Origin of the sequence: Nocardioides sp. NBC_00368 (assembly GCF_036090055.1) — a bacterium.
GTDB lineage: Bacteria > Actinomycetota > Actinomycetes > Propionibacteriales > Nocardioidaceae > Nocardioides.
In genome coordinates this window covers 5786572-5844242 of sequence record NZ_CP107970.1, presented here as the reverse complement: position 1 = coordinate 5844242, position 57671 = coordinate 5786572, and the positions used below count along the sequence as shown (strand labels likewise).

Genomic DNA, 57671 nt, shown 5'->3' with positions numbered 1-57671 from the left:
GACTCCCCCACACCGATCTTGGTGGCCATCGTGAGGAGCTTGGCGCGCTCGACGGGGCCGGGCAGCCCCACGATGATCGGCGTCGTGACGCCTCGAGCGCGCACGCGGCGTACCCAGTCGGTGAGGGCTCGGTCGTCGAAGGTGAGGTTGCTGACGATCTCGGTGGCGTGGTGGCGCTTGTCCCACATCGCCTGCACCAGCCGGTCGTGGATGATCGTCGGGTGATCCTCCGGGTAGCCGGCGACGCCGACGTGGCGGAACGGGTCGCCGAGGTCGACGAGGGCCTCGAGGAGCTCCAGCGCACCGGGGAACGGCCCGGGTTGCTCCGCGTCACCGGCGGGCACGAAGACCTTCTCGATGCCGGCCGCCTTCAGGCGGCCGGTGATGTCGGCGAGCTCGGCACGGCTCGAGACCATGCGTGCGGCGAGGTGGGGCACCACGTCGTAGCCGTGTCCGGCGAGCCGGATCGAGAGGTCCACGGTCCGCTCCAGGCCCTTGGCCGGGGAGGCGGTCACGGTGACGGTCCGGCCGGTGGGAAGCGCGGTGGTGACGACCTCCTCGATCGTCGCGGTCGGCAGGATCTCGTAGCGCGCGTCGAGCAGCAGGCGACGTACGACCGCGGCGGCCGAGCGGCGGCTCACCGCTCCCCCGTTCGGGCTCCGACCAGCCCGGTGGCGACCGCGGAGGTACGCAGGCGCGCAGCCACCCTGGAGGCGGCCGCGGCGCCGGAGACCGCGTGGACGCGTACGCCCCAGGCGCCTTCGGCCGCCGCGATCGCGGCGACGGCGTCCGACGCCTCGTCACGGTCGGCCGGCACGTCCGGGGAACGTCGTCCGTACGACGCGGCCTCGGCGAGGAAGCGCTTGCGGGAGGCTCCGACGAGGATCGGGAAGCCGAGATCTCGCAGCCTCGCGAGGGAGGCGAGCAGCTCCCAGGACTGGGTGGCGTTCTTCGCAAAACCCAGGCCCGGATCGAGGACGATGCGCTCAGCGCGCACTCCGGCGCGGAGTGCGGCCTCGACCCGGCCGCGGAGCTCGGTGCAGACGTCGTCGACGACCGAGTCGTAGTAGCAGAAGTCGTCCATCCGGGTGGAGTGCGCCCGCCAGTGCATGAGTACGCAGGTGACGTCCGCCTCCGCGAGGAAGGGCAGCATCTCGGGATCGGCGAGCCCGCCCGAGACGTCGTTGACGATGACCGCTCCGGCCGCGACCGCCTGCCGGGCGACCGAGGCGCGCATGGTGTCGACCGAGACCGGGAACCCGCTCCGGACCAGGCCCTCGACCACCGGGACGACGCGGGCCAGCTCCTCGGCCTCGCTGGCCCGTTGGGCGCCGGGCCGGGTGGACTCGCCGCCGACGTCGAGGATGTCGGCGCCGTCGCGGACGAGCTCGTGGCCCCGGCGTACGGCGGCGTCGACGTCGAGGAACCGGCCACCGTCCGAGAAGGAGTCGGGGGTGACGTTGATGATGCCCATCACCTGGCACCGCTGAGCGGTGTCGGTGGCCAGCTGGGTGGCAGTCATGTCAGCGCTCCGACGATCGCCTCCCTGGCAGCCAGCTGCTGCTCGGCGATCTCGACGATGTTGGTCAGCAGCATGGCGCGCGTCATCGGCCCGACCCCGCCGGTGGCGCCGGTCATCTTGCCGGCGACGACGTCGACGTTCGGGTCGACGTCGCCCAGGATGCCCTCGATGGTGCGGGTGATGCCGACGGACAGAACCGTGGCACCGGGGCTGACCCAGTCGGGCTTGACCAGGTGCGCCACGCCCGCCGCGGCGACGATGACGTCCGAGGCGCGCGCGTGGGCGGCGACGTCACGGGTCTCGATGTTGCACAGGGTGACGGTGGCGTGCTCGGTGGGTCGGGTGAGCATGAGCCCGAGCGGCCGGCCGACGGTCAGGCCGCATCCGATGACGCAGAACCGCTGGCCGGTGATCGGCACGTCATGCTGCCGCAGCAGCTCGATGATCCCGCGCGGCGTGCACGGCAACGGGGCCGGGGTGCCGAGCACCAGCTTGCCGAGGTTGGTGGGGTGGAGGCCGTCGGCATCCTTGTCCGGGTCGATGAGCTCCAGGACCCGGTGGGTGTCGACGTGCGGCGGGAGCGGCAGCTGGACGATGAAGCCGGTGCAGGCCGGATCCTCGTTGAGCTGCTGCACCGCGGCCTCGATCTCGGCCTGCGTCGCGCTCGCGGGCAGCTCGATCCGGATCGAGGCGATGCCCACCTCGGCGCAGTCGCGGTGCTTGCCCGCGACGTAGGAGTGGGAGCCGGGGTCGTCGCCGACGAGGATGGTGCCGAGACCGGGGTCGATCCCGGCCTCGTGCAGGGCCTTCACCCGCACGGTCAGCCCGGCCTTCAGCTCGGCAGCGACGCGCTTGCCGTCGATCTTTGCTGCGGTCGTCATGCGCTTCTCCTTCTCGCGAGGCCCTCAGCACTCGATGACGTTGACGGCGAGGCCTCCGCGGGAGGTCTCCTTGTACTTGATCTTCATGTCCGCCCCGGTCTCGCGCATGGTCTTGATCGCGGCGTCGAGGGACACCCGGTGGCTGCCGTCGCCGCGGGCCGCGATGCGGGCGGCGTTGATGGCCTTGTTGCTGGCGATGGCGTTGCGCTCGATGCAGGGGATCTGTACGAGACCGCCGACGGGGTCGCAGGTGAGGCCGAGGTTGTGCTCGATGCCGATCTCGGCGGCGTTCTCGACCTGCTCCGGGGTGCCGCCCAGCACCTCGCACAGCGCCCCCGCGGCCATCGCGCAGGCCGAGCCGACCTCACCCTGGCAGCCGACCTCGGCGCCGGAGATCGACGCGTTGATCTTGAACAGGATCCCGATGGCAGCGGCGGCGAGGAGGAACCTGACGATCCCGTCCTCGTCCGCGCTGGGCACGAACTTCTCGTAGTAGTGGAGCACGGCCGGGACGATGCCCGCGGCACCGTTGGTCGGGGCGGTCACGATCCGGCCACCCGAGGCGTTCTCCTCGTTGACGGCCAGGGCGAAGAGATTGACCCAGTCCATCGCCCGGAGCGGGTCGGTCTCGTCCGTGGAGGCGTGCAGGTGGGCGTACAGGCCGGGGGCACGTCGCGGGACCTTCAGCCCACCGGGCAGGGTGGGCTCGACCCGGGTGCAGCCGTTGTGCACGCACTCCTGCATGACCGACCAGATGTGCAGCAGCTCGCCGCGCACCTCGTCCTCGGTACGCCACGCGAGCTCGTTGGCCAGCATGACGTCGCTGATGCCCAGGCCTGACTCGGCACAGACCGCGAGCAGCTCGGCCCCGGTGGTGAACGGGTACGGGATCGGGGTCGAGTCCTCGACGATCCGGTCGGCGCCGGCGGCGTCCTCGTCCACGACGAACCCGCCGCCGACCGAGTAGTAGGTGCTCTCCTGAAGCACGTCCCCGGTGGCGCCGAACCCTCGGAAGATCATCCCGTTGGGGTGTGCGGGCAGCGTCCGGGTGCGGTGCATGACCACGTCGTCGGCCTCGAACTCGATGTCCCGCGCCCCCGACAGCCGCAGCCGGCGGGTGGCACGGACCTCGGCCACCCGAGCGTCCGCGTTGTCGGTGTCGACGGTCTCGGGACGGTTGCCCTCGAGACCGAGGATGACCGCCTTGTCGGAGCCGTGGCCGTGGCCGGTGGCACCGAGCGAACCGAACAGCTCCACCTGGACGCGGGCGACGGCGTCGAGCAGCGACCCCGCCTTCAGCGCATCGGTGAACTGCACCGCCGCGCGCATCGGGCCGACCGTGTGGGACGACGACGGCCCGATGCCGACGGAGAACATGTCGAAGACGCTGAGTGCCATCAGCCCGATCCCAGACGCCGGATCGAGCTTGTCGAGATCACCTTGAACTCGGCCATGGCGTCGATCAGCCAGCGACCCAGGAAGTCGGCGTACGAGGCACGCGGCAGGATCCGGTAGGAGTCGGCCTCGACCTTCCAGAGGATCACCGGGACACGTCCGATGTTGGTGACGACCGCCGTGCCCGACGCGTGGGCCCGCGGATGGAGGTCGAGCGGGCAGCCCTTCTCCAGGACGGCCCGCGCGGACGGGCCCTCGAGCCGGAGGGTGGTGCGGTTGGCCGACAGGTCGACCACCGCGGCGCCACCCTCGGAGACGCCCGCGCGCAGGTACGACACCAGGGTGGAGCCGGCCACGCTCTGCGAGATGACCAGGAACTCGTCGGGCGAGAGCCACAGGACGACCACGTCGTGGCCGGTGGCGACCTCGCCGCATCGCTCGGGCAGCTCGGCACCCAGGATCTTGGCCAGGCGCGCCCGGTCGGGCGAGCCGACCGGCACCCGCAGGCCGACCATGGTGAGGAACTGCTCCTCGCGCACCCGCACCCCGAGGGCTCCGGTGACGCCGGCGTCGACGAAGGCGCCGTGGAGGTGCTGGGCCGGGCTGACGCGCAGACCGGAGATCGTCTTGTCGAGCGGCTCGATCGTGGTCTCAACCATCGCGGCGGCTTCCTTCCGGGTCGTAGAGGACGGTTTCAGCGACGACGACGTCGACCAGTCGGTCTCCGACCGGCGCGACGAGGGTCTGGCCGATGCGGTTGCGGCCATCCTTGATGAGTGCCAGGGCGAACGAGCGCCCGAGCGCGGCACTGTGATAGCTCGAGGTCACGTGGCCGAGCATCGGCACCGGTCCGTCGGCAGGGGTGATCGGCGTACCGGCCTCGACGAGCTGCGTGCCCTCGGGCAGCCGGAAGGACTTGTCGACGGGCAGCACCGAGACGAGGTGCTTGCGGTCGGTGCGAGAGGTGTCGGCCCGGCTGTAGGAGCGCTTGCCGACGAAGTCCTTCGCCTTGGAGACGATCCACTCCATGCCGGCGTCCTGCGGGGTGACCGTGCCGTCGGTGTCCTGGCCGACGATCGGGTAGCCCTTCTCGGCCCGGAGCACGTGCATGGTCTCGGTGCCGTACGGGGTGATCGCCCATTCCTGACCGGCGGCGTGGATCTCCTTCCACACCTGCGGACCGAACCAGGTCTCGACGTTGACCTCGAAGGCGAGCTCGCCGGAGAAGGAGATCCGGCACACCCGCGCCGGGATGCCCGAGGCGAGCGTGGTCTCGCGGAACGTCATGAACGGGAACGCCTCGTTGCTGACATCGAGGTCCGGCGCGATCTTGGCGATCACCTCGCGAGACCTGGGGCCGACGACGGCGACGGTGGCCCACTGCTCGGTCACCGAGGTGAAGCTGACGTCCAGGCTCGGCCACTCGGTCTGGTGCCACTCCTCGAGCCAGTCGAGGACCTTGGCGGCGCCGCCGGTGGTCGTCGTCATGAAGTAGCGACCCTCGTCGATGCGGAGCGTGACACCGTCGTCGAACATCATCCCGTCGGGCGTGCACATGACGCCGTAGCGGGCGGAGCCGGGGGCGAGCTTCTTGAAGGCGTTGGTGTAGATCCGGTTGAGGAACTCACCGGCGTCGCTCCCCCACACCTCGATCTTGCCCAGGGTGGTCGCGTCCATCATGCCCACGGACTCGCGGACCGCGGCACACTCACGGAGCACGGCCTCGTCGAGCGACTCGCCGTCCTGCGGGTAGTACCAGGGCCGCAGCCACTGCCCCACGATCTCCATCTCGGCACCGTGCGCGACGTGCCACGGGTGGATCGAGGTCAGCCGGGCCGGGTCGAACAGGTCGCCCCGCTCGCGACCGGCGAGCGCGACGAACGGGACCGGAGCGTACGGAGCGCGGTACGTCGTCGTGCCGATCTCGCCGGGGCTGCGACCGTCGTTGAGGGCGGCCGCGATGACCCCGATGGCATTGACCCCGGAGGTCTTGCCCTGGTCGTTGGCGGTGCTGATCGAGGTGTAGCGCTTGATGTGCTCGACGCTGCGCATGCCGGCGCCGGTCGCACGCAGTACGTCGTGCACGGTCTGGTCGCGCTGGAGGTCGACGAAGTGGTCGACCAGATCGTCGAGCGCGACGCCGTCCTCGGCGACGAGCCACAGGGCGCGGGTGGTGCCGCTGCCGGTCGCCGCGGGAAGCGGGTCTGCCGGGGCCTCTGCCGAGCCGATGAAGCCGGTGGCGCGCAGCGCGGTCGCGGCTGCGTACCGGCCCTCGGCGAGACACGCCTCGAGGGTGTAGCTGCCCCGGGCAGACCCCACGATCTGCTGGTCGGCGACCTCGCCGTCGGGGACGAACCCGGCTAGGTTCTCGTCCCAGCGGACCTTGCCCTGGCGCTGGCTGTGCAGGTGGACGACCGGGCTCCAGCCGCCGGCCACGGCGACGGTGTCGCAGGCGATCTCTCGCCGCTCGCCGACCGCGGCGCCGTCGGCGTCGATCGCCGACACGATCGCGGCAGTGACCCGAGGGTCACCGGCGGTGTCGAGGACGGCGGAGCCGAGGACGACCTCGATGCCGGCCTCCTCGGCGCGACGCGCGGCCTCCGACCGCTCGGGGCGGGCGTCGACGACGGCCGCCACGGCGACCCCGGCGTCGGCCAGGTCGGCGGCGACCTCGTAGGCACTGTCGTTGGTCGTCGCGAGCAGGATGTCGGAGCCCGCCGCGACGCCGTAGCGGTTCAGGTAGGTGCGGACCGCGGAGGCGAGCATGACACCGGGGCGGTCGTTGTTGGCGAACACCAGCGGACGCTCATGGGCGCCGGTCGCGATGATCACCTGCTGGGCCCGGATGTGCCACAGGCGCTGACGCGACAGCCCGTCGAGCGTCGCCTTGGCGGCCGCGTCGAGGTGGTCCAGCCGGCTCTGGAGCGCGATCACGTAGTTGGCGTCGTAGCTGCCGAAGGCGTTGGTGCGGGTGAGCACGGTGACCTCGGGGGCGGCGGAGAGCTCCTCGGCGACGCCGCGCAGCCAGGTCTCGCTGTCGACGCCTTCGATGTCGAGGTCGCGGGCGGAGAGCAGCGACCCACCGAGCTCGGGCTGGTCGTCGACGAGGATCACCCGGGCGCCGGAGGCCGCGGCGGTGCGAGCCGCGGTGAGCCCGGTCGGGCCGGCGCCGATGACGAGCACGTCGGTGTGGACGTACTTCTTGTCATAGATCGCGGTGTCGTCGGCGGGGTCGAGCTCGCCGAGGCCGCTGAGGTAGTCGGCCTGGAGCCCGTCGACGAGTTCGACGGCCGTGGCCGGCAGCATCGACTCGGCGACGGCGTCACCCGGGCGACGCAGCCTGACCAGTGCATTGGACTCCTCGACCCCGGCGGCGAGGACGCCGCGAGGGCGCTGCCGGTAGAGGGAGGGGCCGCACTCGAGCACGCCGTTGGCGATCAGCGCGGAGGCGAGGGTGTCACCGGCGTGGCCGGCGTACTCCTGACCGTCGACATGGAAGGTGAGACGGGTCGATCGGTCGATGCGGCCGCCGTCCGTGAGGCGGTGCGACGTCGTGCTCACTGCGAGCCTCCATCCAGGGTCGGGCGTGGTTCGCCGGGCCGGTAGACGGCGGCGATGCGGTAGGTGACGGTGTCACGAAGGACGTTGAACCACTTGCGGCATCCGGAGCTGTGGACCCAGCGCTCGGCGTAGATGCCCTTGGTGTTCTCGCGGTAGAAGAGGTAGCGACCCCACTCCTCGTCGCTGAGGGTGTTCGGGTCCTCCGGGTAGGGGACGTGCGCCTGACCGCCGTAGTGGAACTCGGTCTCGTCGCGGGGCCCGCAGTCGGGGCAGCTGATGAGGATCATCGTCGGCTCCTTTCAGTGGGCCACGGCCGCTGCGCCGTGCTCGTCGATGAGGGCACCGGTGCTGAATCGCTCCAGTGCGAACGGGGCGTTGTACTCGTGGGGCTCGTCGTGGGCGATCGTGTGCGCCATCGTCCAGCCGGCACCCGGGGTGCCCTTGAAGCCACCGGTGCCCCAGCCGCAGTTCACGTAGAGCTGGTCGATCGGGCTCTTGCCCACGACCGGGGAGGCGTCCGGCGTGACGTCGACGATGCCACCCCAGGTCCGGAGCAGATGCGCGCGGGCGAAGATCGGGAACAGCTCGACGGCCGCGGCCATCTGCTCCTCGATCACGTGGAACCCGCCGCGCTGCCCATAGCCGTTGTACGCATCGACGCCCGCACCCATGACGAGCTCGCCCTTGTGGGCCTGGGAGACGTAGACGTGGACGTGGTTCGACATCACCACGGTCGGGTGGACCGGCTGGTGGAGCTCGGAGACGAGCGCCTGGAGCGGGTGCGACTGGATCGGCAGGTCGAAGCCGGCCATCTCGGCGAGGACGCTGGAGTGCCCCGCCGCGCAGAGCGCGACCTTCCCGGCCGCGATGGTGCCGCGGGTGGTCTGCACGCCGACCACCCGGTTGCCGTCCTTGACAATCCCGGTCACCTCGCAGTCCTGGATCAGGTCGACGCCCATCTCGTCGGCCTTGCGGGCGAACGCCCAGGCGACGTGGTCGTGCTTGGCGATGCCCGCGCGGGGCTGGTAGGTCGCACCGAGGACCGGGTAGCGGATGTTGTCGCTGGTGTTGATGATCGGGCAGACCTCCTTCACCTGGTCCGCGTCGAGCCACTCGGCGTCGATCCCGTTGAGACGGTTGGCCTCGCAGCGCCGCACCGAGTCGCGTACGTCCTGCAGCGTGTGGGCGAGGTTGAGCACGCCGCGCTGGCTGAACAGGAAGTCGTAGTCCAGCTCGTCGGGGAGCACCTCCCACTGCTTGAGGGAGTGCTCGTAGATCGCCGCGGACTCGTCCCACAGGTAGTTGGACCGGATGATCGTCGTGTTCCGGGCCATGTTCCCGCCGGCGAGCCAGCCCCGCTCGAGCACGGCGACGTTGGTGATGCCGTGGTTCTTCGCCAGGTAGTAGGCGGTCGCGAGCCCGTGGCCGCCGCCGCCGATGATGACGACGTCGTAGGAGGACTTGGGCTCCGGGTTGCGCCAGAGGAAGTCGGGGTGCTCGGGCAGCAGGTCTGCCATCACTCGGCTCCGTTCGACTCGATGAGGTGGGGGTAGAGCGGGTGCTTCTCGGCGAGGTTCGTGACCCGCGCGCGCAGCGCGTCGGCCGTCTCCTCGGTGAAGTCGTCCTTCAGCGCCGCCGCGATGATGTCGGCCACCTCATGGAAGTCGGTGTCGCCGAAGCCACGGGTGGCCAGCGCCGGGGTGCCGATCCGCAGGCCGGAGGAGACCATCGGCGGGCGCGGGTCGAACGGGACCGCGTTGCGGTTGACGGTGATGCCGATGCGGTGCAGCCGGTCCTCGCCGTCCTGGCCGTTGAGCTGGGAGGCGCGCAGGTCGACCAGCACGAGGTGGACGTCGGTGCCGCCGCTGACCACCGAGATGCCGGCGGCCGCGACGTCGTCGGCGAGCAGCCGCTCGGCGATGATGCGGGCGCCCCGCAGCGTACGCTCCTGGCGCTCGCGGAACTCCGGCTCCGCGGCGACCTTGAAGGCGACCGCCTTGCCGGCGATGACGTGCTCGAGCGGCCCACCCTGCTGGCCCGGGAAGACCGAGGAGTTGATCTTCTTGGCGATGGCGGGGTCGTTGGTGAGGATGACGCCGCCGCGCGGGCCGCCCAGGGTCTTGTGGGTCGTCGAGGTGACCACGTCGGCGAACGGCACCGGGTTCGGGTGCAGGCCGGTCGCGACCAGGCCGGCGAAGTGGGCCATGTCGACCATGAGCCGGGCACCGACCAGGTCGGCGATCCGGCGGAACTCCGCGAAGTCGAGCTGGCGCGGGTAGGCGGACCAGCCGGCGACGATCAGCTTGGGCCGGTGCTCGAGGGCGAGGCGCTCGACCTCGGCCATGTCGATCAGGAAGTCCTCGCGGGAGACCTCGTACGGCACGACCTGGTAGAGGCGGCCGGAGAAGTTGATCTTCATGCCGTGGGTGAGGTGGCCGCCGTGGGCCAGCGAGAGGCCGAGGATGGTGTCGCCCGGCTCGAGGAGCGCGAACATCGCGGCGGCGTTGGCCTGGGCGCCCGAGTGCGGCTGGACGTTGGCGTACTCCGCGGAGAACAGCGCCTTGAGGCGATCGATGGCGAGCTGCTCGATGACGTCGACGTGCTCGCAGCCGCCGTAGTAGCGACGGCCGGGGTAGCCCTCGGCGTACTTGTTGGTGAGAACCGACCCCTGCGCCTCCATGACGGCGGCGGGGGCGAAGTTCTCCGAGGCGATCATCTCCAGCGTCGTCTGCTGGCGGCTCAGCTCGGCGTCGATCTGCTCGCGAACCTCGGGATCGAGGTCCGCGAGCGAGGCAGTCAGGACGTCAACCACGGTGAGCTCCCAAACTCTTGAAGTACGATTGATATATCAGTTCCGGATCACCAGTATGCTTGGTGGCGAAGACACCTGTCAACGGCCCAGATCAGAAAGCGGTGACATGGAATGACCGACGTACTTGCCCCCGTCGTGCTGACGAGCGGCTCAGCGATCAGCCCCGTGACCTCGCTGGCGTACGCGGCCTACGAGCGCATCCGGGACCGGCTGATCATGCTCGACATCAGGCCGGGCGAGCCGATCAACGACGGCCGGCTCGCGGACTCCCTGGGCTTCGGACGCACACCCGTACGCGAGGCGCTCAAGCGCCTGGAGACCGACCACCTGGTCGTCTCCTACCCGCGCCGCGGCACGTTCGCGACACCCGTCGACGTCACCGAGCTGGGCGCGATCTCCGATCTGCGCGAGCAGCTCGAGCCGTTCGCCGCCGGCCGGGCCGCGACGGCGGCGACCGACGCGATGCGAGCCGAGCTGCGCGCCATGGCGGAGAGGGTCCGGGGTCTCGACGCGGTCGGCGACGACCGGCCCACGCTGATGCGCCTCGACATGTCGGTGCACCGGATGATCTACCGCGCGACGGGCAACAAGCACCTCGAGGACGTCCTGATCAGGTACGACAACCTGGCCACCCGGATCTGGTGCCTGGTCGTCGACAAGGTCCCGGACCTGGCGTCCCACATCTGCGAGCACGCGCAGCTCCTCGATGCCATCGCCGACGGCGACGCCGAGCGCGCCGAGCGGCTGACCCGCGAGCACGTCGACAGCTTCGCGACCGAGATCCGTCGGGTCCTCTGACCGCGTTTCTCCACAACAAGGCGATCGGGCGCCGGCCCACCCGGCCGGCGCCCGATCTCGATCCGTCGGATCAGCCCCGCAGGCGGCTCATGCTCGGGTCGAAGAGCGGCTCCGGGGTGACCGTCGCCGGGATCCGCTGCCCGAAGTACTCGATCTCGACCTGGTCGCCCTCCCCGATCTCCGCCGGAAGGTAGGCGTAGGCGATCGGCTTGCCGATCGTGAACCCGTAGGCAGCGCTCGTGACGTACCCGACCGCGGTCTCCCCCGACAGCACGGGCTCCTTGCCGAGCACCATGGACTTACCGTCGTCGATGGTGAGGCAGCGCAGGCGGCGAGCCGAGGTCTCCACCGAGCGGCCCTCGAGCGCGGCCTTGCCGACGAAGTCCTCCTTCGCGGTCTTCACCGCGAAGCCGACGCCGGCCTCGTACGGGTCGTGCTCGGTGGTCATGTCGGCACCCCAGGACCGGTAGCCCTTCTCCAGGCGGAGCGCGCCGAACGCGGCCCGCCCGGCAGCGATGACGCCGTGCTCCTGGCCTGCCTCCCAGAGGACGTCCCACAGCTTCTGGCCGTTCTCGGCGGAGGCGTAGATCTCCCAGCCGAGCTCACCGACGTACGACAGCCGCAGCGCGGTCACCGGGATCCCGCCGATCGTGGCCCGCTTGCCGCGGAAGTACTTCAGACCGTCGTTGGTGAAGTCGTCCGCGCTCACCTTGGCGATCAGGTCCCGGGCCAGCGGACCCCACAGGCCGATGCAGCAGGTGCCACCGGTGGTGTCGCGGACCTCGGCGGTGAGAGCGGGGTCCTCGGCCCGCAGCTTGCGCGCCTCGCGACGGAGGTAGGCCAGGTCGACCGGACCGTTGGCGCCGACCTGGTAGAGCTCGTCCTCCAGGCGGGCGACGGTGATGTCGCTCTTGATCCCGCCCTGCTCGTCGAGGAACAGGGTGTAGGTCACCGCACCGGGCTTCTTGCTCACGTCACCGGTGGTGAGCCGCTGCAGCAGCGTCTCGGCGCCGGGACCGGAGACCTCGAGACGGCGCAGCGGCGTCATGTCGTACATGGCCACCGCGGTGCGGGTCTTCCACGCCTCGACCGCCGCGATCGGCGAGTAGTAGCGCGCCGACCAGTCGTCGCGGGTCGGCGACTTCCACTCCTCCGGCAGCTCGTCCAGCAGGGCCGCGTTGGCCTCGTACCAGTGCGGCCGCTCCCAGGTCCCGGCCTCCAGGAAGAAGGCACCGAGCTCGACCTGACGGGCGTGGAACGGGCTGACCCTGATGTCGCGCGGCGACTCCTTGGGCTGCAGCGGGTGCAGGATGTCGTAGATCTCGACGAAGTTCTGCTGCGAGGTCTCGCTGACGTACGCCGGGGCCAGCTGCGTCTCCTCGAACCGGTTGAGCTCGAGGTCGGCGAGGTCGTACTCCGAGCGTCCCGTGGTCAGCACCTCGGCGACCGCGCGGGCGACACCCGCGGAGTGGGTGACCCAGACGGCCTCGGCCACCCAGAAGCCGTCGACCTCGCGGGACTCGCCCACGAGCGACCCACCGTCGGGCGTGAACGAGAAGATGCCGTTGAACGACGACTCCGCGATCTCCGCCTCCTGCAGGCACGGGAGCAGCTTGCGGCACTCGTCCCACGGGCCCTCGAAGTCCTCGGGCGTGAAGTCGAGCCGGGACGGCATGTTGTCGTGGTCGACGTGCTCCGGGGTCGGGCCGAGATCGGAGGCGGCGTACGGCATCGGCTTGTGGGCGTAGGAGCCGATCCCGTAGACCTCCCCCCACTCCCGGAAGTAGAGGTCCTGGTCCTGGTGACGCAGGATCGGCAGGGTCGCGCCGTCGGGCTGGTCGTGCTTGCCGGCCAGGACCGGGACCGGCGTGGTCTTGATGAACTGGTGGGCGAGCGGGAGGAGCGGCACGTCCGTGCCCGCCATCTTCCCCACCTCGACACCCCAGAAGCCGGCGCAGGAGACGACGATGTCGGCCTCGACGACACCGTTCGTGGTCTCGACGCCCGTGACCCGGCCGCCCTCCTGGAGGACACCGGTCACCGCGGTGTGCTCGAGGTAGGTGACGCCGGCTGCCTGCGTACGCTCGATGAGCAGGTCCACCGCACGAGCCGCCCGGGCGAGGCCGTCGCTCGGAATGTGCAGGCCGGCGAGGACCTGCGACTCGTCGATGTGCGGGTAGAGGTCCTTGCACTCGGCGGGACCGATGACCCGGGCATCGATCCCCCAGGACTTCGCGTAGCCGAGCTTGCGGTAGAGCTCCGCGACGCGGGCCTCGGTGGTCGCGACCTCGAGACCACCGACCTGGTTGAAGCAGTTCAGGCCGTCCTTCTCCAGGCCCATGAACTTCTCCACGGTGTACTTGGCGAACAGGGTCATCGTCTTCGACGGGTTGATCTGGAAGACGAGACCGGGGGCGTGCGAGGTCGAGCCGCCGGGCAGGCTGAGCGGGCCCTGTTCGATGACCGTGATGTCGGACCACCCGCGCGACACGAGTTCGTCCGCGAGGTTCGTGCCGACGATGCCGGCGCCGATGATGACTGTGCGGGGCGAGACGGTGCTGCGGGACGATGGCATGAGCTTCTCCGTGTTTTCGGGGTGGTTCGGGTGGGTGGTCAGCGGAACACGACGGTGCTGGAGCCGTGCATGAGGACGCGGTGCTCGCAGTGCCAGCGGACAGCACGCGAGAGCGCGAGGCACTCGGCGTCCTGACCCACGTTGGCCAGAGCCTGGGGGGTGTACGTGTGGTCGACCCGGTTGACCTCCTGCTCGATGATGGGCCCCTCATCGAGGTCTGCGGTGACGTAGTGGGCGGTGGCCCCGACAAGCTTCACACCGCGCTCGTGCGCCTGGTGGTAGGGCTTGGCGCCCTTGAAGCCGGGCAGGAACGAGTGGTGGATGTTGATCGCGCGGCCCTCGAGCTGGCGGCACAGGCCGTCGGAGAGGATCTGCATGTAGCGGGCGAGCACGACCAGGTCGATCTCGTACTCGTCAACCAGGTCGAGCATGCGCTGCTCGGCCTGCGGCTTGGTCTCCGAGGTGATCGGGATGTGGACGAACTCGAGCCCGGCCGCCTCCGCCATCGGGCGGAGGTCCTCGTGGTTGGACGCGACGACGGCGATCTCGCCACCCAGGGTCCCGCCACGCCACCGGAAGATGAGGTCGTTGAGGCAGTGGCCGAACTTGGAGACCATCACCAGCAGCCGCGGCTTGCGCTCGTCGTGGAAGGTGAACGACATCCCGAAGCGGTCCGCGATCGGCCCGAAAGCGGCGGTGAGCTCGTCGACGTCGGCCCCGTCGGCGGAGGCGAACGCGGTCCGGAGGAAGAACAGCTCCCCCATCCGGTCGTCGTGCTGCTGGTGCTCGAGGATGTCGAACCCGCGGTCGTAGAGGAAGCTCGTGACCGCCTGCATGATCCCCGGGCGCTCCTGGCACGAGAGCGTGAGCACGTTGGTCGTCGCTGCGGGGGCGGCGGTCGCCACGGACGCAACAGCGGTCGAGCTGGGAGGACTGATGGTCATGCTGGGCTCCTGAATGCCGGTAATGATACACAACTCATATATCAGAATGATCGTAGAACGGCTCTCAGAGCGCCGTCAAGGGTCACGGCTATCCGAGGACTGTCGAGGCGTGGTCCGGCTCAGGCAGGTGGCCGGTAGCGGTAGCCGACGCCACGAACGGCCGCGATCGGCGAGGCGTCACTCGCCCAGCCGAGCTTGCGACGCAGCCGGAGCACCGCGAACTTGACCCGCTCCGGCGCGATCCCGGTCGGGTCGTCCCACACCTGCTCCAGCAGCTGGCTCGGCGAGAGTACGGCGCCGGCGTGCTGGACCAGCACGTTGAGCAGCCGGAACTCGGTGCGCGTGAGGTCGACCGGTCGTCCCTCGACCTCGACCTGACGGATCCGGCGATCGATGCGGACGACACCGTCGTCGTACACCCCCGACCCGATGCGGTCCGCCGTTCGCCCGGTCGCCCGCGCACGACGCAGCAGCGCCTCGACACGGGCCAGCAGCTCGTTGTTGTTGAACGGCTTGGTGAGGTAGTCGTCGGCGCCGCCACGGAGGCCGCGGACCTTCTCCGACTCCTCGCCGTGGGCGGTCAGCATCAGGATCGGTACGTCGGCGAAGTCGCGCACCCGCTCGAGCACGGTCCAGCCGTCCATCTCGGGCAGCCCCACGTCCAGAACCACCAGGTCCGGGCGCACATCGTGCACCGTGCGGAGCCCGACCCGGCCGTTGGTCGCCAGCTCGAAGCCGTAGCCGCCGCGCTCGAACAGCATCCGTAGGGCGAGCGCGATGTCCGGCTCGTCCTCGATGGCGAGGATCCTGGTCATCGAGCCTCCCGCTTCAGCGGGACGGCCATTCGCACAGTCGTGCCGCGGTCTTCGGTGCTCTCGACCGCGAGTGATCCGTGGTGCAGCTCGGTGATCGTCTTGCAGATCGCCAGACCGAGCCCGCTGCCCGACAGCCGCCGCCGGACGGCGTTCGAGCCCCGGATGAAGGTGTCGGTGACGGCGGGCACCTCCTCGTCCGGAATCCCGATGCCGGTGTCGGTCACCTCGATCGTCCACCGGGACCCCTCGCACCCTGCCCGGACCGCCACCGAACCCTGGGGCATCGTGAACTTCACGGCGTTGCTCAGCAGGTTGTCGAGCACCTGGCGCAGACGAGTCGGGTCGCCGGTCAGCGGTGGACCGTCGGCGATGTCGGCGGTCAGTGTCAGTCCGCCCCGATCCGCCTCGGGTCGGTGGTCTTCGACCGCCAGGCGCACCAGCTCGGACACGTCGACGGCTGACTCGTGGATCGGGAGCGTGTGCCGCTCGAGCTGGGTGATCAGCTGCAGATCGTCGACGAGCCTCGTCAGCCGCTCAGCATTGCGTACGACGGCGTCGACGGCGGTCCGCTGTCTCTCCGTGAGCGAACCGGAGGCAGGGTCGCGCAGCATCTCGGTGAAGCTGGCCACCGCCGTCAGCGGCGTACGCAGCTCGTGGGAGACGGCGGCCACGAAGTGGTTCTTCAGCTCGGCCGCCTCGGTCAGCACCCGGTTCCGCTCCCGGAGCTCGTGCTGCGTGGTGGCGATCTCGGTGACGTCTCGGAAGTACCACAGCGCACCCAGGTCGGTGTCACCGTCGTGGATCGGCACGAAGTCCAGGCTGAGACAGCGGCCGTTCACCAGCTCGAGGGCGTAGCCCAGGCAGGCCTTGCGGAGGGTCGCGATGTCGTCCAGCTGAGCACGCACCGTGGCTCGCTCGCGGCAGCGCCGGGCCACCGCACCGAGGATCTCCGTGCGGTCGACGCCTGCCCAATCCTCGGCGCTCGTGCGTCCGAAGACCCGCGCGAACGTCTCGTTGGCCAGCACCGTCCGGCCGTCCTCGTCCTCCACCAGGACCGCGGCGTCGAGCTGCCGCACGAGCGCCCGGAGCCGCTTTCCTTCGGTCCGGGAACGGCGCTCGGCGGCCCGCTGGTCGGTCACATCGAGCGCGTACGCGATGACGGCATGTACCCCTTCGACATCGGTCATGTCGTAGAACACGGTGTCCATCTCCCGCCATCGACCGTCGGCGGCGAGCACCCTGATGTCGATCCGAGCCGCCGGCAGCTCGCGGGCGCGCACGGCCCGCAGCGCATCCGCGGCGGTGTCGACGTCGTCAGGGTGGACCGAGTCCCGCAGGCCGGAGGGCAGCTCGATGTCGGGCGGATAGCCGAGCGTCTCGATGATCGCGTCGGAGAGCACCGACCACGTCCCGTCGAGACCGATCCGAACCACCACCGACCGCGCGTGCTTCACCAGGGCCGAGTACGGCCCCTCCCCCGGTCCGAGTTCCCGGCGCACGGCTTCGGGGTCGAGCCGCGCGACATCCTCGACGAACTCCGCAACGTCGTCCGAGTCCGCCGCAGCATCGTGGAGCAGGACCGTGGCGCGATCGACGAGGTCAGAGAGGGGATCCGCGCTCGCGCTGGTGTCCGCGTGCTCAGCTGATGGTTCCGTCTCGCGACCCCCTTCGAGTGGTCCCTCCTCATGACAACGGTGCCACAAACGACGAAAATGTGCAGGAGGAGAGCGGGATCGGAAGGAGGCGCGGGTCTGTTTCGGCCCACGAGGGCTGACTACCAGCCGGTCGTCCCGAGCAGCACCGCGAACGCGCCGGCCACCAGGAACGGTCCCAGCGGCAGGGCGGAGTCGAGCTTCACCCGTCTGGTCAGCAGCAGCGCCAGACCGAGGATCCCGGAGAGCACGAAGGCCAGAGCGCACGCCAGCACGACCGCGGACAGCCCCCACCAGCCGAGGGCGAGGCCGAGCAGACCGGCCAGCTTCGCATCGCCGAGGCCGAGCTGGTCGGGGCGGATCAGCACCAGGGCCAGGTAGCCCAGCCCGGCCACCGCCCCACCGGCGAGGACGCCGAGAAGCCGGTGCGGCTCGCCGGAGGCGAGAGCCGCGACCGCGAGCAGGCCCGCGAGGATCGGGTACGCCCGCAGCGTCAGCCGGTCGGGCAACCGGTGGACCGCGACATCGATGAACGCGAGCGGGACCGCCAGCAGCGCCAGGAACGCGAACGCGAGCAGCTCGGGGTGCGGACCGATGGCACCCGCGACGGCGCCGGTGAGAGCGGCGGCGGCCCCTTCCACGACCCCGGTCCGCGGCCCGATCCGGCTCCGGCACTCGGGGCAGCGGCCGGTCGGCGAGAGGCGCGAGCGCCAGAGCTGGTCGGACACCAGCACGCGGGCGCAACCGAGGCACCGGGTCCGGTCGGGCTCGTCCGACGGGACCGAGAGGCGGAACACCAGCGCCCGCAGCCAGGGCGCGGCGAGCGCCCCGCCTGCGGTACCGATCATCGCCATCTCCAGGTGCACGCCTCGACGGTAGGGCAGCGGGACCGGCGGGCACAGGGCTCCGGCTCAGAAATGGCCGATCGTCTGTCAGCGGCCGACAGGTGTCCCCCGAACGCCCGACACGGGTCTACAGACGTCGTCCGGCCCTGGTCCGACCATGACCGTTCGCCCGCTTCCGAGGCCGGCCCCCGACCCTGGATCGTTGGGGCATCGGGCGACGTGAGGTCGTCCGAAACCAGTCCAGGAACTCGGTCCCGGACCCTCACATCAAGGACACACAAGGAGTTTCTCATGCTTGCTCTCATCGCATTCGCCCAGAGCTGGTTGGACCGTCGGGTCGAGGACCGCGAGCGCGGTGCCACCGCCGTCGAGTACGGCCTGCTGGTCGGTCTGATCGCGGTCGCGATCGTCGCGACGCTCGCCCTCCTCGGCCCCCGGCTGAACGGGCTGTTCGTGACCGTACTCAACGCTCTGCCCGGCGGCGGGGCCGCGGCCTGATCCGCCGCAGGGTCGAGGGGCCGGCCAGCCGGCCGGCCCCTCGACACCTCCTCCGTCACTCCCAGAAAGAGACCCCGAGATGCCATGCCTCCTCAGCCGCCCCGACCGGGCCGACCGCGGCGCCGCCGCCGTCGAGTTCGCGCTCGTGCTGCCGCTGTTGCTGCTCGTGCTGTTCGGGCTCATCGATTTCGGGCGGGCTCTGAACGCACAGATCACACTGACCCAGGCAGCACGCGAAGGCGTACGTCTCGCCGCCCTCGAACAGCCGGGCGCCGCGGACAGGACCCGTGCCGCTGCCGAGCCGCTGACCGGCGTGACCGTCTCGGTCGCGGCCTGCCCGGCGAATCCGGGGCCGACCGACGACGCGGTCGTCCTCGCGAGACAGAACTTCACCTTGGTCACCCCGATCGACAGCATCGCCGGCATGTTCGGCGGCGGCGTCGGATCCTCGGTCCAGCTCACCGGTAGAGGAGTCATGCGATGCCTCGGCTGATCGATCGCATCATCGACCGCATCATCGACCGCACCCGGCGGCACGGCGACGACCGAGGAGCGGTGGCGACCGTGGTCGCGATCGTCCTCGGCGTCGGACTGCTGCTCGGCATCGGTGCCCTGGTCATCGACACCGGCCAGCTCTACGTCGAGCGGGCCGAGCTCCAGAACGGAGCCGACGCGGCGGCCCTCGCCGTCGCCCAGGACTGCGGGGACGCCGAGGGTTGCGCCCCCGATGCCCAGCAGGTGGCCGAGAGGTACGCCGCGGACAACGATGCGAGCGACGGCAAGGCCGACGCGAGCCTGGTGTGCGGACGCACCGCCGTCGGATTCCTGGCCCCGTGCCCGGCAGAGGGCGCAGCGTCCGATGCGTGCCTGGGCACCCGTCCACCGGCCCCGGGCAACTTCGTCGAGGTCCGCACCACCACCCGACAGGACGACGACTCGACGGTGCTGCCCCCGGTGTTCGGGCAGATCCTGCTCGGCGACGACTACGACGGCCGTGGCGTGCTCGCCTGCGCCCGTGCAGCCTGGGGCGGCCCGAAAGCCGCCTCCACACTCCCGTTGACGATCTCGTTCTGCGAGTGGCAGTACGCCACCCAGGACGGCGTCAGCTTCGCTCCTGCCCCGCCCACCGTCGTGGCCGGCAGCTACGAGCGCGTCCTGTCCGTCAAGGCGGACGGCGGCGACCCGATCCCCTGTCCCGGCAGCCCCTCGGGCGGAGATCTGCCCGGCGGCTTCGGCTGGCTGGACAGCGACGACTGCGACCTCGACATCGATGTCGAAGAGTCGTTCTCGGCAGACCCCGGCGTGTCCGGGTCGGCGTGCGAGACACTGCTGTCGGCGGCTCGGACCTCCGGAGAACCCCTGCTGATCCCGATCTTCGACGTCGCCGAGGGAACCGGGAGCAACGGCACCTACCAGATGCGCGGTTTCGCCGCGTTCGTGGTGACGGGCTACGACCTGGCGGGCTTCAAGGCGACCTCGACCCTGACCGGACGAAGGAAGTGTTCGACCTCCGGCTCCAGCTCGGCCAAGTGCGTCTTCGGCTACTTCACCAAGGACCTCGTCACCACCGCAGACACCGTGCTCGGCGGGCCCGACATGGGCGCCACGACCGTCCAGGTCATCGGCTGAGCAACCAGAGAGAAGAGAAGCACCATGAAACGTTCCGTCCTCGTCCTGGGCCTCGCACTGCTGCTCGCGGTGGTGGGCACCACGGCGGTCCTCTGGTACGTCCGGGGCGCGGATGCCCGGGCGATGGCCGGAAAGCAGGCCGTGACCGTGCTCATCGCCGACCGGTCGGTGCCGGCCGGCACCGAGGCCGGCAAGGCCGTCGACACCGGCCTGCTGAGGACCGAGCAGATGCCTGCGGACACCGTGCCGGCGGGCGTACTGAGCGAGATCCCGCAGGACCTCGAGCACCTGGCCGCCGGCGGCGACATCGCGCCGGGTCAGCTGGTGCTGCGCTCGATGTTCGGCGAGGACCGGCCCGACTCGTCGGGCCTCGCCATCCCGAAAGGCAAGATCGCTGTCACCGTCGCACTCGGCGTGACCCAGGAGGTCGCGGGCTACGTGACGGCCGGCTCCGAGGTGGCGGTTTTCGACACCTACACCGAGCGTGACCGGGAAGGACGGCCCACCGGTGACGGTCTCCCGAAGAGTCGCGGGGACGTCCAGATCACCCGGATGCTGCTGCCCCGCGTCGAGGTGCTCGCCGTCGGCGGCGCTCCCGCCAAGGAAGGCGAACCCGCCGGGACCCAGCAGGTCGACGTCCTGGTCACCGTGGCCGTGGACCAGCACGACGCGGAGCGGCTGATCCTCCGCTCCGAGACCGGTTCGCTCCACCTCGCGCTGCTGTCCGACACCTCCGAGGTCAAGCCCGGCCGCGGCGCCGACACCCGATCCATGACCCGCACCGAGAGTTGAGTGAGAAGCGACATGACCATCCTCTGCACCCCGTCCCAGCCCAGCGACGAGCTGCTCGCCGCCGTGGGCACCGGCGTCCTGACCGCCCCGACCCTGTCCCGGGCGCAGGAGCTGGTCGAGCAGCTCCCGGGTGAGCCCCTGGTCGTCATCGGGCCGGAGGTCGGCTTCGCCGACGCCGCTGGGTTCGCGACCACGCTGCGTCTGACGCGACCGCTCGTCGGTGTCGTGGTGATCCGCCCCGAGCTCGACGTCGAGACCTACGCGCACGCGATGCAGGCCGGCATCCGGGAGCTCGTCGCCACGGCGGACCTGCCAGGCCTCGCCGACGCCTGCCGGCGCTCCCGGCGGCTCTCGGAGTCGATCCTGCTGCCCGTTGATGCCACCGCGGACAGCGAGGGAAAGGTGATCACCATCTTCAGCGCCAAGGGCGGCTGCGGCAAGACGACGCTGGCCACGAACCTCGCGGTCGCGCTGCACGCCGACGGCGCACGCAGAGTGTGTCTGGTCGACCTCGACCTGGCCTTCGGCGACGTCGCCATCTCACTGCAGCTCGAGCCCAGACGAACCCTGGTGGACGCCGTCGGGATGGGCGAGAACATGGATACGACCGGTGTGGCGGGCCTGCTCACCAGCTTCCGGCCCGGCCTGGAGTGCGTGCTCGCCCCGGTGGAGCCCGGCGATGCCGAGAAGGTGCCGGCCACCGTGATCGACGACCTGCTCGAGATGCTGCGCGGGATGTTCGACTACGTCGTGGTCGACACGCCCCCGCAGTTCAACGAGCACGTGCTCCGCGCACTCGACGGCAGCGACCACCATGTGCTGCTGACGACCCCGGACCTGGCGGCGATGAAGAACCTCCGGCTGACGCTCGACATGCTCGACCTGCTCTCGTATCCGCGGGCGACCCGCAGCATCGTGCTCAACCGGGAGGACAACCGGGTCGGGATCACCGCCGCCGACGTCGAGCAGGCGCTGCGCAGCAAGCTCGCCGCCAGGATCCCCAACAACCTCGAGGTCGCCGCGTCCTTCAACCGCGGCGTACCGATCACGGCCGAGAAGCCGTCGCACCGCGTCAGCGCGGCGATCCGGGAGTTCGGTGTCCAGCGCATCGACCGCCTGCAAACGGCCGAGGCGCCAGCGGTCAAGGGGCAGCGTCGCCGGTGGCTCACCATCGGTGCGCGGAGCGGGGACGACGCATGAGCATGCGACTGAGTGAGCGGCTGGCCGAGCAGCGACCGGGCCGGGAGTCCGCCGCCCGCCAGGTGACACAGGCGGAGTCGGTCCCCGAGCCCGACGAGTCGCCCGTGCGCGCCACCCGCCACGCCGACCCGTTCGCCCAGCTCAAGCGGAGCGTGCACGACACGCTCCTCGAGGAGCTCGGTCCGAGCCTGTACGCCGACCACCTCGCCGAGGACGAGCTGGCACAGCGGGTGCGGGTGACGGTCAAGAGCGTGCTCGAGCGGGAGGACACCCCGCTGACCGCAGCCGACCGAATCCGGCTCGCGGAGGAGGTCGCGAACGAGATCCTCGGGCACGGCCCCCTCGAGCCGTTGCTGCGCGACCCAGGGATCACCGAGATCATGGTCAACGGCCCCGACCGGATCTACGTCGAGCGCGCGGGCCGCCTGTCCACGGTGCCCGCGGCGTTCGCCGACGAGGACCATCTGCGTCGCGTGATCGACAAGATCGTCGCTCGGGTCGGTCGGCGGGTGGACGAGGCCAGTCCGATGGTCGATGCCCGGCTCGCCGACGGCAGCCGGGTCAACGCCGTCGTCTCCCCCATCGCACTGGACGGCTCGAGCCTGACCATCCGGAAGTTCTCCGCCGATCCGTTCTCGGTCGCGGACCTGATCAGGTTCGGCACCATGACCAGGCCGGTCGCCGACCTGCTCTCGGCCTGCGTGCGGGGTCGCCTGAACATCATCGTCAGCGGCGGCACCGGCTCGGGGAAGACGACGACGCTGAACGTCCTCTCATCGTTCCTTCCCCACGACGAGCGCATCGTGACCATCGAGGATGCAGCAGAGCTGCAGCTGCGCCAGGACCACGTGGTGCGCCTGGAGTCGCGGCCGTCCAACATCGAGGGCCGTGGCGAGATCACGATCCGCAGCCTGGTCCGCAACGCGCTGCGGATGCGGCCCGAGCGGATCGTCGTCGGTGAGGTCCGCGACGGCGCCGCCCTCGACATGCTGCAGGCGATGAACACCGGCCACGACGGGTCGCTGACCACCGTGCACGCCAACTCGCCGAGAGACTCGGCATCACGGCTGGAGACGATGGTCCTGATGGCGGGCATCGACCTGCCGAGCCGGGCGATCCGGGAGCAGATCGCCTCCGGTATCGACCTGATCATCCAGCAGGCCCGCCTCAAGGACGGCACCCGAAGGATCACCCACATCACCGAGGTGACCGGCATGGAGGGTGACGTACTGACCCTGCAGGACCTCTTCCTGTTCGACTTCGGCGCGGGGGTCGACGAGCACGGGCGGTTCCGGGGCGCCCTTCGCTCGACCGGGCTGCGCCCGACCTTCTCCGAACGGTTGGAGCAGCACGGCATCACGATGCCCGACCTGCTCGGCACCCGGGTGGGCGAGCGATGAGTCGAGAGGTGGGTGCCTCCATGGCCATGTCCTGCGTACGTCGGAGCCGACGGCCGCTGCTGGTCGTCGCGCTCGTGATGCTGTCGTTTCTGTCGGCCCTGACCCCGACCGCGGCGGTGGCGACCGAGACACGGCCGAGCCCGGGAGCGGTCGTCATCCTGCTCGACACGAGCGGCTCCATGAGCGGTGAGCGGTTGGCGTCGGCGCAGAAGGCGGCCGAGAGCTATCTCAGCGCGCTGCCCGGCGACGTACCGGCGGGGCTCGTGACCTTCGCGGGCACGCCGGAGCTGACCGCACCGCTCGCCGTGGACCGGCAGCGCATCCGCGCGGACGTACGCACGGCGCAGGCCCAGGGAAGCACCCGTCTCTACGACGCCGTCGTACTCGGTGCGAAGACGCTCTCCCGAGCACCGGGCACGCGGAAGATGCTGATCCTCTCCGACGGCGAGGACACCGACAGCGAGCGGTCGCTCGAGGAGGCCCTGGCGCTGCTGCGGAAGTACGGGATCACGGTCGACATGGGCGTGCTCGACGGCGTTCACGGGTCCGGCGGACGCCAGCGACTGATCGAGGGCACCGGCGGCCGCATGCTGACCGCGGAGGAGGCGAAGGCCCAGGCCGCGGAGCTGGTGCCCGCACCACCGGTGGTCGAGCCGGACTCTCCGCCACCTGCCTGGCTGCTGTTGGCCGGGGCCGGTACGTTGTTCGCAGGTCTGGTGGGCGTGGCAATTGCAGTGCTCGGGCCGCTGCGCCGCGACCGTCGGCGCGAGCGGGGCCTGGCCAGCCTGGCGCGCTACCGCGTGGCCGCGGCCGTACCTGAACCCCAGGAGACGGACGCGTGGTCCTCGCCGCTGCGGCACCTGCTCACCTTCAGCGAGCGCTTCCTGAGCTGGCGGGGCCGGCACGAGCAGCTCGCCACCGACCTCGACCTCGCAGGCATGTCGCTGCGGCCGGCAGAGTGGCTGGTGGTGCGCGTGAGCGTGAGCCTCGTACCCGGTGTGGTGGCCGTGGTTCTCGGCTGGGCCTGGGTCATCGGCGTGATCCTGGCCGTGGTCGCATGGTTCGCCGGTCGGTCCTACCTGCGGTTCCGGATCTCCCGGCGGCGAGCCGCATTCGGGGAACAGCTGCCGGACACGCTGAATCTCCTGGTCGCCGCGCTCCGGACCGGCTTCTCGCTGCCGCAGGCGCTCGACGGGGTGGTCCGCGACGGTACGGAGCCGATCTCCGGTGAGCTCGCCCGCGCGCTCGCCAGGACCCGACTGGGCATGTCGGTGGAGGATGCGCTGGACAAGGCCGCCGGGCGGATGGAGTCGGCCGACTTCGCGTGGGTGGTGATGGCGATCCGGATCCAGCGGCAGGTCGGCGGCAACCTGGCCGGACTGCTGCAGACGACCGCGGAGACCATGCGGGAGCGGGCTCAGCTGCGTCGGCACGTCAAGGCACTCTCGGCCGAGGGCCGGATGTCTGCGTACGTCCTGATCGCGCTCCCCATCCTGCTCGCCTGCTGGATGCTGCTGAGCAACCGCGGCTACATCGCGCCGCTCTACACGACGCCGATCGGCTGGGTGCTGGTCACCGTCGGGGTGGGCTGCATGTCCCTCGGCTGGTTCTGGATGAGCCGCCTGGTCAAGGTGGAGGAGTGAACGTGCTCGTGCTCGGAGTGGCGACCTTGGCGGTCGCGATCGCACTCGGGATCATCGGCCTGTCGATGACCTGGGGGGCAGGGACCCGGCGGGTGGCCGACGGACTCGAGTCGATCGAGCTCTACTACGGCAACGGACAGGCGGGCGTCGTGAGCGGTACCGGCCGGGTCGGGTTGTCGTACCCGCTCATCCGGCTGGGCCAGCTCGCGACCAAGCTGTCGCCGTCCGGGGTGCCGGTGTCCATCAGCCGGCGGCTGAACCTTGCGGGCAACCCGGGGAGCTGGACGGCGGAGAAGGTGTTCGCCTACAAGGGCCTGGGGCTGGTCGCAGGCGCGGCGCTCGGGGCGCTGCTCGGGGCGCGGTCGGGAGTCACGATCTTCGGCTTCGGTGCGATCGGTGCGGCAGTTGGGTTCTTCCTTCCCGACCTCCTTCTCTACAACGCCGGCAGCAAGCGACAGACCGCGATACGCAAGCAGCTGCCGAACACCTTGGACCTGCTGACCGTGTGTGTCGAGGCGGGGCTCGGGTTCGATGCAGCGCTGGCCCAGGTGGCTCAGAAGACCGACGGACCGATGGCCGCGGAGTGTGTGCGGATGCTGCAGGAGATGCAGCTCGGCAAGTCTCGCGTGGAGGCGCTCCGGGCGCTCGCCGACCGGACGACCGTGGTCGAGCTGCGGGCGTTCGTATCCGCGCTGGTCCAGGCGTCCGAGCTCGGCGTCCCGACCGGCCAGGTCCTGCACGAGCAGTCGAAGGAGATGCGGACCAAGCACCGTCAGCTGGCCGAGGAGAAGGCACAGAAGCTCCCCGTCAAGATCCTCTTCCCGATGATGTTCTGCATCTTCCCCGCGTTGTTCGTCGTCGTCCTCGGACCCGCCGCCCTGTCGATCATGGAGACGTTCAGCGGGTAGACCGGTCCTGCAACCGTCCTGCAACCGGTTTGCACTCGGATTCGCACCTTTCGCGTGGCTTCCTTGTTCTCGCTGCAATCGCGTACGGGCGGGGGGACCCATGAACATTCGACTCGTGACAGTAGACGGACACACGTTGCACCGGTTCGGGCTGTCGCAGCTGATGCACCAACAACCAGACATCGAGATCGTCGGCGAGGCGAGCACCGCCGCGGAAGCCGTGGCGATGGTCGGCAAGCTGATGCCTGACGTCGTCACCGTGGACGTCAGCCTGCCGGACCGCAACGGTCTCGCGCTCGCGCGCGACCTGCGGGACCACTTTCCCGAGCTGGGGATCGTGGTGCTGACCTCCTTCGGCGAGGACGACGTCCTGTTTCGGGCCATGGAGACCGGGGTGTCCGCGTTCGTACCCAAGACGGCCTCGGCGCCGGAGATCGTCTGCGCGATCCGGCACGCCGCGGTCGCGGCACGGTCGTTCACCGCGCCTGGTCTCGCCGACGCGCTCGTCCGGCTGCGTGATGCACGGGACTCCTCCCCACTGAGCGCCCGCGAAACCGAAGTCCTGCGCCTGCTGCACCGCGGACTGACGATCCCGCAGCTGGCCCGTGGGCTGCACGTGAGCAACTCGACCGCGAAGACCTATGTGGCCCGGCTCTACGACAAGCTCGGGGTCAACAGCCGTTCCCAGGCGCTGATGGCGGCCATGGAGCGGGGCCTGCTCCAGGCAGCCACGTTCGCCAGAACCGGCACCGGGTGAGCGCTCGGGCCCACCGGGTCTACGAGACACCAGGAGGTGCCGGCAACGGGCCGTGCGGGCCCAAGGGCATGCCCATGGACCCGCACGGAGGTGTCACCTCAGAGTTGGCTGATCACCGCCCGCGCGTCGCGCTGCAGCGCGGCACGTGCGTCGGGGTCGACGACGTAGAGCGCGCTGGCCGCCAGGTCGACGTACTCCCGCAGCAGCGATCGCGCGGAGGCGTACCGTCCGGCAGCGACGTGCTTGGCGGCCTGGCTGAGCCGCTTCTCGAGGACACTCTCCCCGGCGGGAGTGATCTCGCCGGAGCGGGCGAGCCGCTCGGTCAGGGCGGTGAGCTCCGTCAGCGAGGTGGTGGTCGTGAACGTCACGGTTCTCGTCGTCACGCGTCCCGCCTTGTCGGTCGCGGTGACCTCGAGCGTGTGCGATCCGAGCGAGAGCCGCCACAGGGCGAGCGCGTCGCCGGTGACCGCGGCACCGTCCAGGGTCGCTGTCACGGACCCCACACCGGAGGTGGCGTCGGAGGCCGACCAGGACGCATCCCCGGCGTTGCCGACGTTGGCGCCGTCGGAGACACCGTCGACCGCGACCTGCGGAGCGGTCTTGTCGATCCGCACCACGACCTTTCCGACCTCGGAGACGTTGCCGCCGTTGTCGGTCGCCCGGTAGTGAACGGTCGTGACGCCCTCCGCGGAGACCGTGAGCGGGTTGTTCGCGTTCTCCCAGGTCTGGCCACCGTTGGTCGAGCGCTGCCGTGAGGCGACGGTGCCGTTGTCGGTCGCGGCGACCGCCACGGACACGTTCCCCGTCCACCAACCGTTCTGCCCGGTCGGCTGCGCCGGGTCGAGCGTCGCGGAGACCGTGGGAGGCGTGACGTCGGCGAAGCCGTCGCCGACGAACCTGATCCGGTCCAGGGTGACGCCACCGGTGGAGGTCACGAACAGCTCGCCGCTGCCCGACGGCGCTCCGGTCAGGTCGGCCGTCGTCTCGGACCAGTCCTCGCTGTCGACGTCGAACGACGCGAACGGGGTCGCGTCGGCCGATCCCCGGCGCAGCTCCACGCTGCCCTTGCCGCTGGCCCGCAGCTTCGCCGAGGTGATACCGGCGAGGTTCACAGGCTTCCAGGAGAGCCAGTCACCCTCGTCGAGCGAGGTGACCTTGCGCAGGCCGCTCGCCGTCTCGTCAGGGGCGATGGCGATCCCCTCGGAGGCGTCGGCCCACTCGGCCTCCTGCGACTTCGGGTTGAGGACCATCGAGACCTCGGACCGGGCCGCCGGGACACCGTTGGCGCCGTTGTCTGTGTAGCCGATGACGACGACCCCGTAGATGTTCTCCGTCTCGCCGTGCTCGGTGGCGTCAGCGGGCGTCGGGATCGCGAACCGGCACCCGGTCCCCTGGCTGAGCGGGTGGGCGTGGACGTCGTGCCCGAGGCCGAACGTCCAGGTCACCCGCGAGCACACCGTCGCGCCGCCGTCCTCGGGGTCGTCGGTCGTCACGTCGAAGGGCACCGCCTGGCCCCAGTCGAAGAAGCCTCCCTCGGCCGGCGTGGCCACCTTGATCGTCGGCGCGACGTTGCCCACGCTGATCGAGGTCGAGGTGATGCCGCGACGCCCCTCGGCATCGGTGACCCGGAGCCGGGCGGTGTAGCGGCCGAGCTCGTCGTAGGTGTGCGAGGTGGTCGCCCCGGTGGCGTCGAAGGTGCCGTCGCCGTCCAGGTCCCACTCGTAGGTGAGCGCGCCACCCTCGGGATCGACCGAGCCCGAACCGTCGAACTCGACGGTCAGCGGTGCCGAGCTGCTGGAGATCGGGTCGGCGACGATGTCCGCGCGCGGCGCCTTGTTGCCGACGCTGTAGTCGATCCGGTAGAGACCGGCATCCGGGTTGGCGCGGAAGAAACCGTCACCGTAGTCGAGGACGTAGAGCGACCCGTCCGGCCCGAACTCGATGTCGATCGGGCTGTCGGTGATCGGCTGCCGGTTCGTCTCGAGGTCGACGTTGGGCAGGAACTGCTCGATGTGCGAGACCGGGCCGCTGGGCCAGTCGACGGTGAACGCCGCCAGGTAGTCCTGGGAGAACTCGGCGAAGAAGGCCTTGCCGTCCCAGTACTCGGGGAACTTCGTCGGCGAGGGGTTGTCCGCGTCGTAGTGGTACACGGGACCACCCATCGGTCCCTGGCCGCCCGCCGGGCTGAAGTCGGTCAGCTCGGGCCACGGCTGGTGGGTGTTGTTGTCACCGTAGTAGAGGGTCGCGGCCGTGGCCGGCGGAACGGTCGAGAGCCCCGTGTTCCACCGCGAGTTGTTCTCCGCGCCAGCGGCGCAGTCGAAGAACTCCCGCGGTGTCGCCGTCTCGAAGTTCCACTCGTTGTAGTTGAAGTGGTCGCCGGTGCAGTACGGCCAGCCGCCGTTGATCGGCTCGTCGATCGCGGTCGTCTGCCACTCGACGTACCCCAACGGGCCACGATCGGGGTTCGGCGCCCCGGCATCGGGGCCGTAGTCGCCCCAGGTCACCGAGTTCGTGGCGGGGTCGACGTCCATCCGGAACGGGTTGCGCAGACCCATCGCGAAGATCTCCGGTCGGGTCCCGTCCGTGCCCGGGGCGAAGAGGTTGCCCTCGGGGATGGTGTACGACCCGTCCTCCTGGACCGCGACCCGCAGGATCTTGCCGCGCAGGTCGTTCGTGTTGCCCGCGCCGCGGCGAGAGTCGAAGCCGGGGTTGAACCCGGGGGCGTCGTTGTTGGGGGCGTACCCGTTCGCACCGGGGGTTCCTGCCGGGGTGTTGTCACCCGTGGCCAGGTAGAGGTTGCCCTGGTCGTCGAAGTCGACGTCGCCGGCGACGTGGCAGCACTGACCGCGCTGCACCTCGACCTTGAGGATCACCTGCTCGGTCGCGAGATCCAGCTTGTCGGCGGCCTCGTCCCACTTCACGCGGGTGAGCTGGTTGTAGCCCTTCCACTGGTCCCAGTAGGCGTCGGTCTGCCCGGCGGGCAGCGTGTTGGGCGCAGAGCCGGACGGCGTGGTCGTCGGGTACGGGCCGGTCATGGTGCGCGGCGCGTAGTAGAGGTAGACCCAGCCCGACTCCTCGAAGTCGGGCGCGAGGGTGATCGTCTGCAGACCGTCCTCGGAGTTGTTGTACGTCGCGATCGTGTTGACCACACGGGTCGTACCGGCGTCCGGGTCGACGAGCCGGACGTCGCCGTTGCGCGCCGTGGTGAGCACGCGCCGGTCCGGCAGGACGGCCATGTCGATCGGCTCACCGGTGTCCTTGGTGAGCGTGACCTTCTCGTAGTTGGACCAGTCCAGCGCGAGGCCGGCCCCGGGTTCGGTGCCATGGTCGACACCGTCGTGGGCGGCAGCGGGCGTCGCGAGTGCGATCCCGGAGGTGAGAGCGAGCGCGAGCCCGGAGGTCACCGCGAGGAGTGATCGCCGAGCACGACGGCGGGGTACCCCACCGAATGAGCTGTGTTTGGGCATGACGGTTCCTTGGAGAACGAGGGCGGGTGAAGCCGAAGAGGGCGTCCGAGCACGCCGGTGGCCGGAGCGCGACCCGATCAGGGCGCGCTCCGGCTGTTCGCGAAGGGAAAGGAGCGGCCGGTCAGCCGCGGAGCTCGTCCATGTTCTGGTAGCTCAGCTTGGCCAGGGCCAGGGACTGGCCCGGGTTCAACGCACCGCCGGGCGCGGTGTCCTGCTCCCACATCGGGTTGTGGTAGCCCCGTGCCGGCATGTCACCGAAGAAGGCCTGGTAGTCGATGTCGCCCTCCCCGAACGGCGCCATCACGTAGCCGTTGGCCTGCGTCTCGTCCTTCTTGCCGTCCTTGGCGTGGAAGAGCGGGAAGCGCATCGGCGCGGACTTGACGACCTCGAGCGGGTCGAAGCGGTCCGCGACGAGACTGCCGTCAGGGGCGGTGTAGGTGTGGTGCTTGTGCTGCGCCACGTGCGCCCAGTAGATGTCCATCTCCAGCGACACGTAGCGCGGGTCGGTGTTCGCCAGGAACCACTCCAGCCGGCGCACCCCGGACGACCGGGTCGGGCGGCCCAGCGCGTCGTTGGGCCCGCTGTCCAGGAGGAAGCTGTACGCGATGTCGTGGTTGTGCGTGTAGAGCTTGAGCCCATGTCCGGCGGCGCGCTCGCCGAGGATGTTCCAGCGATCGGCCGCGGCCTGCCAGTCGGCCAGATACGCCGACCCGGTGGGGTCGCTTCCGGTCCCGATGTGCCTCATTCCCAAGATGTTGGCGACCTCGCACGCCGCGTCGAACGCGGCCAGGGACGCATCGGTGATCGTGGAAGGGACCGACCCGTGGTTCCCCTCGGCCTCGAGACCGTTGTCATCGAGCCACATCCGCAGCAGGTGCGCGCCCTCGACGTTGTTGACGTTGCCGCCGGGCGCATTGGCGCTCTGGTTGTAGCCGGCGAACTCGATCTGTCGGTAGCCGATCTTCGACAGCTCCTCGAAGACCGCCTTGAACCCCGAGGCGTACGGGCTGGTGGCCGGGTCGCGACTGATCGCGTCACGCACCGTGTAGAGGATGATCCCGCGCCGCGGCCGCGGGATCAGCAGTGCGTCGGCAGCGGCGGATCCAGCGAGAGGGACACCGCCGAGGGCGATTCCCGCCGCGGCCATGCCTGTTGTCGCCGCCAGCAGCTGCCGACGGTTGAGCCCGAGCTTGCGTGCAATAGCCGGAACCTCGTGGTTCGCGGCAGGGGTGAGACGGTTGCGCATCAATGCTCCTTCGGGAGGGTGAAGCCAAGTGAGCCGCAACTGTGACCTGTGTCACGTTGTGCGCTCGTCAACCTACGGTTTCAGACAAGCACCCGTCAATAGTTCCGAAGGATCAAACGAAAGTTGGAAAGTGACTTTCGAAAGTGGCATACCTCGCCGTGCCGGCTGCTCATCGCCGGGGATTCAGCCCGTCACGTCGGCCCGGAGCCGATCTGTCGTCGCCGGAGCAGCGGGCCCGCAAATCAGATCAGGGCCGGGATCCGACATCCTCTGCGAGGATTCAGAACCCGGCCCTGGCCTGGTGTTTCGGTGGAGGTGAGGGGACTCGAACCCCTGACCCTCTGCATGCCATGCAGATGCGCTACCAGCTGCGCCACACCCCCGTGGTGTTGTCCCGGTTGATCACCCCGGGCAACGAGAAGAACAGTAGCGGAACCCGCTCGCGATCACGAAATCGGGGCCCCCATTCCGTACGTCGCGAGTCGCCAGGGCGCCGAGGGGATGAGCCCGGGTGCGGACTCCCGGGCCACGAGCTCGATCCAGGAGCAGTTCGTCAGCGGGGCGAGAGTCGTGACCACGGCCGGATCCCAGCCGAGGAAGGCTGCCAGGCCCTGCCGGATGGCACCGCCATGAGCGACGACCACGACGGTCTCGCCGGGCGCGACGGTCTCGGCGACGTCGTGGAGCGCGCCGCTGAAGCGGGCCGCGACGGTGGGCCAGGACTCCCCGCCGTAGGGCTCCCAGCTGGCCGGCATCTCACCGAAGCGCTCGAGGATCTGAGCGCGGTCCATCCCCTCGGCCTCGCCCGCGCAGACCTCCCGCAGACGTGGGTCGTACGCAGCCTCCCGGCCGGTCTCCTCGGCGACGTACGCAGCGGTCTGCCGCGCCCGCATCAGGTCCGAGGAGACGAGGCGGGTGACGGAGAAGGTCGTCCCCAGCGCACGAGCCGCGGCCTTGGCCTGCTGGTGGCCGGTCTCGGCCAGCTCGATGTCGGTCTGGCCCTGGTAGCGGCCCTCGGCGTTCCAGGGGGTCACGCCGTGGCGGAGCAGGACGATGCGACGAGTGGTCATCTCGACAGGCTCGATACGACGCTCGACAGGCTCGACCACCGAAACCTCAGCTCTCGGAGACGACGTCGGCGGGCAGCGGGATCGAGGGACAGTCGCGCCAGAGCCGCTCGAGGGCGTAGAACTGGCGCTCCTCCTCGTGCTGGACGTGCACGACGATCTCGCCGTAGTCGAGGAGCACCCAGCGGCCCTCCTTGTGGCCCTCACGGCGCAGCGGCTTGGAGCCGAGGTCGCGCAGCTTCAGCTCGACCTCGTCGACGATCGACTGCACCTGACGCTCGTTGGGCGCGGAGGCGAGCACGAAGGCGTCGGTGATGGCCAGCTGGTCGCTGACGTCGAAGGCGAGGATGTGCCCGGCCTTCTTCTCCGAGGCCGCGCGGGCGGCGGTGATGGTGAGCTCGATGGCGTGCTCGGTGGCGGTCATAGGCCTTCTTCGTTCTGGGGAGTCTTGTCGTGCGGAGTCTTGGACCGGTAGAGGTCGTGCTTGCCGATGTACTGCACCACGCCGTCGGGGACGAGATACCAGACCGGCTCACCACGATGGCGGCGCTCGCGGCAGTCGGAGGAGGAGATCGCCAGGGCCGGGATCTCGAGCATGGTGATGCGGTCGGAGGGGATCTTCGCGATGACCTCGGGATCCATGGCGTATCCCGGACGGGTGCATCCCACGAACTGGGCGAGCTCGAAGAGCTCGTCGGTGTCGCGCCAGGTGAAGATCTCGGCGAGCGCGTCGGCCCCGGTGATGAAGTAGAGCTCGGAGTCGGGCAGAGCCTTGGCCAGGTCGCGCAAGGTGTCGATCGTGTAGGTCCTGCCCGCCCGGTCGATGTCGACCCTGCTGACGGTGAAGCGCGGGTTGGCGGCGGTCGCGATGACCGTCATCAGGTAGCGGTGCTCGGCCGGCGAGACGTCCCGGTCGGCCTTCTGCCACGGGTCGCCGGTGGGCACGAAGACGACCTCGTCGAGGTCGAAGAAGGACTGCACCTCGGAGGCCGCCACCAGGTGGCCGTGGTGGATGGGATCGAAGGTGCCACCCATCACCCCGACGCGGCGCTTGCCGGTCAGGCCCTCCAGACCTGGCTCGGGCGCTCCCCCGCTGCCCATCTGATCAGCGCTCAGGAGTGCTCACGGCCGCCGGCGAACCAGACCAGGACCAGCAGAGCGAAGACGAGGATCGCCAGAGCGGCACCACCGATGACCCACTCGATCCCGGAGGTGCCGTGCTCGGCCCCGTGCTCGGCGGCGGTGATGATGCTCGACACAACAGAGTTCGACATGGCGCACAGATTACCTTGCCCGCTGCCAGGTCAGCGCACGTGCCCGTCCCCCGTGACCACGTACTTCGTCGAGGTCATCTCGGGCAGACCCATCGGGCCCCTGGCATGCAGCTTCTGCGTCGAGATGCCGATCTCCGCGCCGAAGCCGAACTCGCCACCGTCGGTGAACCGCGTCGAGGCGTTGACCATGACCGCCGCGGAGTCGACCGCAGCGGTGAACCGCCGGGCCGCGCCCAGGTCCTCGGTCACGATCGCCTCGGTGTGACCGCTCGACCAGCGCCGGATGTGAGCGACGGCGGCGTCGAGGTCGGGCACCACGGCGGCGCTGATCTTCAGCGCCAGGAACTCGGCCGCGTAGTCCTCGTCGGTCACCGGCTCGACCAGGTCGAAGTTCTGGAAGGCCTCGTCGCCGTGGATCTGCACCCCGCGCTCCTGCAGAGCCGGGACCACCTTGGGCAGGAACTCCTTGGCGATGTCGGCGTGCACGAGCAGCGACTCGGCGGAGTTGCACACGCTGGTGCGCTGCGTCTTGGAGTTGATGACGATCGAGAGCGCCTTGTCGAGGTCGGCGGCCTTGTCCACATAGACGTGTACGTTGCCCACCCCCGTCTCGATGACCGGCACCGTCGACTCCTCGACGACCGTCCGGATCAGGCCGGCACCACCGCGCGGGATGAGCACGTCGACCAGGCCGCGGGCGCGCATGAGCGCCTTGACCGGGTCGTGGCCCTCCCCCGGCACGACCTGGATCACGTCGGCCGGGAGGCCGACGGAGGCGACGGCGTCGCGGAGCACGGCAGCGATCGCGTCGTTGCTGGCCGCGATGTTGGAGGAGCCGCGCAGCAGCGCCGCGTTGCCGGACTTCAGGCAGATACCGGCGGCATCCACGGTCACGTTGGGGCGCGCCTCGTAGATCATCCCGACCACACCGAAGGGCACCCGCACCTGGCGCAGCTCGAGCCCGTTGGCCAGGGTGCTGCCGCGTACGACGTCTCCGACGGGGTCCGGCAGGGCGGCCAGCTCGCGGAGCGCGGCGGCGATGCCGTCGAGCCGCTCCGGGGTCAGGGAGAGGCGGTCGATGATGTTGGCGGGACTGCCCGAGGCCTCGGCACGGGCGACGTCGGTCGCGTTGGCCTCCAGCACCTCCTCGGCGCGGGCGAGGAGCGCGTCGGCCATCGCATGCAGGGCTGCGTCCTTCACGCTGCGCGGCGCGACCGCGAGCTCGTAGCTCGCCTCTCGCGCCTTCGCCGCCACCTCACGAATCAACGCCTCAGCACTCATGCCGCCGCCTCCGTTCGGCAGATCGAAGAATACGGAACCGGCGGCCTGAGGCCCATTGCCGCTCGCTGGCGCTCGCTCATACCCTGAAGCCTATGCCGTCCGGCGTACGCAGCCACCACCCTTTCGCCGTGCGGACCGCCCGGGAAGGGTCAGTTCTCGCCACCCAGGCCGAGCAGCTCGCCCAGGCCGGCGAACGGGCCGTCCGGGCCCTCGGAGGGCTCCTCCGACGCCAGCGGCTCGGTGCTCCCCGAGCCGGAGGCCGAGGGCCTGACCTTCCGGGGCGTCGTGGCCGGTGTCGGCTCCGCCGTCGGGCGCGTCGACGGCGAGGACGCGAGCCGGTCCTTCTTGCGCGTGGGCTCCGCGGGAGACGAGCGCACGGCGCTCTCCGCCAGCTCGGACTCGTTCATCGCCGGATAGTCCACCGGAGGCACGTAGGACCTCCTCACGAACGCGATCCCGGAGGTCGCACCGGCGAAGAGCGCCGACAGCACCAGCGCCGTGATCCACGGCGTCCACCCACGCCACCACGCTCCGGCAGGGCCCCGAGCCCCGTCGAGATCGCTCACTCCCACAACCATCCCCCATGTTGCGACGGCGCCGTCCGGCGCGCTCCGATCCTAGCGGCGAACGGAGGCCTCCGGGGCGGAGTGGACATCCCCGGTTCGGGCGATCTCGAGCAGGAGGTCGTGCGCCCGGGCGGCCACCGGATTGTCCGTACGCCGCGCCCCCAGCTCGACCAGCGCGACCAGGTCCGCGGAGCGCGCCAGGTCGAGGGCGTCCGTGGCGCTGCCACCGCGCGCCGCGACGTAACCCTCCAGCACCCCCGAGACGTACGCCGCGTCCCGCTCGAACCGCAGCAGGTTGCCGAGGTCGGCGAACGGTGAGCCGGCGTGGGCGAACTCCCAGTCCAGCACCGCGCGCACGCGCAGCGTCTCCGGGTCGACGATGACGTTCTTCGGGTTGAGGTCGCTGTGCACCAGGCTCACCCTGCCGACCGTGTCGAGCAGGTCCTGGGCGTCGGCGGCCACGTCGCGCAGACCGTCCAGTTCGGCCGGTGACCAGGCGAGACGCTCCGCGAGCGACTCCACCCACTCGGGCAGGTCCAGGGCGAACGGCTCGATCCGCAGGTCCTTGTCGGCGAAGGTCCCTGCGGTGAGGAACGGCATCCCGGCCGTCGTGGCGGCGATCTCCCCGAGGGCACGCCCGAGCCTGCCGCGGGCCGCATCGTCCAGGCCCGGGAGCAGCAGGTCGCCGCGTACGCCCTCGACGAACTCGGTCACCAGGAGCGCGGGCGTGCCCATGGCCGGGTCGGCATGGCGTACCTCCAGTACGGCCGGAACCGGGACGAGGCCCCGTACCAGGCGGTGCAGGGCCTCCTGGATCTCCGCGGCCTGCGGATGGTGGCGAGGGTCGGCGAAGATCCGCACGACCGACCGCTCTCCGCCGGCCTCTGCCAGGAACGTCTCTCCCGACCAGCCGCCGTCGAGCGGCTGGAGGCCCCCACCGAGGTCACCGAAGGTCACCCGGAGAGGCTAGCGCTCGCCCGTCTCAGGCGCAGGGACGGGTCTTCGGCTGCAGGTAGATCCGGTGGGTCGCGCGCGGGCTGTCCCACATCTTGTTGAACCGGGCGGTGTAGGCGGTGTAGTAGCTCTTCGAGGTGAACCGGAAGGTGACCTCGTCGTTGCTGAACGACGGCGGCGACCAGTTCTCCGAGCCGGTCCAGACGCTGAAGGTGCCCCGGTCGTTGAACCGGCCGTTGACGCTCATCCACTTGTAGTGGGAGTAGCAGCGGGAGCCGTAGACGATCTCGTCGCCGCTGGTCGACGTCTTCTGCCCCCAGTCCCAGGCGGCGTCGCGCGCGGGGATGCCGACCGCCCTCAGCTTGCGGTAGACCACGTTGCTGGTGACCGAGCCGATCACCCGGACCACACAGCCGCGCTTCTTCAGGCGGACGACCTCGTCGGCGATGCGCTCGCCGCGGCGGCCGTACCACGCGTACATGTGGATCCGCAGGATCGTCTTGCCCTTGGTGCCGTAGCCGCTCGGCGCGCTGCAGCCGATCAGGCGGAGCCGGTCGATCACCCGGTCGCCGGTGCCGCGGGCGTAGACCTCGTCGCTGGTCGTGCCCGTGCGCTGACGCTGGAAGCCGACGGAGGTGCCGCCACCGGACCAGGAGACGTAGCGCGGGGTGGCCTTCCGGTCGGCCTTCAGCTCGTTGAACATCCGCAGCCAGGTCTGCCACAGGCTGTCGTTGGCGTAGATCGTCTGCGCGTCGTTCCACTGCGAACCGGCCGCGCCGCCACCGAGGTTGCCGGAGCTGTTGATGATGATGTTGCGCTTGTCGCCGACCTGGGTGAAGGAGTGGATCTTGATGTGCAGGTTGCCCGTGTCGTAGCCGCGGCAGGCGCCGGCGCAGCCGTAGATGAAGCTCGGCCGGGAGCGCCTGGTGCCGAGACGGTTGGCCAGCTTCCGCTCCCCGCTGCTCCACATCTTCCGGTTGACCAGGATCTGCACGTGCACGCCACGCTTGTGGGCGGCGATGAGCTGGTCGACGGTGTCGGCGCGGTCCAGGTTGTAGGTGACGAACCGGATGTAGGAGCCCGCGCGCGCGTAGCGGACGCTGTTGTTGATCCGGTGGACGATGTAGTTGCGCTGCGCGGCGTCACCGGTCGGGTTGTTGAAGAACGGGCCCGCAGGCGGAGACCAGGTCGCCGCGGTCGCAGGCGTCGACACCACGGACATGGTCGCCACGACCAGGGCCGCCACGCAGCCAGCCACAGCCGACGCAATCGAGATCTTCCGGGTCGTCTTGGCCCTGAGCACATTCCCCCACATGCGGCCGGACTATACCCAGCGACGTATGTGCCGCAACGACAATTCCGAGAACAAGATGCCAAACCGAAAGAAACCCGCCTCCGAGCCGTGCTCGGAGGCGGGTTTTCGGGACCAACGTCACACTTTGATCAGCCCTTGGCAGCCTTCACAGCCTCGGTGACGGCCGGGAGAACGGTGTGCAGGTCGCCCACGACGCCGAAGTCGACGAGCTCGAAGATCGGCGCCTCCTCGTCCTTGTTGACCGCGACGATGGTCTTCGAGGTCTGCATACCGGCACGGTGCTGGATCGCACCGGAGATCCCGTTGGCCACGTAGAGCTGCGGGGAGACGGTCTTACCGGTCTGGCCGACCTGGAAGGTGTGCGGCATCCAGCCGGAGTCGACCGCGGCACGCGAGGCGCCGACGGCGGCACCGAGCGCGTCGGCGAGACCCTCGACGGCGGAGAAGTCCCCGCCGGTGCCACGACCACCGGAGACCACGATCGCGGCCTCGGTGAGCTCGGGGCGGCCCGACGCCTTACGCGGCTGGGAGGCCACGATCTGCGCGGTCTTGGCGGCGTCGGAGATGGTCACCTCGAAGGGGGTGACCGCGGCGGCGCCGGCCTTCTCGACCGGGGCGGCCGAGTTGGGCTTGACCGTGATGATCGGGGTGCCCTTGGTGACCTTGCCCTTGATCGTGAAGTTGCCCGCGAAGACGGACTGGGTCGCCACACCGGACTCGTCGAGGTCGACGGCGTCGGTGATCAGACCGGAGTCGAGCTTGATCGCCAGACGGGCGGCGACCTCCTTGTTCTCCGCGGAGCTCGGCAGCAGGATCGCGGCGGGCGAGGCGGTCCCGGCAAGCTGGGCCAGCGCCTCGGCCTTCGGGGCGACCAGGTAGCCCTTGATCTGGGCGTCGTCGACGACGTAGACCTTCTCGGCGCCGTAGCCCTTGACGGCCTCGGCGGCACCGGCGGCACCGTCGGCGCCACCGATGTAGACCGCGGACGGCTCGCCGAGCTTGGCGGCCAGGGTGAGCAGCTCGTAGGTCGGCTTCTTGACCTGACCACCCACGTGGTCGATGAGAACGAGAACTTCAGCCATGATTCAGATATCCCTTCTCGGCCTCAGATGAACTTCTTGGACGCGAGGAAGTCGGCCAGCGCCTTGGCGCCCGAGCCGTCCTCGTCGGTGACGATCTCACCGGCGGTGCGCGGCGGGCGGGCCGCCGTCTCCTCGACCGCGGTGTACGCAGCGGCCAGACCCACCTGGGAGGCGTCGACACCGAGGTCGGCCAGCGACCAGGTGTCCAGCGGCTTCTTCTTGGCCGCCATGATGCCCTTGAAGGACGGGTAGCGGGCCTCGCCCGACTGGTCGGTGACCGAGAGGACCAGCGGCAGCGTGCCGCCGATGACCTCGGTGGCGACGTCGCCGTCACGCTTGATCCGGACCTGGTCGCCCTGGGTCTCCACGACCGAGGCCAGCGTGACCTGCGGCAGGCCGAGACGCTCGGCCAGCATCGCCGGGACGACGCTCATGCCGGCGTCGGTCGAGGCCAGACCGCCGACGACGAGGTCGACCGGGCCGAGCTTCTCGATCGCCTTGGCGAGCACCAGCGAGGTGGCGATGGCGTCCGAGCCGGCGATCGCGTCGTCGACGACGTGGACGGCCTTGTCGGCGCCCATCTGCAGCGCCTTGCGCACCGCAGCCTCGGCAGCCTCGGGACCAACGGTCAGCGCGGTGACGGTGATCTCCTCACCCTCACGCTTCTCCTTGATCTGCAACGACTGCTCGACAGCGTACTCATCGAGCTCGGAGAGCAGACCGTCGACGTTCACGCGGTCGACGGTGAAGTCGTCCTCGAACTGCCGGTCCGCGGTCGCGTCCGGCACGTACTTCACAAGCACAACAATGTTCATGATGGTGCGGCCTTGCCGGCCCCTCCTGGAATGGTCGTAGTTCGCCAGCGATGTTACCCGTCAGTCACATAGGGATGACAGGTGCCTACGCGTTGAGAATGTCACATGGCCTCAGGGTCTGATGAAACCAGCCACGATCCGGCCGACGATCAGCCAGGCCAGCGCGCCGATGCCCCAGTTGAAGAGGGCATTCTTGATCTCCGCGTCCTCGCCGCCGAACTGCTTGATGCCGTTCTCCCGCGAGAAGAGGCCGAGGTCGGCGGTGTCGGCGGCGTTGAGCACGAAGTCGACCAGGGAGTTGTCCTGGTTGGCCTTGAGGGCGATCAGCAGAGCCCCGATCGCCAGCGCCAGCGCGGCGATCAGCGCGATCACCCAGACCACCCGGGAGGCGTAGGACCGGACGGTGTGGACCACACCCGGACCGTTGGACGTCTTGGTGTCGGTCACGAGATTCACTTCCCTTCGAAGTTGGCTTTGCCGGGGCCGTTCTCCAGGAACGATGCCATCCCGGTCTGGGAATCCTGCGTCGCGAACACGCCGGCGAACTGCTGCTGCTCGAGGGCCAGCCCGGTGGCGAGGTCCACCCCGAGCCCCTTGTCGATCGCCGTCTTCGCCGCCGCCAGGGCGTACGGTGCCGCCTTCTTGAACTGGCTCGCCCACGCGAGCGCCTCCTCATAGACCGAGGCCGCCGGCACCAGCCGGTCGGCCAAGCCGATTGCAAGCGCCTCGTCAGCCTTGACGAAGCGGCCCGAGAAGATCAGATCCTTGGCCTTGGACGGCCCGACCAGCCGTGCCAGGCGCTGGGTACCGCCGGCGCCCGGGATGATGCCGAGCAGCACCTCCGGCTGACCGAAGGTCGCGTCATCGGCGGCGATCCGGAAGTCGGCCGCGAGCGCGAGCTCGCAGCCGCCCCCCAGCGCGTAGCCGGTCACCGCGGCGACCACCGGCTTGGGGATCTCCGCGACCGCCGTCACCGCGGCCTGCACACCCGCGACCCGCTTGGCCATCTCGGAGTAGGAGAGGCCGGCCATCTCCTTGACGTCGTTGCCGGCGGCGAAGAGTCTCTCGCCTCCGTAGACGACCACCGCGCGTACGTCATCGTCGGCTGCCGCCTCGGTCGCGACCTCGAGCAGCTCGGCCTGCACCTGGAAGCTGATCGCGTTCATCTTCGGCCGGTCGAGCCGGATCGTGCCGATGCCGTCCTCGACGGTGAGGTTGACGAAGTCACCCATCGTGGCGCTCCCCTGTCTGTGAAGGCGGTTACATGTGTCCGGAACACTATCGGGTGCCTTCCACCTCTCGTGGGCCGGTTCGCGGTACAGGCGTTGCGTGTATCGCGTAACCCCCGCCGGTAATCGCGTAACCCCCGCCGGTAAAGGGACGTTTCAATAACATGACCGATATTCGTTCCAGTCGCGCCAGGGTGAGCCTCGGTGCCGCGCTGAGCATCGCCCTCGGCGCTTTCGTGCTGGTGACGCCGGTCTCGGGTGCCGCGCTCTCCACTACCGATGACACTGCCAACACCATGGCTGACGCGGCCCGCTCCGGCGGGCTGCTCGGTCACGAGGCCGATGCCGGCCTGGACGTACGCGACCGCGTGCTTCCGACGTCCGCCCAGGAATCCGCGGCGACGGCTTTGGGGGCCGTCGACATCCGCTGGAACGCCCACGGGACGCCGACCTCGCTGATCACGTCCGACGGCGTGCTGGCCGCGGCCGGTTCCTCGGACCCGGTCACCGCCGCCCGGGGCTTCCTCGCCGACAACGCGGCGGTCTTCGGACTCACCGCGGCCCAGCTGGGCGACCTCGAGCTGGTCAGCGACCAGAAGCTGGCCGGGGGCGGCGGCCATGCGGTCCTCTTCCGGCAGACCTACGACGGTCTGTCCGCCGCCACCGAGGGCCTGGTCACCGTGGGGGTGGCCGACGGCGACATCACCTACGTCTCCTCCTCGCTCTCGAAGGTGACCGGCACGCCGGCGAAGGCGGAGCTCACCCCGACCGAGGCATGGCTGAAGGCGGCGGCCTCGGCCGGACGCCCGATCGCCGGATCCAAGGTCGGCGAGATCGTCACCGACGCCGCCGCGAAGCTGACCGACTGGACGAAGCTGACCGTTCCCGGCCTGGCGACCGACCAACTGGTGCGGCTGCGGGCCTTCCCGGTCCCCGGCGAGGGCGTACGTCCGGTCTTCCAGGCCACCGTCGTCGACTCCGCGGCCGCCACCCTGCTGGGGCGGACGGTGCTGGTCGACGCGGTCACCGGCGAGGTGCTGTGGCGCCACGACAACGTCGACCACGAGAACGACGTGGAGGGCCCGTTCACGGGCACCGCGCTGGGTGCCTGCGGGCCGAAGCACAGCTTCGAGATCACCGACGACAAGACCCGCACGATCGCCGCGGTCGCGGTCGGCCTGCCGACCGACGACTTCACCGTGAAGCTCTTCGCCCCCGACGGGCGGCTGCTCGTGGAAGGTGACCTGCTCACCAGCCCCGAGACGGCGACCTACACCGCCGAGAAGATCGACCCCGGGACGTACGCGGTCCAGGTCTGTCCCTTCGACGACTCGCTCCTGGTCGGCAGCTACACGGTGACCGTGGCGTCCTCCGACGCCGGCGCGGACACGGGTGAGCTGCCGGGCAGCAACCCGCGCTGGTCCTACTTCCCCGGCACCCCCGACGCCGCCTCGACCGGCGGTGAGGCGGTCCCGACCAACGACGTGATCGCCTGCTGGACCAAGGTCGCCGAGTGCACCGGGCCCGAGCTGAAGAGCCTGGCCAACGCCGGTCCGTGGGACACGCTGCTCAACACGACCGTCGGGGTGCCGAGCCTGACCACGATCGGCAACAACGCCAACACCCACGAGGGCTGGCTCTCGCCGATCGGACCGGTCGGCCTTGCGCAGGCACCGGTCTCGCCGGTGCGGGACTACACGGGCACCTTCACCGACGCCTGGAACAACGCGCAGTGTGCGCCCACCAACCTGGTGCCGGGCGGCAACGACGTGAACTACGTGGTCGGCAACCTGTTCGCCAGCCACAACCGGATGCACGACTGGTCCTACTTCCTCGGCTTCACCGAGGAGAACTACAACCTGCAGACCGACAACCTCGGCCGTGGCGGGCGTGGTCTCGACGCCGAGGTCGGCAACGCTCAGGCCGCGGCGCTCGACTCGCAGGTGATCGAGCAGACCGGCATCCTGACCGGCCGCAACAACGCCAACCAGCTCACCCTGATGGACGGCGTGCCGGGCGTCACCAACCAGTACCTCTTCCAGCCCGCCGCCGGCGCCTTCTACGCGCCCTGCACCGACGGCTCGCTGGACTTCGGGATCGTCGGCCACGAATACACCCACGCCATCTCCAACCGGATGGTCGGCGGCCCCGACGACGGGCTGACCTCCGAGCAGGGCGGCGCGATGGGCGAGTCCTGGAGCGACCTGGCCGCGGCCGAGCACATGTTCGCCCACGACCTCTACAACGGCGGCAGCCCGTGGGCCGTCGGCTCCTACGCCACCGGCAACACCGACGTCGCGATCCGCGACTTCGCGATCGACAGGAACCCGCTCAACTTCTCCGACTACGGGTTCGACTCCACCGGTCCCGAGGTCCACGCCGACGGCGAGATCTGGAACGGCACGATGTGGTCGGTGCGGCAGGCGCTGGTCGACAAGTACAACGCGACCTACCCCTACGCCGACAAGGCCCTGCAGAGGCGCTGCTCGGTCGGGACGACGACGGCCTCGCCGCTCGCCGCCGACAAGTGCCCCGGCAACCGCCGCTGGATCCAGCTGGTCTTCGACTCCTTCCTGCTCCAGCAGGGTGCGACCTCGATGCTGGACGCCCGCGACGCCTTCCTCGCCGCCGACCAGATGCGCTTCGGCGGTGCCAACCGCCAGGTGATCGCGGATGCCTTCGCACGACGTGGCATGGGCCAGTACGCCACCACGACCGCCGACGACCACGAGCCGACCCCGAGCTTCGCCTCGCCGGCCTCGCGCAACGTCAAGGTCACCTTCAGCGCACCCTCCGGCACGCCAGGGAAGGTGTACGTCGGCCGCTTCGAGGCTCGGGCCACGCCCATCGCCGACACGCTGGTCGACACCGCGATGGGGTCGGTGGCGCACTTCGTCCCGGGGACGTACGAGTTCCTCTACGTCACCAAGACCGGCGGGGCCCAGCGCAAGACCGTCACGATCTCCTCCGCGGAGATCACCAAGACCGTCTCCTTCGCATCGAGCACCAACCTCGCCGCTGCCGCCAAGGGCGCGACGGTGATCGCCTCGACCGAGGGCTCGCGCAACCCGGATGCCCTGATCGACGGCACCGAGGGCACCAACTGGGGCGGCGTCACGGCGGACAACGTGGACGCGACCACGCCGTCGGTCGCCGTCGACCTGGCCGGCGGGACCCACACGGTGACCAGGGTGAACGTGAGCGCCTACCTCTCCCCCGCCACCGAGACTGACGCGGACTCGGGGTCGCGCTTCACCGCCCTGCGGAAGTTCGCGCTGGAGGCGTGCGTCTCCGCGTGCACCACCTCCGGCGCGGTCTGGAAGCGCTTCTACACCTCGGCAGGCGACGCCTTCCCCGGAAAGCGCCCGCGGCCGGTCGCGCCGAACCTGAACCTGCGCACCTTCGACGTCCCCGACACCACCGCTGCCGCGGTACGTCTGGTGGCGCTGGAGAACCAGTGCACGGGCTTCGACGGCTACGCCGGTGAGCAGGACGCCGACCCCACCACCACGACGGACTGCAAGACCGGCTCCGACCGCGGGACGATCGTCCACGCCGCCGAGCTGCAGGTCTTCGGTCAGTGACCGTGGCGTCTCGGTGCCCCTCGGGCGGGGCACCGAGACGCTCGGTCGGCCGGCGAGAGCGAGCCGTCACCCCTCGAACGACGCCAACGCACCCCAGGCGAGCACCCCGGCCACCAGCACGGTGCCGGCGAGGAGCCAGTAGAGCGCGTCGTACCCACCCATCACGGAGGCGAGCCCAGCCCCGACCGCCGGGGCGAGCGCACCCGCGACCCCGGCAGGCGCGGAGTAGACGCCGTTGAGCGCGGCGTACCTCTCCGGTCCCCACACATCGCTGACGACGGTGGCCGCGATCAGCGTGTAGAGCCCACGCGCGGTCCCGGTGAGCACCGCGACGACGATCATCACCCAGCCGACGGCAGGCAGGAGCGGGAGCAGCGCAACCGAGGCGGCGAACCACAGCACTCCGCCGATCATCCGGGTGCGGACGCCGAAGCGGCGGGCCAGCAGCGGATAGAACGCGCGCCCGGCGACCTGGCCGGCGCCGCTGAGCCCGAGCGCCCAGGCGGCCGTGGCAGGGCTCAGCCCGTGCTCGACGAGGAACGGCACCAGGTGCACGATCGAGGCGAACACGACCATCGAGACCAGTGTGCCCGCCAGCGTGAGCACCACGAACCGGCGGCTGCGGAGCACGTCCCGGTCCCGCACGGGTCGACCCTCCTTGTCAGGTGCGATCGGCGTCCAGTCGAGATCGAGCACCACGACGCTCGGCACGAACGTCAGCACCACGAAGACGCCGGCCAGGATGACGTACGTCCAGCGCCACTCCACCCACGCCGCCAGCGCTTCGGTGAGCGGCGCGAAGATCGTCGAGGCGAACCCACCGGCGAGGGTGAGCGTCGTGATCGCATCCACGCGCCGCGTACCGAACCAGTGCGTCAGCGCCGCGAACGCCGGCGGATAGAAGGTCCCCGCCGACGAGAGCCCCACCACCAGCCACCCCAGCGCGAAGATCCAGTACGAAGGGGCGGCGGCGACCACGAGGAGCGCCACCGTGCCCAGCAGGCTGGCGCCCGCCATCACCCACCGAGGTCCGAAGCGCTGGATGACCCGTCCGACGGGGATACCCGCCACGGCTCCCACGAGCGTGCCGGCGGAGAAGGCGGTGGTGATCGCGGCCGCCGACCACCCGGTGGCGTCGACGATCCGCGGCTGCAGGACGGTGAAGGCGTAGTAGAGGACGCCGTACGCGACCGTGACGGTCACACAGAGCGTGACCAGCACAGCACGCAGCGAACGACTCCCCACCTACGTCAGCGTTCCAGACGGACCTGCTCGAGGACACCGCTGAGCTTGGACGGGTTGCGTACGTAGTAGAGGCCGGTCACCAGGCCCTCCTCGACGTGGAGGGTGACGACGCCGTCGACCTCCTCGCCGAAGTAGAGCAGCATCCCGGGGGCGCTGTTGACGCTGGCCATCTCGAACCTGGGGACGCCGTACTTCGTCGCCAGCCCCGCGAAGAACCGCAGCACCTTCTCGGCACCATGGATCGGCTTGCGGGCCGCCTGCACCACGCCGCCACCGTCGGAGAAGAGGACGACATCGGGAGCCAGTACGTCGAGCAGCGACTGCAGGTCGCCACCGGTCGCGGCGTCACGGAACCGCTCCAGGGCATGGCGCGCCTCGGCCGCCGAGACCGACTCGCGCGGCCGGCGCTCGGCGACGTGGTCGCGGGCCCGGTGGGCGATCTGCCGCACCGCGGCCGGCGACTTGTCGACCGCCGCGGCGATCTCGGCATAGCCCAGCGCGAAGACCTCGCGCAGCACGAAGACGGCCCGCTCGGTCGGCGAGAGCGTCTCCAGCACCAGCAGCACCGCGGTCGAGAGCGAGTCGGCGAGCTCGGCGTCCTCGGCGACGTCCGGAGCGGTCAGCAGCGGCTCGGGCAGCCACGGACCGACGTACGTCTCCTTGCGGCGCGAGAGCGTGCGGATGCGGTTGAGCGCGAGCCTGGTCGTGATCCGGACCAGGTAGGCGCGATGGTCGCGGACCTCCTCCAGCGGCACGTCGGCCCAGCGCAGCCAGGTCTCCTGGAGGACGTCCTCGGCGTCGGCGGCCGAGCCGAGCATCTCGTAGGCGACGGTGAAGAGCAGGTTGCGGTGGGCGACGAAGACCTCCGTCGCGGCATCATCGCTCATGCCTGCGACCCTACCGGCGGCTCGACCGGCGCGGAGGCCGGCGGGATCGTGAACATACTGGGCATCGTCGCCCTCCTCGTGGGGGTCGGTCATCTCGTCACCATCCAGACACCGACAACCATCAGGTTGTGACACTAGGGTTGGGGCGTGAGCGAGCCAGAGACGACAACGGTGGCGGAGGGCGTTGCCCGGATCGAGTGGGCCGCGGGCGAGGCCGTCGACGTCGTACGCCGCGAGGTGGCCGCCGCGCTGCTCACCCACCACCGTGTGGAGGCGCTGGTCGACCCGGAGGACACCGTCGAGCAGCGCACCGCGACCTGGGCGGGCCTTCACCGCGAGGGCCTGCTCCGCGGCGTGAGGGGCGGCCAGGACCGGATGCTCTACGCCCGGGTGGCGAGCGACGCTCCTGTCGAGGCCCCCGAAGGCTTCCGGGCCCTGCTCAACTCCTTCCTCCCGCGCAAGCGCGCGATCGGCCAGATGCTGGTGCGCGACCCCGACGACCGCGTGCTGATGTGCCAGCTGACCTACAAGAAGGACTGGGACCTGCCCGGCGGCATCGTGGAGGTGGGTGAGTCGCCCAAGCTGGCGACCACCCGGGAGATCGAGGAGGAGCTCGCCCTCGTCCTCCCCGCCGGCGACCTGCTGCTCACCGACTGGCTGCCGCCGTGGGGCGGCTGGGACGACGCCGTCTGCCTGGTCTTCGACGGGGGCGTCCACCCCTCCTCGGTCCTCGAGCAGACCACCCTCCAACCGCGCGAGATCCGCTCAGTGGCGTTCTGCACCCTCGACGAGGTCCGCGAGCGGGCCGCCGACTTCACCGCCCGCCGGGTCGAAGCCGCGCTCGCCGCGCTGCGGGGCGGCCCGGGTTACACCGAGTCGGGGCGCGCGTAGCACTCCCTGCGCGACGAGCGCGCCGAGCACCAGCAGGGCGCCGCCGGCGAGCTCGCCGGCGCTCGGCACCTCCCCGAGCAGCAGCCACGCGGAGCCGATGGCGACCGGCGGCACCAGCAGGATCCACGGCACCACCGAGGAGGCCGGGTGCCGCGCGAGCAGCGAGTTGAAGATGCCGTAGCCGACGAACGAGGCGAGCACCACGGTGTAGGCCGTGGAGACGAGCGCCTCCCAGCCGAAGGCGGCCACCCCGTCGCGTACGCCCTCGGGTCCGTCGATCACGAAGGAGAGCGCGAGCAGCGGGAGCGGCACGACCAGCGCCGACCAGACCGTCAGCGAGAGACCGCCGGGCACCTTGGCGGCACGGGAGATCACGTTGCCGATCGCCCACGACAGCGCCGCGAGGAGGCACAGCACCAGCGCCACGACCGGTACGTGGCCACCGCGCCCCAGCGCCACCACGACCAGGCCGAGGGCACCGGCGACGACGCCGACCACCTGCATGAGCGTCGGCCGCTCGCGCAGCACGCCGGCCGCGATGACGATGGTGAGCACGACCTGCGCCTGGAGGACGAGCCCCGCCAGGCCGGGCGGCATCCCCGCGGCCATGCTGGTGTAGAGCAGGCCGAACTGGCCCAGGCTCATGAAGACGCCCACCGCCGCGACCACCTTCCACGACGCCTTCGGGCGAGGAAGCAGGAAGACGGCCGGGAAGGCGACCAGGACGAACCGCACGGCGAGCAGCAGCAGCGGCGGCACCGAATGCCCGTCGCGCGTCTCGAGGCCCCAGTCGATGACGACGAAGTTGAAGCCCCACAGGACGGCGACGAGGACGGCGAGCAGCGAGTCACGGCGAGTCACATCCACCAGGATGAAGGCAAAGATCATGAAGCACCAGCGAATGATTCTTCATCCAATGACGTAGCATCACTTCATGATCGATCTGTCCGCGCTCGTCGCTCTCCGCGCCGTCGACACCCACGGGTCGGTGGTCGCGGCCGCCGACGCCCTGGGCTTCACCCCCAGCGCGGTGTCGCAGCAGGTCAAGCGGCTCGAGCGGCAGGTCGGCCTACCTCTCCTGGAGCGGATCGGGCGCGGCGTCATGCTCACCCACGCCGGGCGGCACCTGGTCGACGAGGGCTCCCGGCTGCTCGCCGACATGGAGTCGCTGGAGTCCGGGCTGCACGAGCAGGCCACGACCGTGGCCGGGCGACTGCGGCTGACCGCCTTCTCCACCGCGATGCGCGGGCTGATCGCGCCGGTCGCCGGCGAGCTCCGCACCGCCCATCCCGACCTCGTCCTCACCCTCTCCGAGCGGGAGCCGTGGGACACCGTGGACCTGGTGGCGACCGGTCACAGCGAGATCGGCGTGGTGCACTCCTGGGGCGACGTGCCGCTCTCCATCCCCGACCACCTCGTCACCACCGAGCTCCTCCGCGACGTCGCCGACGTGATCGCCCACCGCGACCACCCGCTGGCGCAGCTCGCCAAGGTGACCCCGCACGACCTCGTCGCCGAGGACTGGATCGCGACGCCGGAGGGCACGATCTGTCGGCAGTGGCTGAACCGGATGTACGCCGGCACCGGCCGGCTGCCGCGGATTGCGCACGTCTCGATGGAGTTCGACAGCCACCTGGCGCTGGTGCGCGCAGGCCTGGGGATCGCACTCATCCCCCGCATGGGTCGGGCGGCGCTGGGTGAGGACCTGGTCGCCGTACGCGTCGTCGACCCGGTCCCCACCCGCGAGATCCTCGCGCTGCACCGGCGCACCATGACCGCCTCGCCGGCGGTCACCGCCGTGCTCGCGGCCCTAGCCGCTCAGAACAGTGCCGAGGCCAGCGACTGACGGCCCTTGAGCACGCGCTCGTCGTCGTTGCCGACCGCGGCGAAGAGCCCCAGCAGGTGCTCGCGCGCCTTGTTGCGCTCGTCCCCCGACGTACGCCGCACCAGCTCGACCAGGCGGAGGAAGGAGTCCTCCACGTGGCCACCGAGCAGGTCGAGGTCGGCGACGAGCGTCTGGGCGTCCACGTCCTCGGGCGCGGCCGCGGCGGCGGCGCGGGCGGCGTTGAGGTCGACCCCCTGCGTACGCTGCAGGACCTTGGCCATCGCCAGGCCGGCGGCGGCCTCGGAGTCGGCGGGGTTGGAGGCGATCAGCTTCTCGTACTCGGCCACGGCGGCGTCGATGTCACCGCGCTCCAGCGCGTCCTGGGCCGGGGCGTAGCGCGGGTCGAGCGCCGGCTCGGCACCCTCCTCGGTCGCGCCGCCGCCGATGGCGTTGGGCTTGTGCCGCCCGCCGATGCCCTGCGTGGTGAGCTGCTGCCCGAGCTGCTGGAAGACCGTACGCAGCTCCTCGAGGTTGAGCGCGCCCGGAATCGGCTGGGTGACCGGCCGGCCGTCGAGCAGGATGTAGAGGAGCGGCACCTGGGGCACCTGCAGCGCCTGCGCGATCTGCGGGTTCTTGTCGATGTCGACCAGGCCGACCAGGAACCGGCCGTCGTACTCCTCCACGACCGTCGAGACGTCGCGTGCGTAGGTGACGCTCTCCGGAGCGCGGGAGGCGGAGTAGAAGACCAGGACGACCGGCGCGGTCATCGACGCCTCGAGCACCGACTGGAAGATCTGCTCGTCGACCTCGACGGTGTAGGAGCCGGCGCTCCGCCCCTGGGCGGGAGCCGCATCGGCCGGACCGCCGAAGGGGGCGTCCTGTGCGGGGGTGCTGGCGAGCCCGGAGAGGTCGACGGCTCCGGGACGGGAGAACGGCTGCTGCGTCATGTCGCCAATCCTATGAGGACGGTCCAGGAGGCTGCTGAACAAGGCCGGCGTCGCGAGGCGCGTGCGATGGCAAGGCGCCACCGCGAAGGCATGCTGGGCGCACGTCGAGCGGTGGCAACGCCGCCAGCGTGCGTGCATCGCGGCGCGTAGCAGCCGGGATTGTTCAGCAGGCTCCTACCCGACGCTGCCGCGGAGGCCCGCACGCTGGACGACGCGCTGGATCGTCAGGTCACGCTCGTTCGGCCGGCCGACGAAGTAGATGTTGTTGAGGCCCTGCTCCTGGGCGGCCGACTCGAAGACGAAGTGGCCGTAGTTGAAGATCTGGCCGGTGAACGACTGCTTCACGGTGATGTCGAGAACTCGCGCCAGCGGCATGGTCGCCAGCTCGCTCGAGAGCACACCGTGGACACGGAAGATCCGCATGTTGGTGACCACGAACCGGTCCCGGCTGACCACCAGCGACCGCCAGAACGCGTGCCCGACCAGCCCGAACGCCAGCAGCACGATGATCCAGGCGACGTTCATGTCGATCGTGGCCGCGACGATCATCAGCGCCAGGCCCAGGATCGCCTCCGCCACCGGCCGGATGTAGGAGACCCAGTGATGGGTGACCTCGTCGACGACGACCTCACCTTCGTCGCGCAGAAGGTGCTTGGAGATGTCGACACCGAAGAGGTTCACACCAGCAACGATAGTGACTCCGCGAAGCGAGAGTCGACAGAACAAGCCGTACGCCGGGACAACTCCCGCCGAAAGGCCGGCGACGGCTATTCGGCGAGGAGCGTGTCCGCGGCGGCGTACGGGTCCTTCTCCCCCGTGACGACCTTCTCCGCGAGGGCGTCCAGGTCGCTCGACGACCCCACCGTGGTCCACCGCGCCCGGAGGGTCTCGACGGCGATGGCCTCGATCTCTGCCCTCGCTCGCCGCGTACGCCGCAGCTCCAGCGTGCCGCTGGACTCGAGCCAGGCCCGGTGCTCGTCGAGCGCGGCGACCACCTCGGCCAGGCCCTTGCCGGACTGGGCGACGGCGGTGAGGACCGGCGGGGTCCAGGCCTCCGTCGGGCGGTCGGCCAGGCGGAGCATCCCGCGCAGGTCGCGCTGCACCTTGGTCGCCCCCTCCCGGTCGGCCTTGTTGACGACGTAGAGGTCGCCGATCTCCAGGATCCCCGCCTTCGCCGCCTGGATGCCGTCGCCCATCCCGGGCGCGAGCAGGACGACGGTCGTGTCGGCGAGGCCGGCGATCTCCACCTCGGACTGGCCCACGCCGACGGTCTCGACCAGCACCACGTCGAAACCGGCGGCGTCGAGCACCCGGATCGCCTGCGGCGCCGACCAGGCCAGCCCACCGAGATGGCCCCGGGAGGCCATCGAACGGATGAAGACACCCGGGTCGGTGGCGTGGTCGGTCATCCGGATCCGGTCACCGAGCAGCGCACCGCCCGAGAACGGCGACGACGGGTCGACCGCCAGCACGGCCACGGTCCGCCCGGCGGAGCGCAGCTCGCGGACCAGCGCGGAGGTGGTCGTCGACTTCCCGACGCCCGGCGCACCGGTGAGCCCCACGATCTGGGCGTGCCCGCCGTGCGGCGCGAGCGCGGCCATCACCTCGCGGAGCCGTTCTCCGCCCCCGACGGGGGCGTTCTCGACGTACGACACCAGCCGCGCGACCGCCCGGGGCTCACCGCCCCGGGCGCGCGCGACCAGGTCGCTCACATCAGCGATGGCTCAGACCTTGGGCACACGCACGATCAGTGCGTCACCCTGGCCGCCACCGCCGCACAGCGCGGCCGCACCGGTGCCGCCCCCACGGCGCTTGAGCTCGTGCGCCAGGTGGAGCACGACGCGCGTCCCGGACATGCCGACCGGGTGGCCGAGGGCGATCGCGCCGCCGTTGACGTTGACGATCTCCGGGTCGAGACCGAGCTTCTTGGTGGACTCGATGCCGACGGCCGCGAACGCCTCGTTGAACTCGACCAGGTCGAGGTCGGCGGCGGTGATGCCCTCCTTCTCCAGCGCCTTGGCCGTGGCGTTGGCCGGCTGCAGCTGCAGCGAGGAGTCGGGGCCGGCGACCATGCCGTGGGCGCCGATCTCGGCCAGCCACTCCAGGCCGAGCTCCTCGGCCTTCTCCTTGCTCATCACCACGACGGCGGCGGCACCGTCGGAGATCTGCGAGGCGGAGCCGGCGGTGATGGTGCCCTCCTTGGAGAATGCCGGGCGGAGCTTGGCCAGCGACTCGGCGGTGGTGTCGCCGCGTACGCCCTCGTCGGCGCTGACGACGATCGGCTCGCCCTTGCGCTGCGGGATCGAGACCGGGACGATCTCGTCGTCGAAGACGCCGTTCTTCTGGGCGGCGGCGGCACGCTGGTGCGACGTGGCGGCGAAGGCGTCCTGCTCCTCGCGGGTGAGCTTCACGCCCTCGGCGTTGACCTGCTCGGTGAGCCCGCCCATCGCCTGCTGGGTGAGCTGGTCGTAGAGCGCGTCGTAGGCCATCGAGTCCACCAGGGTGGTGTCGCCGTACTTGAAGCCCTCGCGGGACTTCGGCAGCAGGTGCGGGGCGTTGGTCATCGACTCCATGCCGCCCGCGACGACGATCTCGGCCTCACCGGCGCGGATCATCTGGTCGGCCATGGCGATGGTGTTGAGGCCGGAGAGGCACACCTTGTTGATGGTGATCGACGGGATGTTCATGGGCAGCCCGCCGGCGATGCCGGCGGCGCGAGCCGGGTTCTGACCGGCGCCGGCCTGGATGACCTGACCCATGATCAGGTAGTCGACCTGCTCCGGCGAGACGCCTGCCTTCTCCAGGGCGCCCTTGATGGCGACGCCGCCCAGATCGGCCGCGGACAGGCTCTTGAGCCCGCCGAGGAGGCGGCCGATCGGCGTGCGCGCCCCGGCGACGATGACGTTGGACATGGGTCCTCCAAGAATGTTGGTGGTGCTGATCTGCCACTGAGGTTACTTATTAGTAACCTCAGTGGGAAGAGAGATGACAGCAGCTTGGTGTGGCTGTCATCACACATTGTGCCTCTTAGGCCCGACCTCAAGGAGAGTAGGCCCATGACAACCGTTGAGATCCCACCCCACCTGTTCACCCAGATCGACCACGTCGGCCTCGCCGTCGCCGATCTGGACGCGGCGATCGACTTCTACGAGAAGACCTTCGGCATGAAGCTCGCCCACCGGGAGACCAACGAGGAGCAGGGCGTCGAGGAGGCGATGATCGCCATCGGCGACTCCGACAACAAGCTGCAGCTGCTCGCCCCGCTCAACGAGAACAGCACCATCGCCAAGTTCCTCGACCGCAACGGCCCGGGCATGCAGCAGCTGGCCTACCGGGTCACCGACGTGGAGCAGGTCTCCGCGATCCTCCGGGAGCGCGGCGTACGCCTTCTCTACGACGCACCGCGACGCGGCACCGCCGACTCACGAATCAACTTCATCCACCCCAAGGACGCCGGCGGCGTCCTGGTCGAGCTCGTCGAGCCGGCCGCGAACCCCGCCCACTGAGAACCCCACCACGGCACGTGAACGATCCAAGAGTCATGTGTCACATCAGGCTGGCGTTAACGGTTACTCACCAGTAATGTCCGGCGAAATAGCCTCAACCGCGACCCCTACGACGACGCAGGAGCCGACCAATGCAGAAAATCCTCGACGCGATCCTTGCCGGTGACACGCCCGGCGAGGAGTTCGCGAACCTCGAGATCCCCGACCACTACCGTGCCGCCACCGTCCACAAGGACGAGGTCGACATGTTCGAGGGCGTCGCGACCAAGGAGAAGGACCCGCGCAAGTCCCTCCACGTCGAGGACGTCGCCCTCCCCGAGCTCGGCCCGGGCGAAGCCTTCGTCGCGGTGATGGCCTCGGCGATCAACTACAACACCGTGTGGACCTCGATCTTCGAGCCGGTCTCCACCTTCGGGTTCCTGGAGCGCTACGGCAAGGAGTCCGAGCTCGGCGCCCGCCACAACCTCGACTACCACATCGTCGGCTCCGACCTGTCCGGCGTCGTGCTGAAGGTCGGCCCGGGCGTCACCAAGTGGAAGCCGGGCGACCGCGTCGTGGCCCACTGCCTCTCGGTCGAGCTCGAGGCTCCCGACGGCCACAACGACACGATGATGGACCCCTCCCAGCGCATCTGGGGCTTCGAGACCAACTTCGGCGGCCTCGCGGACGTCGCGATGGTCAAGGCGAACCAGCTGATGCCGAAGCCGGAGCACCTCACCTGGGAGGAGGCCGCCTCCCCCGGCCTGGTCAACTGCACCGCCTACCGCCAGCTCGTCTCCGCCAACGGCGGCAACATGAAGCAGGGCGACAACGTCCTCATCTGGGGCGCCTCCGGTGGCCTCGGCGGCTTCGCGACGCAGTACGCCCTCAACGGCGGCGCCAACCCGGTCTGCGTGGTCTCCAACGAGGAGAAGGCCAAGGTCGTGCGCAACATGGGCGCCGAGATGGTCATCAACCGCTCCGAGATGGACTTCAAGTTCTGGAACGAGGACGGCACCCAGCAGAACCCGAAGGAGTGGCTGCGCCTGGGCAAGGCGATCCGCGAGCTCACCGGCGGCGAGGACATCGACATCGTCTTCGAGCACCCGGGCCGCGAGACCTTCGGTGCGTCGGTGTTCGTGACCCGCAAGGGCGGCACCATCACCACCTGCGCGTCGACCTCGGGCTACATGCACGAGTACGACAACCGCTACCTGTGGATGAACCTGAAGAAGATCATCTCCAGCCACTTCGCGAACTACCGCGAGTCGTGGGAGGCCAACCGCCTCATCGCCCAGGGCAAGATCCACCCGACCCTGTCGCGGACCTACACCCTGGAGGAGGTCGGCCAGGCCTCGCTCGACGTGCACCACAACAAGCACCAGGGCAAGGTCGGCGTGCTCTGCCTGGCCCCCGAGGAGGGCCTCGGTGTCCTCGACGAGGAGAAGCGTGCGGCACACATCGACAAGATCAACCTCTTCCGGGGGATCTGAGACTCCGATCTCAGTAAATAGACCCGTTTGAGACTGGATTCACGGCCGGTCTCCCCTTGCGCGAGGGGCGACCGGCCGTAGTCTTGCCCTTTGGGAGCAGAGGCAGCTCGTAGACGACCTACAGTGTGAGGAATCCGCCACAAATGACGAATGAGGGACTGTCCATCTTCAACGAGGCTTCAGAACCTCGACAGAAGCCCGAGCAGGACTCGACCGAGACACAGGTCCTCCCCCGAGTCCCCGGCGCATCTGGTTCACCCAGCTCCGGCCACAACTCCCCACCACCGGCTCCAGGCTCGCTCCCAGCCTTTCCGGTCGTGCGTCGTGGCGGATACGACCCCGGGACCGTGAACGCGCGGGTCCAGCAGCTGCTCCAGGCCAACGGCCAGGGTCAGTCGGCCCTGCGCAACGCTCAGCGGCGCATCGCCGAGCTCGAGCGCAAGGTCAACGACCTCAAGGCAGCCGCCGCCCAGAGCAACGAGGCCCCCTCTTACGCCTCGCTCGGTGGTCGCGCCAGCGCGATGCTCCGACTGGCCGAGGAAGAGGCCGCCGCCGTCAAGGAGTCCGCCGAGAAGGAGGCCGCGGTCATCCGCGAGGCCGCCCAGCGCGAGGCTGCCGCGACGAAGGCGTCCGCCCAGCGTGACATCGAGTCGCTGCGTACGACTCACTACAAGGAGATCGACGACCACCGCGAGAAGGTGATGTCGGAGGTCCAGCAGGCTCGTTCGATGGTGCAGGCCGAGAGCGACGAGATGCTCGCCGCGGCCAAGCGCGAGGCCGACCAGATCCGGCTCGCCGTGCAGCAGGAGGTCACCCAGCTGCGTACGTCGACCCAGCGCGAGGTCGAGAAGGCCCGTGCCGGCGCCGACCGCGAGGTCCAGGAGGCCCGGCGGATGCTCGCCGTGGAGCGCGAGCGTCTCGCCCGCGAGGCCGCCGACCACCACGACCAGGCGATGGCCGAGACCGCTCGCATCGTCTCCGAGGGCGAGACCCGCGCGGCGGACGCCGAGGAGCGCGCCCGGATCGCCGCCCAGCACGTCGCCGACCAGCGCGCCGAGCTGGCCAAGGAGTCCGAGGGAATCATCTCGCGCGCCCGCCGCGACGCCGAGGCGGTCCTGTCCAAGGCTCGCGCCGAGGCCGACCACCTCGCCTCCACCGCGACCGTCGAGGCCGAGAAGGGCCTCGCGATCATCAAGGCCGAGGTCGACCGTCTCACCAAGCGCCGCGACGCGATCGCCGCTCAGCTCTCCTCGCTCACCGACCTGGTCTCCGGGTTCGGCAAGACCGAGGACCCGGCCGAGCTGGAGGCGCCGAAGCCGCGCACCGTGGAGGAGGACATCGTCGACGGCGAGCTCGTGGTCGATGAGAGCGTCACCCTGGTCGACTCCGACGACGACCTCTCCGACGACTACGACGACTACGACGAGCCCTCGGAGAAGACCGCGATCCGCGAGCCCGAGACTGCGAAGTCCGAAAGCCGGTGAACGCGGCCGCTGCCGACCGTCCCACGGACGGTCCTGAGTCGACGTCTGCCGAAAACGGCTCGAACGAGGACCCAGCGGTCGACAGCGAGACCGCGATCGACGTCGAGGAGCCCGAGGAGGAGAGCGAGCGCGACAAGCGGTACGGCAAGCCCGGACCGCGGTTCGACCGCAACTCGCCCTACCTCTTCGGGCTGCTCCTCGGCCTCGGCCTGCTGACCGCGTACGCGGCAGGCAACCTCCTCACCACGATGGGGAGCGTGATCCTCCAGGTGGTGGTCTCGCTCTTCATCGCCGCCGGGATCAACCCGATGGTGGTCTTCCTGCAGAGGCGTGGCTTCGCGCGTCCGTGGGCGGTCCTGACCGTCATCCTCGGCGTGCTGGGCGCGCTCGCGCTCTTCTTCGTGGCGCTGGTGCCGGTGATCAGCGACCAGGTCGCCAAGATCTCGGCCAACGTGCCCGACTGGATCGAGGAGCTCCAGCGCAACCAGCGCATCCAGCAGCTCAACGAGGAATACCAGATCCTCGACAAGGTGCAGGAGTACGTCGCCAGCGGCGACTTCGTCAGCAGCGCCTTCGGTGGTGCGCTGGGCGTGGGCCTGGCGGTGATCAACGTGCTCGTCACGGCCTTCATCGTCATCGTCCTGACGCTCTACTTCATCGCCGCCTACGACCGGACCAAGAGCGCCATCTACCGTCTCGCCCCGGCCTCGCGCCGCGACCGGGTCAGCAAGCTCGGTGACCGGGTCTTCGACGGCATCGGCGGCTATGTCTCGGGCGCCTTCATCGTCGCGCTGTGCGCCGGTCTGTCGACGCTGGTGCTGCTCTTCGTCATCGGGATGGGCGAGTACGCGGTCGCGCTGGCCTTCGTCGTCATGATCACCGACGTGATCCCGATGATCGGGGCCAC

The 57671-nt window shown here is 70.0% G+C and carries 52 protein-coding genes, 1 tRNA gene and 1 pseudogene (2 of these 54 only partly in view); 18 read left to right on the top strand and 36 right to left on the bottom strand.

From position 1 onward, the window contains the following. The 9 genes in view from OG984_RS27965 to glyA are tightly spaced (at most 24 nt apart) and all read right to left on the bottom strand, a layout consistent with a single transcriptional unit that may run on beyond the window. A protein-coding gene (locus OG984_RS27965; RefSeq protein WP_328529348.1) for a methylenetetrahydrofolate reductase crosses the window boundary here: on the bottom strand, positions 1-641 show its 5' portion. The gene continues 214 nt to the left of window position 1, outside the view; 641 of the gene's 855 nt are visible here — the first part of the coding sequence; it begins with the start codon at positions 639-641; the stop codon falls past the left edge of the window. Next, positions 638-1522 (bottom strand): dihydropteroate synthase, encoded by an 885-nt coding sequence (gene folP, locus OG984_RS27960; RefSeq protein WP_328529347.1) that lies wholly within the window; start codon positions 1520-1522, stop codon positions 638-640. Before folP ends, OG984_RS27965 begins: the two co-directional genes overlap by 4 nt. After that, positions 1519-2403, bottom strand: a complete 885-nt coding sequence (locus OG984_RS27955) for a bifunctional methylenetetrahydrofolate dehydrogenase/methenyltetrahydrofolate cyclohydrolase (protein WP_328529346.1) — start codon at positions 2401-2403, stop codon at positions 1519-1521. The genes folP and OG984_RS27955 overlap by 4 nt, the downstream gene beginning before the upstream one ends. Before the next feature lie 24 nt (positions 2404-2427). Then, positions 2428-3801, bottom strand: a complete 1374-nt coding sequence (locus OG984_RS27950) for an L-serine ammonia-lyase (protein WP_328529345.1) — start codon at positions 3799-3801, stop codon at positions 2428-2430. Next, positions 3801-4457, bottom strand: a complete 657-nt coding sequence (locus tag OG984_RS27945; RefSeq protein WP_328529344.1) for a sarcosine oxidase subunit gamma — start codon at positions 4455-4457, stop codon at positions 3801-3803. The genes OG984_RS27950 and OG984_RS27945 overlap by 1 nt, the downstream gene beginning before the upstream one ends. Continuing rightward, positions 4450-7359, bottom strand: a complete 2910-nt coding sequence (locus tag OG984_RS27940) for an FAD-dependent oxidoreductase (RefSeq protein ID WP_328529343.1) — start codon at positions 7357-7359, stop codon at positions 4450-4452. The genes OG984_RS27945 and OG984_RS27940 overlap by 8 nt, the downstream gene beginning before the upstream one ends. Further along, entirely contained in the window at positions 7356-7646 is a 291-nt protein-coding gene (locus tag OG984_RS27935) for a sarcosine oxidase subunit delta (RefSeq protein WP_328529342.1), read from the bottom strand. Before OG984_RS27935 ends, OG984_RS27940 begins: the two co-directional genes overlap by 4 nt. Before the next feature lie 12 nt (positions 7647-7658). Then, a complete protein-coding gene (locus OG984_RS27930) occupies positions 7659-8876 on the bottom strand; it encodes a sarcosine oxidase subunit beta family protein (RefSeq protein WP_328529341.1) in 1218 nt (405 codons plus the stop codon). Next, on the bottom strand, positions 8876-10171 hold the full coding sequence (gene glyA / locus OG984_RS27925) for a serine hydroxymethyltransferase (RefSeq protein WP_328529340.1): 1296 nt from the start codon (positions 10169-10171) through the stop codon (positions 8876-8878). The genes OG984_RS27930 and glyA overlap by 1 nt, the downstream gene beginning before the upstream one ends. Before the next feature lie 111 nt (positions 10172-10282). On the opposite strand from glyA, the gene OG984_RS27920 reads away from it, so the two are divergent. Beyond that, positions 10283-10969 (top strand): GntR family transcriptional regulator, encoded by a 687-nt coding sequence (locus OG984_RS27920; RefSeq protein ID WP_328529339.1) that lies wholly within the window; start codon positions 10283-10285, stop codon positions 10967-10969. Positions 10970-11039: 70 nt separating this feature from the next. On the opposite strand, the gene OG984_RS27915 is transcribed toward OG984_RS27920, so the two are convergent. The 4 genes from OG984_RS27915 to OG984_RS27900 form a co-directional block, all read right to left on the bottom strand. After that, the gene (locus tag OG984_RS27915) at positions 11040-13544 is read right to left on the bottom strand and encodes a GcvT family protein (RefSeq protein ID WP_328529338.1); all 2505 of its coding nucleotides are present in this window, start codon (positions 13542-13544) and stop codon (positions 11040-11042) included. Positions 13545-13582: 38 nt separating this feature from the next. Then, positions 13583-14488 carry a formyltetrahydrofolate deformylase gene (gene purU / locus OG984_RS27910; protein WP_328529337.1) on the bottom strand — a complete coding sequence of 302 codons (906 nt, stop codon included), beginning with the start codon at positions 14486-14488 and terminating at the stop codon, positions 13583-13585. Between the two features lie 119 nt (positions 14489-14607). After that, the gene (locus OG984_RS27905; protein ID WP_328529336.1) at positions 14608-15303 is read right to left on the bottom strand and encodes a response regulator transcription factor; all 696 of its coding nucleotides are present in this window, start codon (positions 15301-15303) and stop codon (positions 14608-14610) included. Beyond that, a complete protein-coding gene (locus OG984_RS27900) occupies positions 15300-16757 on the bottom strand; it encodes a sensor histidine kinase (protein ID WP_328529335.1) in 1458 nt (485 codons plus the stop codon). Before OG984_RS27900 ends, OG984_RS27905 begins: the two co-directional genes overlap by 4 nt. On the opposite strand from OG984_RS27900, the gene OG984_RS27895 reads away from it, so the two are divergent. Beyond that, positions 16749-16949, top strand: a complete 201-nt coding sequence (locus OG984_RS27895; RefSeq protein ID WP_328529334.1) for a hypothetical protein — start codon at positions 16749-16751, stop codon at positions 16947-16949. The two genes, OG984_RS27900 and OG984_RS27895, sit on opposite strands and share 9 nt — an antisense overlap. Positions 16950-17077: 128 nt before the next feature. On the opposite strand, the gene OG984_RS27890 is transcribed toward OG984_RS27895, so the two are convergent. After that, a complete protein-coding gene (locus OG984_RS27890; RefSeq protein ID WP_328529333.1) occupies positions 17078-17821 on the bottom strand; it encodes an A24 family peptidase in 744 nt (247 codons plus the stop codon). A gap of 270 nt (positions 17822-18091) precedes the next feature. Here OG984_RS27890 and OG984_RS27885 point away from each other — a divergent pair, with 270 nt between their 5' ends. The 9 genes from OG984_RS27885 to OG984_RS27845 all read left to right on the top strand — a co-directional run bounded on the left by OG984_RS27885 (position 18092) and on the right by OG984_RS27845 (position 26627). After that, positions 18092-18298: a Flp family type IVb pilin gene (locus OG984_RS27885; RefSeq protein ID WP_328529332.1), complete on the top strand. Its 207-nt coding sequence runs from the start codon at positions 18092-18094 to the stop codon at positions 18296-18298. A gap of 79 nt (positions 18299-18377) precedes the next feature. Further along, on the top strand, positions 18378-18791 hold the full coding sequence (locus OG984_RS27880) for a TadE/TadG family type IV pilus assembly protein (protein ID WP_328529331.1): 414 nt from the start codon (positions 18378-18380) through the stop codon (positions 18789-18791). Next, the gene (locus OG984_RS27875; protein WP_328529330.1) at positions 18779-19927 is read left to right on the top strand and encodes a pilus assembly protein TadG-related protein; all 1149 of its coding nucleotides are present in this window, start codon (positions 18779-18781) and stop codon (positions 19925-19927) included. Before OG984_RS27880 ends, OG984_RS27875 begins: the two co-directional genes overlap by 13 nt. 24 nt (positions 19928-19951) lie before the next feature. Beyond that, the gene (gene cpaB, locus OG984_RS27870; protein ID WP_328529329.1) at positions 19952-20719 is read left to right on the top strand and encodes a Flp pilus assembly protein CpaB; all 768 of its coding nucleotides are present in this window, start codon (positions 19952-19954) and stop codon (positions 20717-20719) included. A gap of 12 nt (positions 20720-20731) precedes the next feature. After that, positions 20732-21919, top strand: a complete 1188-nt coding sequence (locus tag OG984_RS27865; protein WP_328529328.1) for an AAA family ATPase — start codon at positions 20732-20734, stop codon at positions 21917-21919. After that, the gene (locus tag OG984_RS27860) at positions 21916-23319 is read left to right on the top strand and encodes a CpaF family protein (RefSeq protein WP_328529327.1); all 1404 of its coding nucleotides are present in this window, start codon (positions 21916-21918) and stop codon (positions 23317-23319) included. The genes OG984_RS27865 and OG984_RS27860 overlap by 4 nt, the downstream gene beginning before the upstream one ends. Beyond that, positions 23316-24962, top strand: a complete 1647-nt coding sequence (locus OG984_RS27855; protein ID WP_328529326.1) for a type II secretion system F family protein — start codon at positions 23316-23318, stop codon at positions 24960-24962. Before OG984_RS27860 ends, OG984_RS27855 begins: the two co-directional genes overlap by 4 nt. Further along, positions 24959-25870 carry a type II secretion system F family protein gene (locus OG984_RS27850; protein ID WP_328529325.1) on the top strand — a complete coding sequence of 304 codons (912 nt, stop codon included), beginning with the start codon at positions 24959-24961 and terminating at the stop codon, positions 25868-25870. Before OG984_RS27855 ends, OG984_RS27850 begins: the two co-directional genes overlap by 4 nt. Positions 25871-25985: 115 nt before the next feature. Beyond that, positions 25986-26627, top strand: coding sequence for a response regulator transcription factor (locus OG984_RS27845; RefSeq protein WP_328529324.1), 642 nt, complete (start codon positions 25986-25988; stop codon positions 26625-26627). 98 nt (positions 26628-26725) lie between these two features. On the opposite strand, the gene OG984_RS27840 is transcribed toward OG984_RS27845, so the two are convergent. The 15 genes from OG984_RS27840 to OG984_RS27770 all read right to left on the bottom strand — a co-directional run bounded on the left by OG984_RS27840 (position 26726) and on the right by OG984_RS27770 (position 40926). Next, positions 26726-30031, bottom strand: coding sequence for a PQQ-dependent sugar dehydrogenase (locus OG984_RS27840; protein ID WP_328529323.1), 3306 nt, complete (start codon positions 30029-30031; stop codon positions 26726-26728). Positions 30032-30215: 184 nt separating this feature from the next. After that, the gene (locus tag OG984_RS27835; RefSeq protein ID WP_328529322.1) at positions 30216-31340 is read right to left on the bottom strand and encodes a sugar phosphate isomerase/epimerase family protein; all 1125 of its coding nucleotides are present in this window, start codon (positions 31338-31340) and stop codon (positions 30216-30218) included. A 310-nt stretch (positions 31341-31650) separates the two neighbouring features. Further along, a tRNA-Ala gene (locus OG984_RS27830) sits at positions 31651-31723 on the bottom strand. A 63-nt stretch (positions 31724-31786) separates the two neighbouring features. After that, positions 31787-32410: a histidine phosphatase family protein gene (locus OG984_RS27825; protein WP_328529321.1), complete on the bottom strand. Its 624-nt coding sequence runs from the start codon at positions 32408-32410 to the stop codon at positions 31787-31789. A gap of 46 nt (positions 32411-32456) precedes the next feature. After that, positions 32457-32831 (bottom strand): ribosome silencing factor, encoded by a 375-nt coding sequence (gene rsfS, locus OG984_RS27820; protein WP_328529320.1) that lies wholly within the window; start codon positions 32829-32831, stop codon positions 32457-32459. Continuing rightward, the gene (gene nadD, locus OG984_RS27815; protein ID WP_328529319.1) at positions 32828-33508 is read right to left on the bottom strand and encodes a nicotinate-nucleotide adenylyltransferase; all 681 of its coding nucleotides are present in this window, start codon (positions 33506-33508) and stop codon (positions 32828-32830) included. Before nadD ends, rsfS begins: the two co-directional genes overlap by 4 nt. 11 nt (positions 33509-33519) lie before the next feature. After that, entirely contained in the window at positions 33520-33681 is a 162-nt protein-coding gene (locus OG984_RS27810; RefSeq protein ID WP_328529318.1) for a hypothetical protein, read from the bottom strand. 30 nt (positions 33682-33711) lie between these two features. Then, the gene (locus OG984_RS27805) at positions 33712-34962 is read right to left on the bottom strand and encodes a glutamate-5-semialdehyde dehydrogenase (RefSeq protein ID WP_328529317.1); all 1251 of its coding nucleotides are present in this window, start codon (positions 34960-34962) and stop codon (positions 33712-33714) included. A gap of 149 nt (positions 34963-35111) precedes the next feature. Next, complete coding sequence (locus OG984_RS27800) at positions 35112-35528, bottom strand: hypothetical protein (RefSeq protein ID WP_328529316.1); 417 nt, start codon at positions 35526-35528, stop codon at positions 35112-35114. A gap of 51 nt (positions 35529-35579) precedes the next feature. After that, positions 35580-36485, bottom strand: coding sequence for a phosphotransferase family protein (locus OG984_RS27795; protein WP_328529315.1), 906 nt, complete (start codon positions 36483-36485; stop codon positions 35580-35582). 25 nt (positions 36486-36510) lie between these two features. Beyond that, positions 36511-37695 (bottom strand): phospholipase D-like domain-containing protein, encoded by a 1185-nt coding sequence (locus OG984_RS27790; protein WP_328529314.1) that lies wholly within the window; start codon positions 37693-37695, stop codon positions 36511-36513. A gap of 230 nt (positions 37696-37925) precedes the next feature. Next, complete coding sequence (locus tag OG984_RS27785) at positions 37926-38879, bottom strand: electron transfer flavoprotein subunit alpha/FixB family protein (protein WP_328529313.1); 954 nt, start codon at positions 38877-38879, stop codon at positions 37926-37928. 23 nt (positions 38880-38902) lie between these two features. Next, positions 38903-39694 carry an electron transfer flavoprotein subunit beta/FixA family protein gene (locus OG984_RS27780; RefSeq protein WP_328529312.1) on the bottom strand — a complete coding sequence of 264 codons (792 nt, stop codon included), beginning with the start codon at positions 39692-39694 and terminating at the stop codon, positions 38903-38905. Positions 39695-39805: 111 nt separating this feature from the next. After that, a complete protein-coding gene (locus OG984_RS27775; protein ID WP_328529311.1) occupies positions 39806-40141 on the bottom strand; it encodes a hypothetical protein in 336 nt (111 codons plus the stop codon). Positions 40142-40146: 5 nt separating this feature from the next. Beyond that, entirely contained in the window at positions 40147-40926 is a 780-nt protein-coding gene (locus OG984_RS27770; RefSeq protein ID WP_328529310.1) for an enoyl-CoA hydratase/isomerase family protein, read from the bottom strand. Positions 40927-41087: 161 nt separating this feature from the next. On the opposite strand from OG984_RS27770, the gene OG984_RS27765 reads away from it, so the two are divergent. Further along, a complete protein-coding gene (locus tag OG984_RS27765; RefSeq protein ID WP_328529309.1) occupies positions 41088-44507 on the top strand; it encodes a M36 family metallopeptidase in 3420 nt (1139 codons plus the stop codon). 66 nt (positions 44508-44573) lie between these two features. On the opposite strand, the gene OG984_RS27760 is transcribed toward OG984_RS27765, so the two are convergent. Further along, positions 44574-45752: an MFS transporter gene (locus OG984_RS27760; protein ID WP_328529308.1), complete on the bottom strand. Its 1179-nt coding sequence runs from the start codon at positions 45750-45752 to the stop codon at positions 44574-44576. Between the two features lie 5 nt (positions 45753-45757). Further along, positions 45758-46639: an RNA polymerase sigma-70 factor gene (locus tag OG984_RS27755; RefSeq protein WP_328529307.1), complete on the bottom strand. Its 882-nt coding sequence runs from the start codon at positions 46637-46639 to the stop codon at positions 45758-45760. Positions 46640-46786: 147 nt separating this feature from the next. Between OG984_RS27755 and OG984_RS27750 the strand changes: the two genes are divergently transcribed. Then, positions 46787-47530: an NUDIX hydrolase gene (locus OG984_RS27750; protein WP_328529306.1), complete on the top strand. Its 744-nt coding sequence runs from the start codon at positions 46787-46789 to the stop codon at positions 47528-47530. Between the two features lie 24 nt (positions 47531-47554). On the opposite strand, the pseudogene OG984_RS27745 reads toward OG984_RS27750, so the two are convergent. After that, positions 47555-48418: pseudogene (locus OG984_RS27745) on the bottom strand (EamA family transporter); the annotation flags it as partial. Between the two features lie 46 nt (positions 48419-48464). Between OG984_RS27745 and OG984_RS27740 the strand changes: the two are divergent. After that, positions 48465-49376, top strand: a complete 912-nt coding sequence (locus OG984_RS27740) for a LysR family transcriptional regulator (protein WP_328529305.1) — start codon at positions 48465-48467, stop codon at positions 49374-49376. Here OG984_RS27740 and OG984_RS27735 read toward each other — a convergent pair. The 4 genes from OG984_RS27735 to OG984_RS27720 all read right to left on the bottom strand — a co-directional run bounded on the left by OG984_RS27735 (position 49349) and on the right by OG984_RS27720 (position 53214). Then, positions 49349-50302 carry a co-chaperone YbbN gene (locus tag OG984_RS27735; protein WP_328529304.1) on the bottom strand — a complete coding sequence of 318 codons (954 nt, stop codon included), beginning with the start codon at positions 50300-50302 and terminating at the stop codon, positions 49349-49351. The genes OG984_RS27740 and OG984_RS27735 overlap by 28 nt on opposite strands. Before the next feature lie 174 nt (positions 50303-50476). Beyond that, positions 50477-50983 carry a PH domain-containing protein gene (locus tag OG984_RS27730; RefSeq protein WP_328529303.1) on the bottom strand — a complete coding sequence of 169 codons (507 nt, stop codon included), beginning with the start codon at positions 50981-50983 and terminating at the stop codon, positions 50477-50479. 86 nt (positions 50984-51069) lie between these two features. After that, positions 51070-52014, bottom strand: coding sequence for a methylmalonyl Co-A mutase-associated GTPase MeaB (gene meaB, locus OG984_RS27725; protein WP_328529302.1), 945 nt, complete (start codon positions 52012-52014; stop codon positions 51070-51072). A 12-nt stretch (positions 52015-52026) separates the two neighbouring features. After that, positions 52027-53214 (bottom strand): acetyl-CoA C-acetyltransferase, encoded by a 1188-nt coding sequence (locus OG984_RS27720; protein WP_328529301.1) that lies wholly within the window; start codon positions 53212-53214, stop codon positions 52027-52029. Positions 53215-53358: 144 nt separating this feature from the next. Between OG984_RS27720 and mce the strand changes: the two genes are divergently transcribed. The 4 genes from mce to OG984_RS27700 form a co-directional block, all read left to right on the top strand. Further along, positions 53359-53808: a methylmalonyl-CoA epimerase gene (gene mce, locus OG984_RS27715; protein ID WP_328529300.1), complete on the top strand. Its 450-nt coding sequence runs from the start codon at positions 53359-53361 to the stop codon at positions 53806-53808. Between the two features lie 131 nt (positions 53809-53939). Next, positions 53940-55280: a crotonyl-CoA carboxylase/reductase gene (gene ccrA, locus OG984_RS27710; protein WP_328529299.1), complete on the top strand. Its 1341-nt coding sequence runs from the start codon at positions 53940-53942 to the stop codon at positions 55278-55280. 317 nt (positions 55281-55597) lie between these two features. Next, positions 55598-56764 (top strand): hypothetical protein, encoded by a 1167-nt coding sequence (locus OG984_RS27705; RefSeq protein WP_328529298.1) that lies wholly within the window; start codon positions 55598-55600, stop codon positions 56762-56764. Beyond that, positions 56761-57671 carry the 5' portion of an AI-2E family transporter gene (locus OG984_RS27700; RefSeq protein ID WP_328529297.1) on the top strand. It continues 286 nt past the right edge of the window, so 911 of the gene's 1197 nt are visible here — the first part of the coding sequence; its start codon is at positions 56761-56763; its stop codon lies beyond the right edge, outside the window. Before OG984_RS27705 ends, OG984_RS27700 begins: the two co-directional genes overlap by 4 nt.

Excerpts from the sequence above, each read along its gene's own strand:
- folP (WP_328529347.1), bottom strand. The coding sequence starts at position 1,522 with ATGACTGCCACCCAGCTGGCCACCGACACCGCTCAGCGGTGCCAGGTG.
- OG984_RS27955 (WP_328529346.1), bottom strand. The coding sequence starts at position 2,403 with ATGACGACCGCAGCAAAGATCGACGGCAAGCGCGTCGCTGCCGAGCTG.
- OG984_RS27950 (WP_328529345.1), bottom strand. The coding sequence starts at position 3,801 with ATGGCACTCAGCGTCTTCGACATGTTCTCCGTCGGCATCGGGCCGTCG.
- OG984_RS27945 (WP_328529344.1), bottom strand. The coding sequence starts at position 4,457 with ATGGTTGAGACCACGATCGAGCCGCTCGACAAGACGATCTCCGGTCTG.
- OG984_RS27935 (WP_328529342.1), bottom strand. The coding sequence starts at position 7,646 with ATGATCCTCATCAGCTGCCCCGACTGCGGGCCCCGCGACGAGACCGAG.
- OG984_RS27930 (WP_328529341.1), bottom strand. The coding sequence starts at position 8,876 with ATGGCAGACCTGCTGCCCGAGCACCCCGACTTCCTCTGGCGCAACCCG.
- OG984_RS27920 (WP_328529339.1), top strand. The coding sequence starts at position 10,283 with ATGACCGACGTACTTGCCCCCGTCGTGCTGACGAGCGGCTCAGCGATC.
- OG984_RS27915 (WP_328529338.1), bottom strand. The coding sequence starts at position 13,544 with ATGCCATCGTCCCGCAGCACCGTCTCGCCCCGCACAGTCATCATCGGC.
- purU (WP_328529337.1), bottom strand. The coding sequence starts at position 14,488 with ATGACCATCAGTCCTCCCAGCTCGACCGCTGTTGCGTCCGTGGCGACC.
- OG984_RS27905 (WP_328529336.1), bottom strand. The coding sequence starts at position 15,303 with ATGACCAGGATCCTCGCCATCGAGGACGAGCCGGACATCGCGCTCGCC.
- OG984_RS27885 (WP_328529332.1), top strand. The coding sequence starts at position 18,092 with ATGCTTGCTCTCATCGCATTCGCCCAGAGCTGGTTGGACCGTCGGGTC.
- OG984_RS27880 (WP_328529331.1), top strand. The coding sequence starts at position 18,378 with ATGCCATGCCTCCTCAGCCGCCCCGACCGGGCCGACCGCGGCGCCGCC.
- OG984_RS27875 (WP_328529330.1), top strand. The coding sequence starts at position 18,779 with ATGCCTCGGCTGATCGATCGCATCATCGACCGCATCATCGACCGCACC.
- cpaB (WP_328529329.1), top strand. The coding sequence starts at position 19,952 with ATGAAACGTTCCGTCCTCGTCCTGGGCCTCGCACTGCTGCTCGCGGTG.
- OG984_RS27865 (WP_328529328.1), top strand. The coding sequence starts at position 20,732 with ATGACCATCCTCTGCACCCCGTCCCAGCCCAGCGACGAGCTGCTCGCC.
- OG984_RS27860 (WP_328529327.1), top strand. The coding sequence starts at position 21,916 with ATGAGCATGCGACTGAGTGAGCGGCTGGCCGAGCAGCGACCGGGCCGG.
- OG984_RS27855 (WP_328529326.1), top strand. The coding sequence starts at position 23,316 with ATGAGTCGAGAGGTGGGTGCCTCCATGGCCATGTCCTGCGTACGTCGG.
- OG984_RS27835 (WP_328529322.1), bottom strand. The coding sequence starts at position 31,340 with ATGCGCAACCGTCTCACCCCTGCCGCGAACCACGAGGTTCCGGCTATT.
- OG984_RS27825 (WP_328529321.1), bottom strand. The coding sequence starts at position 32,410 with ATGACCACTCGTCGCATCGTCCTGCTCCGCCACGGCGTGACCCCCTGG.
- rsfS (WP_328529320.1), bottom strand. The coding sequence starts at position 32,831 with ATGACCGCCACCGAGCACGCCATCGAGCTCACCATCACCGCCGCCCGC.
- nadD (WP_328529319.1), bottom strand. The coding sequence starts at position 33,508 with ATGGGCAGCGGGGGAGCGCCCGAGCCAGGTCTGGAGGGCCTGACCGGC.
- OG984_RS27810 (WP_328529318.1), bottom strand. The coding sequence starts at position 33,681 with ATGTCGAACTCTGTTGTGTCGAGCATCATCACCGCCGCCGAGCACGGG.
- OG984_RS27805 (WP_328529317.1), bottom strand. The coding sequence starts at position 34,962 with ATGAGTGCTGAGGCGTTGATTCGTGAGGTGGCGGCGAAGGCGCGAGAG.
- OG984_RS27785 (WP_328529313.1), bottom strand. The coding sequence starts at position 38,879 with ATGGCTGAAGTTCTCGTTCTCATCGACCACGTGGGTGGTCAGGTCAAG.
- OG984_RS27780 (WP_328529312.1), bottom strand. The coding sequence starts at position 39,694 with ATGAACATTGTTGTGCTTGTGAAGTACGTGCCGGACGCGACCGCGGAC.
- OG984_RS27770 (WP_328529310.1), bottom strand. The coding sequence starts at position 40,926 with ATGGGTGACTTCGTCAACCTCACCGTCGAGGACGGCATCGGCACGATC.
- OG984_RS27765 (WP_328529309.1), top strand. The coding sequence starts at position 41,088 with ATGACCGATATTCGTTCCAGTCGCGCCAGGGTGAGCCTCGGTGCCGCG.
- OG984_RS27755 (WP_328529307.1), bottom strand. The coding sequence starts at position 46,639 with ATGAGCGATGATGCCGCGACGGAGGTCTTCGTCGCCCACCGCAACCTG.
- OG984_RS27740 (WP_328529305.1), top strand. The coding sequence starts at position 48,465 with ATGATCGATCTGTCCGCGCTCGTCGCTCTCCGCGCCGTCGACACCCAC.
- OG984_RS27735 (WP_328529304.1), bottom strand. The coding sequence starts at position 50,302 with ATGACGCAGCAGCCGTTCTCCCGTCCCGGAGCCGTCGACCTCTCCGGG.
- OG984_RS27720 (WP_328529301.1), bottom strand. The coding sequence starts at position 53,214 with ATGTCCAACGTCATCGTCGCCGGGGCGCGCACGCCGATCGGCCGCCTC.
- mce (WP_328529300.1), top strand. The coding sequence starts at position 53,359 with ATGACAACCGTTGAGATCCCACCCCACCTGTTCACCCAGATCGACCAC.
- ccrA (WP_328529299.1), top strand. The coding sequence starts at position 53,940 with ATGCAGAAAATCCTCGACGCGATCCTTGCCGGTGACACGCCCGGCGAG.